A 57171-nucleotide genomic window follows, 5' to 3' on the forward strand; every position below is an offset into this window, starting at 1 on the left:
AGCGACATTTACGTCATTATCGCGACGGGCGTTCCCAAGACGCTCGGCGGTACGATGGGGGCATTCGGCACAACGATGAACCAGGACGAGATCCTCAGCGTGATCACTTTCCTGCGCTGGGAAGAAAAGCGCCGCATTGAGGCGGGTGAAATTCCGGATCCGAGTAAGAACAAGAACGAAGAGCCAATGGTTTTCCCGAAATCGAACTGACGAGGGTACCAGAGCGACATTGCGACAGCCGCCTTGCGTTGTTCCAGGAAAAGCAGGATCGCAAAAGTGCAAAGGCCGGCAATAGCTGGCCTTTATTTTTTTGGTTGCCGGAGTCGTACTCAGTGCTTGCCGGTACTACCAAAACCACCGGCACCGCGCGTGCTCTGCGTGAAATCGTCGACGACACTGAAAGCCATCTGCACGACCGGCACAACGACGAGCTGGGCGATCCTTTCCATCGGATTCAGCGTAAAGACGGCCGCACCGCGATTCCACAGCGAAACCAGTATCTGTCCCTGATAGTCCGAGTCGATCAAGCCAACCAGGTTGCCGAGCACGATACCGTGCTTGTGAGCCATGCCGGACCTGGGTAATACCATGGCCGCCAGCCCCGGGTCATCAAGGTGGATTGCGATGCCGGAAGGAATCAGTTCGGTCTGACCGGGCTTCAATAGGATCGGCGCATCAATACAGGCTCGAAGGTCGAGCCCTGCGGAGCCGGAAGTTGCATACGTGGGCAGCTGATCGCGCAGGCGCGCGTCCAGAATCTTGACGTCGATGTTGCGCATCGGGTTTTCTTCTTATTTGTGTCAGACGGAGATAGCAGACTTGCGTGGCTGATACAGCTTTGCGACGTGCCGGATCAGCATGCGTGCCTGCTCGAGTTTCGATGTCCGTCCGAGCCGGTGGCTGCCTTCGTTGTCGAACAGGACAAGTTCATTGTCGTCGGCATCGATCGCCGACTGCACCAGATTGGCAGCAAGCAAAGGCAGTTTCTTGCGACGACGCTTCGCTTCGGCATGCTCTTCAAGCTTTTCGCTTTCCGCTGCAAAACCGACGCAGAAGGGTGGATTCGGCCGTTTTGCTACCGACTCGACAATGTCCGGATTCAGGGCGAGTTCCAGCGCCGGTACGCCGCCTTCCCTCTTGATTTTTTGTGCGCTGCTGTTGGCAACGTAGTAATCCGCAACTGCGGCGACGGCAATGAATATGTCCGCGTCCTTCACATGTGCATTCACCGCATCGAGCATTTCGCGGGCAGTCTCGACGCGGATTGCTTGAGCGGCCGGCGGTGGTTCGATCGCGGTCGGGCCCGAAATCAGCGTCACACGGGCGCCTGCTTCGATTGCTGCGCGAGCGACTGCGTACCCCATCTTTCCCGAGCTGCGATTCGTCAGGCCGCGCACCGGGTCGATCGGTTCGAAGGTCGGGCCGGCGGTGACGAGCACATGGGTGCCCGACAGCAATTTGGGCTGGAACCAGGCCGATATTTCACGAACCAGATCCAATGGCTCGAACATTCGCCCCATGCCGACTTCGCCGCATGCCTGGCCTCCCGCATCCGGGCCGAGTACTACGATGCCGTCCTGGCGCAGTTGCGCCACGTTGCGTTGCGTTGCGGGGTTTTCCCACATCTGGCGGTTCATGGCCGGCGCCACCATCAAAGGGCACTCTCGGGCCAAACACAGCGTAGACAGCAGATCGTCGGCAGCGCCGTGGACAAGTTTGGCAATAAAATCGGCCGTTGCTGGAGCAACTACGACGAGGTCACGATCTCGGGACAACTCGATGTGCGGCATACCGTTCAGCACGCGGTCATCCCACATTTCCACGTATACCGGCTTGCCGGACAGTGCTTGCAGGGTCAGCGGAGTAATGAACTTGCATGCCGAATCGGTCATTACGACTTGGATATCGGTGCCGTGGCGTTGTAACTCACGGACCAGTTCCGCCGATTTATAAGCGGCGATACCGCCGGTGACGCCCAAAAGAATGCGTTTGCTGCCGAGTTCGGCCATGCGATTAGTCTGCCAAAAGTGCCTGGCGAGCAGTGTAAACTGTTGTTGCAAAATATAAAAGTACGAGGATCGTATGGCGATCAACGATTGGCCGGAAGACGACAGGCCCCGGGAGAAATTGTTGGCAAAGGGGCCAGGCAGTCTATCGGATGCCGAATTGCTGGCAATTTTCCTGCGCACGGGAACGAAGGGGAAAAGCGCCGTCGACTTGGCTCGCGCGCTGCTTGCAAAATTTGGCTCGCTGGCCGGGCTTAGTGGCGCGAGCCGCGAGGCCTTCTGTGCCGTCCCGGGTTTGGGTAGCGCCAAGTATGCGCAGCTGCAGGCCGCCACCGAGCTCACCCGGCGCGCGTTGGCGGCAGAAATGAAGTCGGGTATCAATTTAAGCTCACCGACGACCGTACGCGACTTCCTGCGGCTTTCTATCCAGAACCGGCAGGTGGAAGTCTTCGTGGGATTGTTCTTGGATGCTCAGAACCGGGTGATCGCCGTGGAGGAGCTGTTCAGCGGAACTTTGACCCAGACGAGTGTCTTCCCGCGGGAAGTCGTCAGGAGGGCCTTGCATCACAATGCTGCCGGGGTAATTTTCGCGCATAACCATCCATCGGGGGTAGCCGAACCCAGCCATGCCGATGAAACTCTTACGCAAGCGCTGAAGGAAGCGCTCGCACTGATCGACGTTCGGGTGCTGGACCATTTCGTCGTTGGCCGCGGGGCCACGCTGTCCTTCGCCGAGCGCGGGCTGTTGTAGAAGGTTATGTTGAGTAAGCCGCTGGAACTATGATATAAAGCGCATCTTTCCGAATTTGCCGGGTCGCCACGTCGGCAGCCCGATCAGAAACGCAGCCTGGAGAAGCCATCATGGCGAGAGTATGTGAAGTTACCGGCAAGAAGCCGGTGGTCGGGAACCGCGTGTCCCATGCCAACAACAAGACCAAACGCCGCTTTTTGCCCAATCTGCAATACCGCCGCTTCTGGGTCGAGAGCGAAAACCGCTGGGTGAACATGCGTGTGAGCAACGCCGGCCTGCGCACGATCGACAAGAAGGGCATCGACGTGGTTCTGGCCGAGTTGCGTGCCCGCGGCGACAAGATCTAATCATTCAGCCGGGAGAGCGACATGAGAGAGAAAATCAAACTGGAATCGTCCGCCGGAACCGGCCACTTCTATACCACCACCAAGAACAAGCGCACGACGCCGGACAAGATCGAAATGAAGAAATTCGACCCGGTTGCCCGCAAGCACGTTATCTATAAAGAAACCAAGCTCAAGTAACTGCGGTTTCGCCGAAATGAAAAAGCCCGCCGATCGGCGGGCTTTTTCATTGTATCGTTGACTCGTGGTCAGGCGTAGCAGCGCAGCGTTCGGGAGAAATCGCGCAACGGAGCGATATCGCTTTTCTCGGCGCGATGGCACCAGTCTTCCAGCTGTGAAAGCAACTGTTCCTTGTTGGCCGTCGATCGTTGCCACAGCATCGCCAATTCCTGGCGCATCGAATAAACCGTCGTCAGTACCTTGCTGGTGTTGAGCACTTCGTCCAGCTTCGCCTTCTCCTGTTCCGGCACGAACTTCGCGTCCAGATGCAGCCAGCGCTTCATGGTCTGCAAGTCGATGGCATGCCCCGATTTGTGCTCGCGCATGCGACGTAATTCGTCGGCGCAAGTCGCACGAAGCGACCTGGTAAAGCGGGCCAGGACGTCGTAGCGATGGGTGATGACGGCCTGCAGCGTCTGCAGGTCGCATTTCGCCTTGCCGGATTCCATTTTGACTTGCGGTGCGAGTTTCTTGACCTGTGCGAGATTCAGCATATCCAGCACGCGGATGTAAAACCAGCCGATGTCGAACTCATACCATTTGCTCGACAGTCTGGCCGAAGAGGCGTAAGCGTGGTGGTTGTTATGTAACTCCTCACCGCCGATAAGAATGCCCCACGGCACGATGTTGGTGCTAGCATCTTCCACTTGGAAGGTGCGGTATCCGAAATAGTGGCCCACGCCGTTGATCACGCCGGCAGCCGTCACCGGAATCCACAACATCTGTACGGCCCAGACGGTCAGGCCTAGCGGTCCGAACAGCAGGATGTCCAATACCAGCATTATTGCGACGCCACCCTTGTCGGTACGGGTATAAACATTTCGTTCCAACCAGTCGTCCGGCGTTCCGTGGCCGTACTTGTCCAGCGTTTCCTGATTGGCCGCTTCCTTGCGATAAAGCTCGCTGCCTTCGAGCAGCACTTTCTTCAGGGTCAGAATCTGCGGACTGTGCGGGTCTTCCTCGGTCTCGCATTTGGCGTGATGCTTGCGATGAATCGCCGTCCACGCCTTGGTGGACATGCCGGTAGTCAACCAGAGCCAGAGGCGGAAGAAATGCGCAACAGCAGGATGGAGATCCAGCGCGTGATGTGCCGAATGACGATGCAAGTAAATGGTCACGGCTGCAATGGTGATATGGGTCATCAGGAGCGCGACCACTATATAGCCCCACCACGGCAGTTCGACGAGCCCGTTTGCCCAACTCGGCAAGTCCATAAACCCGTTCACATTCATGCAGGTAACCTCGTAGAATCAGAAAGATAACGGCGCCGATTGTACAGCACGGGGGCGCTCCCGCAAGGTAAATTTTCGTAACAAAATCTAGGGGATGCCCCGATGGCGTATTGACGCCACATCGGCCCTCGATAGGCTCATTTCGGCGCCATTTCGCTGGAATTGAGCCCGCCAACGATGCGGATATCGCGCTGTGGGAAAGGGATCTCGATATTGTTGGCGCAGAAGCTCTTGTACAACGCCAGATTCAAGTCTGAATTGAAGTTGAGCTTGCCGCGCTCCGGATCCTCTATCCACGCCATCAGTTCGAGGTTGATACCGTTATCCCCGAACGCGGTCAAAAGAGCCGTCGGAGCCGGGTCTTTCAACACCCGTGGATGCGAATATGCGGCTTCCAGCATCAATTTCAAGGCAGTTTCCAGATTGCTGGAATAACTGATCTGCACCGGAATACGCATCAGAACGCGGCGATTGGAGTACGAATGATTGATCACCGTCGAAGTGATCACCGTTTCGTTTGGCACAATCGCTTCCGTGCCATCCGGACCGCGGACGATGATGCAGCGGGACGTGAGCTTGGTCACTTCCCCATAAAAATGATCGACCGTCACCAGATCGCCGGGGCTGACAGTCCGGTCCAGCAGGATGGTGAAACCGCTGATGTAATTGGCCGCGACTTTCTGCAGGCCGAATCCGATGCCCACGCCCAGCGCGCCGCCGAAGACGGATAGTACGGTGATGTCGATCCCGACGATTGGCATTGCGATCAGGACCGCCATAACCACAAGTATGCTGCGCAGAATCTTGGTCAACGCGAATCGCAGATTGATCTCGACGTGCTGCAAAGCCATGATGCGCGCCTCGAGTATCCGGCCAATCCAGAGCGCGGCCAGTACCGTCAGCACGACTGTCAACAATGCGGTGAGTACCATCGCCAGCGAGAGGCGCTGCTGGCCGATGCGAAATGCCGTGTCCTCCAGGAATCTTCCGATGGCCGGCAACAGCCCGACGATGTACAGCGCCACCCCCAGCCAGACCAGCCACGCGATCGCCATTTCCCAGGAGCGCAAAAGACCCCCGGGCGCGAAAGTATGGCGCAACAAGTAGATCACCCCGCGGATGATCACCATCGCCAGCACCAGCGGAACGGCGATATTGAGCAAGTGGATGGGCTGGTGATCTTCCAGCGCCCAGCGGCCGATCAGCAGAAGCACGAGCGCGGTTACCGGGAACAATTCGCGGTTCATTCCGCCGACACTGATCTTCATTGTCCTTTCAGGATCGGCGGCGACGGTGGATGCTGCTAGCCGGCGGCGCAGATGGCGCGCGACCTGCCAGGCGATGAGAAGCGCAAGCGCAATGATGACAATTTGCCACAGGATAACGCCGCGCTGCAGGTCGTCGAACAGATCCGCCAGCAGACGTCCGAGTTCGGACTGGTTTTTCATCGTTTCTCCCAATGACGGAGGACTTTTATGTCATCTGGATTGGCTGCGAACCACCGCAATCGCGTGTTCGCGATGCTGCTGCCAATTGTCGAAGAATACCCGGGTGAGATCGGGATTGCCGTGCAGCACGAGCACATTTTCGGCATTACGATACTGTGCTGCAAATGTGAAATTGAAGCTGCCGGTGATCAGGGTCGGCTGTTTTGCATTGTGGTCGATGACGATCACCTTGTTGTGGGCCGCCGAGTGATCGGCGTCCATGAATACTGGCAGTCCGGCACCGACAAGATGCTGCATCGCGCTCGACTCGACCAGCTCGGTCTGATCTCTGTCTGCAATAACCTGCACGTCGAGGCCACGGTGATGGGCGCGAACCAGCGCGTCGGCAATTCCGCGATGGGTAAAACTGAACGCCTGCACCAGGACCTGCGATCTGGCGGCATCGATCGTTCGCACAATCAGATCGGCGGCATCGTCCCCAGGAGTGAAGGCGAATTCGATCGTGCCGGTTGCGGGGATGACTTTTGAGGGGTCGAACGCGAACGCATGCGCCACAAACGCAAAGCTGACGACCAGCAGCGCAAGGCCCGGATTTTTCATCCGTTCACGCCCACCTTTGCATGACCGTCGCGAAAAAGGCGTCGGTCTCGTGCGTTTGCGGACGCAGTTCCAGAAAATCTTCGCTATCGAGTGCGATGTGGCTTTCCTCCAGCGCTTGCTGGCAGCTGACTGGCCGGAAGTCGGGGCGGTCCGCAAGAAATTGCTCGACGACCTCGCGGTTTTCCCGGGCCAGCACACTGCAAGTCGCATACACCAGGCGCCCGCCGGGCTTGAGCAATGTCGCTGCCGCCGAGAGGATCGCTCGCTGCTTTACCGCGAGTTCGTCGATCGTCTGCGGCGACTGGCGCCATTTCAGATCGGGATTGCGTCGCAATGTGCCGAGTCCGCTGCATGGCGCGTCCACCAGCACGCGGTCGATCTTGCCGGCCAAGCGCTTCACCTTGATGTCGTTTTCGCTTGCAATAATCTGCGGGTGTACGTTGGACAATCCTGAACGCTTGAGCCTGGGGGCGAGGTTCTTGAGGCGCTTCTCCGAAACGTCGAGAGCATACAGCCTGCCCTGGGATTGCATCATCGCGCCCATCAGCAACGTCTTGCCGCCTGCGCCGGCGCAGAAGTCCACCACCATTTCCCGGCGTTTCGGCGCAACGAGATAGCCCAGCAGCTGGCTGCCTTCGTCCTGCACTTCGATTGCGCCTGTGGAAAACAATTCGTGGCGGTTGATGGCCGGCTTTCCGGCGACGCGGATGCCGACCGGCGAAAAACGTGTAGGCGCGGCATCGAAGCCGCTCGCACGCAGATCGCGCAGCACCTGCCCGCGATCCGCAATCAGCGTATTGACCCGCAGGTCGAGCGGAGCAGTCTTGAGCATGGCCCGGCCAAAGGCGATTGTCTCTTGCTCTGACGTTTCTGCGACCAGGCGGTCGTACAGCCAGTCGGGCAGACTCAGTTTCACAGCCGCCGGCAGCGTTTCGATGTTGGCGGTCTTGAGTTCGAGGACCCAATCGCGGTCGCTGCTTTTCAGGAAAGCTCCAAGTTGTCCAATGCTGTAGCCCTGCAACTTGATCAGCGCGGCGCAGACGAGTTTTCGCGGAGTCGGCCGGGAGACGAGCTGCTCGAGTAACCGCTTGTTGCGCAAAACGGAAAATAACGTTTCGGCGATGAACGCGCGATCGCGCTGGCCCAGTTCCCTGTTGGTGCTGAAGAAACTGCGCAACACCGCATCGGCCGGATGGGTCATCGGCAATGCGAGATCGACGGCCGCCGTAGCCGCCTGCATCATTGCCGTGGTCGGTTGCATCTATTGATAAGTGATTGCGGTGACGGTCGAATCCAGCACGGTGCTGTCTTTTTCGATGAAGCGAATTCGCACGGGCAGGTAATGGTGCTCGACTGCGAGCCAGACCTCGAACCCGCGCTTGTCATCGGCTTCCCGAATTTTCTGGAAGTGCACTGTTTCCAGGTCGCCGAGCGGCGTATTCAGTTTCTCCTTGCCGATGACCTGGTATTTGTAATCGGAGAGCCTGCGGCCATCCGTGAGGTGTACGGCCAGGATTTCCTCGCTCGGTGGCCTGAACGCAAACGCGTAGGCAAAACTGGTCTGGTCGAATGTGTTGTCCGGCAGCGGAACGGTTTCGACACTGGCGCCGTCGGTCAGCTTGATCAGTTTGGTGTCCCAGTCGAAATCCGCGGCACGCTTCGGTTTGCGGGTGCGGTCTTCTTCGAAATGCAGCGGCCGCAGGCCATTTTTCGTTATCAGACCGCGGCTTTCACGGCGGATGTTCATCTTGTAAAAGAAGGCGGCGAGGCCGACTGTCTTCGATTCGCTTATGACCGAATATTGCTTGCCGTCGTGTTCCAGTACATCGCGTCCGTCGCCGAGGTGCATGGCTCCGGAAGTGACGGCAAAATCCATCTGCACGCGTTGCGGAGGCTGTGTCGTCCAGGCCGGGCCAGCCAGAAACATCAGCACGATCGGGGCGTAGCGCATCATCTTGGCAGGGGAGAGATCATGGATCCCGTGTACTGGCAGCTTGCGGAAACCTTTACGTGGTTGCCTTCGATAGCGAGTTGGTCGTCCAGGAACCAGCGGATGGCCTGTACATAGATAGCGTGCTCCTGTTCGAGCACCCGGGCGGCAAGGCGTTCCTCGTCATCGTCGGGCAGCACCGGCACGGCCGCCTGAATGACGATCGGCCCGTGGTCCAGCGTCGGCGTGACGAAATGCACCGTGCAGCCATGCAGCTTGACGCCTTCGTCGATGGCGCGCCGGTGAGTGTCGAGGCCGGGGAACGCCGGTAGCAAGGAAGGGTGGATGTTCATGATCCTGCCGCTGAATCGTTCAATAAATTCCTCCGTGAGAATCCGCATGAAACCGGCCAGCACGATCAGGTCCGGACGATACGCCGCGATTGTGTCGGCAAGCGCCCTGTCGAAGTTCGTTCGATCCGGATAATCGCGGTGGTTCACCACTTTGGACTCCACACCCGCGTCATGCGCAATCTGCAGGCCCTTGGCCGTCGGATTGTTGCTGATCACTGCCGCGATCGCTGCATTCAGCTTTGCCTCGAGAACCGCCTGCAGGTTGCTGCCGCGGCCTGAAATCAGGATGACGATGCGCTTCATCGTCCCTTTCAGATGACCACAGTCTGCGCTTCGTCGCCGCGCCTGCGGCGGATCTCGCCGATACGGAAGACAGTTTCTCCTTCCCGCTGCAGCGCCTCGATCGTGCGCCCGGCATGTTCGGCGGCGACGATCGCCACCATGCCGATGCCGCAGTTGAATACCCGATGCATCTCGGCTTCCGAGACGTCGCCGTTTCTCTGCAGCCAGTCGAACAACGGCGGCCGCGGCCAGGCGTTTTTTTTCAGTTCCGCGCATACGTTGTTCGGCAACACACGCGGCACGTTTTCCACCAACCCACCGCCGGTAATATGCGCGAGGCCCTTGATGTGGACTTCGCGCAGTACCGCCAATACTGGCTTCACATAGATGCGCGTAGGCGCCAGCAATGCTTCTCCCAACGTCCGGCCGTCGAATCCGGATGACAAATCCGCGCATGAAGAGTCGACGATCTTGCGTATCAGCGAATAACCGTTCGAATGCGCGCCGCTGCTGGCCAGTCCGAGGACGGCATCGCCCGGCACGATATCCGAGCCATTGATGATTTTGCTTTTTTCCACCGCTCCGACGGCAAATCCGGCAAGGTCGTACTCCCCCGGCGGATACATGCCGGGCATTTCCGCGGTCTCGCCACCGATCAGCGCGCAACCGGCCTGCTCGCATCCCGCGGCAATGCCCTTCACGACCTGCGTGGCGGTCGCCACGTCGAGCTTCCCGCAGGCGAAGTAGTCAAGAAAGAACAGCGGTTCGGCGCCTTGCACCAGGATGTCGTTCACGCTCATTGCGACCAGATCGACACCGACCGTGTCGTGCCGGTTCAGATGGAACGCGAGCTTGAGCTTGGTGCCGACGCCGTCGGTGCCCGACACCAGCACCGGTTCCTTGTATCTCTTCGGCACTTCGAACAACGCGCCGAATCCGCCGATTCCGGCCAGCACGCCGTCGCGCAGCGTGCGTTTAGCAAAGGGTTTGATATTGTCGACAAGCTCATCGCCGGCGTCGATGTCGACGCCGGCGTCACGATAGGACAGCGAATTGGAAACGGGGCGATCGGTTTTCAAGTTGAGTTGCCGGGTTCTTCGGGATAAAGTGGCGACCGGATTGCGGTCCGGTCGTGTGGCTCTTTGCGCGGCGAATTTTACTCCAAATGTCTACGGTATTTCCTGTGCGATTTGCCTGGTATCTGCTTGCCGCCGCCGCTGCCGGGTTGCTGCTTTATCTCATCGCGCCCATCCTCACCCCGTTCCTGCTGTCCGCGGTACTTGCTTACATCTGCCTGCCGCCAGTTGACCGGATTGCGCGAAAACTGCCGCGCTGGCTGGCGGCTGCGATCGTCATGGCGCTGCTGGTAGTCGGTTTGGCGGCGCTCGCACTGATCGTTTTGCCCATGGTCGAACGTCAGTTCGTCGCTTTTCTGCAGCGCATGCCGGAATACCTCGACTGGGCACGCACCCTGCTGCTGCCGTGGCTGTCCGGAACGCTCGGCGTCGAATTGAATCTCGATATGGAGCATTTCCGGCAGGCTGTTGCCGACAGTCTGCGGACTGACAGCGACTTCGTCAGAACACTATTGCCCAGGATCACGACGGGCGGCGTGGCGATCGTCGGGTTCTTCACCACCGTGCTGCTGATGCCGGTGGTGTTGTTCTATTTCCTGCGCGACTGGCACGAAATCGTGCACCGGATCGAAGATCTGATTCCGCGCAGGCTGCACCCCGGAGCCCGCAACATAACCGGGGAAATCGACCGCGTGCTCGGCGAGTTTTTACGCGGCCAGCTCCTGGTGATGTTGCTCATGGCCGCGTACTACGCCGCGGCGCTGTGGATCGCCGGCCTCGAATACGCGCTGCCGATCGGCATTCTTTCCGGCCTGCTGGTGTTCGTGCCTTATCTGGGGGCACTAGTCGGGCTGCTGCTTGGGACGCTGGCCGGGTTCAATCAATTCGACGGCGTGCTGGGCCTCGCAGGGGTGTGGATCACCTTCGGCATCGGTCAGGCGCTCGAGGGCATGGTGGTGACCCCGTGGCTGGTGGGCAATCGTATCGGCTTGCATCCCGTTGCGGTGATATTCGCGCTGCTCGTATTCGGCAAGCTGTTCGGTTTCTTCGGTGTGCTGCTCGCGCTGACCGCCAGCGCGGCTCTGCTGGTAGCGCTGCGCCACGTGCGTGCACACTACCTCGATAGCGACCTGTACAAATCCTGATGAAGCAGCTGGCACTCATCCTTGCGCCGCCTCCCGCCCCGGCGCTGGACAATTTCTTTCCGGGGCGCAACGCCGAATTGCTGACCTTGCTCGGCAATCTCGTTGCGGGGCGCAGCGTGGAGCGATGCATCTATCTGTGGGGCGATGCGGGCAGCGGACGTTCTCACCTGTTGCGCGCAACCATCGCCGCGCTGAACGCCGCCGGACTTGTCTGCCTGCATGTTTCCCGGGGCGATCCGATCCCTGCGCCTGCGGCGGAATTGCGCGCCGTGGCGGTGGACGACGTCGAGACGCTCGACGCCCGCAACCAGCGTGCGTTTTTCAATCTCTACAACCAGCTGCGCGAACGTGCCGGGATTGTGCTGGCTGCCGGCGATGCTCCGCCGGCACGATTGAAGCTGCGCCCGGAACTGTTAACCCGGCTGGGATGGGGACTCGTCTACCAGGTACAGGCGCTCACCGATGACGAAAAGGCGCTGGCGCTCAAACGCCATGCCGCCTCGCGCTCGTTCGACCTTCCGGACGGCGTGATCGACTATCTTCTGCGCCACCTGAGTCGCGATCTACCCTCCCTGATGAGCGTCCTCGACGCGCTCGATCGCCATTCGCTGGAAGCCAAGCGGCCAATCACGCTGCCGTTACTCAAGGAATTGCTGCGCTCGGAAGACGACGGCGACCGCGAATAGCGAATCAGCCAGTTGCAACCGTCGGGCGCTTTCGGGGGCTTTTAGGCTATACTTCTGTCGCCTTTTCACGTCCCTTCCCGCCTGCTTCGCACCCCCCTCATGCGCCTCGCCCTGTTCGATCTGGACAATACCCTCCTCGCCGGCGACAGCGATTTCGAATGGGCGCAATTCCTGATCGAAAAGGAAGTGCTCGATCGGGAGGTCTACGAAGCGCGCAATCGCCACTTTTACGAAGCCTATAAATCCGGCACGCTCGATATTCACGAATTCCTCGATTTTCAGTTGAAGCCTCTGGCGCGGCATCCGCGCAGGCAGCTCGATCAGTGGCATGCCGAATTCATGCAGAAGAATATCCTGCCGATCATCACGCAGAAGGCACGCGACCTGATCGACAGCCATCATGATGATGCGCGCGTGGTGATCACCGCCACCAACAGCTTCGTTACCGCCCCGATCGCGCGCGAGCTCGGCATAGAAAACCTGATCGCCACCGAGCCCGAGGAAGTCGGCGGTGAATTTACCGGCCGGGTGCGGGGGGTGCCGTCGTTCCGCGAAGGCAAGGTCGAGCGCCTGAAGAGCTGGATGGCCGAGCACGGTATCGAATGGGAAACGGTCTCGGAAACCTGGTTTTACAGCGACTCGTTGAACGATCTGCCGCTGCTGTCCATCGTCAGCCATCCGGTTGCCGTGGACCCCGATGAGACTCTCAAGGAACACGCGCTCAGGCACGACTGGCGCGTTATCAGCCTGCGTTAGTCGCCACGGGCGCTGCGGCTGAACCTATTCATGTCGCGTGCCGCCGGAATCGTCGTGTTGTCGCTGATCGCTGCGATCAGCGTCGTCGTCGGGCTCGGTGCCGGCAGCGTCCCCATCCCTTTTGCCAAACTCTTTTTCGCGCTGGTGCAGCCCGGGAGTGATGCAATTTCCGACATCGTCTGGAAGCTGCGTCTGCCACGTGTATTGGCGGCGTTTTCCTGCGGAGCGCTGCTGGCGCTGGCCGGCGCGCTGATGCAGGTCCTGCTGCGTAATCCGCTCGCGGATCCCTATGTGTTCGGCATTTCCGGCGGCGCCGCGCTCGGTGTGATGTTCGGCATGGTGCTCGGCGTGGGGACGTTGATGCAGACCGGCCTGGGGCTGGCCGGAGCGGTATTGGCCTCTGTGCTGGTATTCGGACTGAGCTTGCGTGCCGGCAATTGGAATCCGTATCGGTTGTTGCTGACCGGCGTGGTGGTGGCGGCCGGACTGAATGCGCTGCTCAGTCTGATCCTGGTGCTTGCGCCGCAGACCGCGGTAAAGGGCATGTTGTACTGGCTGATGGGCGACCTTGGCTACGCCGGCAATCCGCTGCCGGCGTTGGCTGTGCTGGTGCTGCTGTTCGCCGTGGCGATGCCGTTCGCCCCCGCAATGAACGTGCTCGCACTTGGAAGGATGAAGGCGCAGTCTCTTGGTGTGGCGGTCAGCGGCATCGAAATCGTCCTGTTCGGCGTGGCTGCCGTCGCTGCGGTTACCGCGGTGCTGGTCGGCGGCACCGTCGGTTTTGTCGGCCTGATCGTGCCCCATCTGGTGCGCCTGCTTGGCCTCGCGGACCACCGCTGGCTGTTACCCGGTTCGGTTCTCGTCGGCGGCGGTTTCCTGACACTGGCCGACACCGTGGCCCGCAGTGCCTGGGCGCCTTTGCAGTTTCCCGTCGGGGTGCTCACCGCGTTGCTCGGCGTGCCGATCCTGCTGCTGCTTCTTGCAGGCAAAAACAAAGATGCTGCGCACTGAAGATTTGCGGCTTGCTTATCCCGGGCAGATGCTCGTCGACGGACTGTCGATGGAGTTTCGGCCGGGTGAAGTGTGGACCGTGCTCGGTCGCAATGGCAGTGGCAAGTCCACGCTATTGCATGTGCTCGCCGCGTTGCGGCCGCCCGAGGCGGGCCATGTCACGCTGAAGGATTCGATGGTCGGTAACGCGCCCAGACGCGCGCTGGCGCGGCACATCGGCGTACTCCTGCAGGAGGAGAGTCGCGAATTCTGGGGCAGCGTGCGCGACTACGTTCTGCTCGGGCGCTATCCGCATGCGCGCAGTCCATTCGGATGGAGCGCGGAGGACGAACGCATCGCCGAAAGCGAGATCGAAGCGATGCATCTGGGCGGCCTCGGCAACCGTGCTTTTACCTCGCTCTCCGGTGGAGAGCGTCAGCGCGCGCGCGCGGCGGCGCTGTTCGCGCAACGGCCTGCCGTCTATTTGCTCGACGAGCCCTTGCAACATCTCGATCTGCCGCACCAGGTGGCGGTGCTGGAGCGGCTCTCGAACGAAGCGCGCAATCGAGACGCGATCGTTGTCATGGTGTTGCATGATCTCCTCTTCGCCGCCCGCTACTGCAACCGTTTCCTGCTGCTGTTCGGGGACGGACGCTTCAGCGTCGGTCCTGCAGACGAAGCATTGACCGCGGATCACCTCGGGGAGCTGTATGGATTTCCTCTGGTGCCGGTCGAGGTCGGCGGCGAACGCCTGTTCCTGCCGGGAAGGCAATCGGGGTAGGGGTCGCATGTATAATCCCCGCTTTCACGCCGCCACAGAATTCTCCACTACGGAATTCTCCGCTATTTGATGATTCGGAAACTGCTTCGCCGGGTATTCTCCGGCCGGTCATCGCCGTCTGCCCAGCCGCAGGTCATTCCGCGCAGCAAGCACGGTCTATCCAGGGACAAGATCAGCTCGAGCGCGCGGCGCGTCACCACCGGGTTGCAGGAAAAAGGATTTGCGGCTTATGTGGTCGGCGGTGCGGTCCGCGATCTGCTGCTCGGACTGGAGCCGAAAGATTTCGACATCGCCACCGACGCCACGCCGGAGCAGGTGCGCAGCGTATTCCGGCGCTCGCGCATCATCGGACGGCGTTTCCGCCTGGTTCACGTCATGTTCGGCGAAGACACGGTGGAGGTATCCACGTTTCGCGCGCGCCAGGGCGGCGAACAGGAAGATCAGCGCGCCGACGAGCACGGCCGCATCCTGCGCGACAACGTGTTCGGCACCCGGGAAGAGGATGCCACCCGGCGTGATTTCACGATCAATGCGCTGTTCTACGATCCGACGACCGAACAGATCCTGGATTTCTGCGACGGGCTCGACGACCTGAAAGCGCGTCGCCTGCGCATGATCGGCGATCCCGATCAGCGCTATCGCGAAGATCCCGTGCGCATGCTGCGCGCCGTGCGTCTTTCCGCCAAACTCGGCCTCAAGATCGAGGCCGACACCCGCGCTCCGATCAAAAGTCTCGCACCATCGCTTGCCAATGTGCCGTCGGCGCGGCTGTTCGAAGAAATGATGAAGTTGCTGTTCTCCGGGCATGCCACCGCCTGTCTGCTGCAATTGCGCCAGGAAGGACTGCACCACGGTCTGTTGCCGATGCTCGACGTGATTCTCGAGCAACCGATGGGAGAGCGCTTCGTGATGATGGCGCTGAAGAGCACGGACGAACGCATGCGCGCGGACAAACCGATATCGCCGGGCTTCCTGTTCGCGGCGTTGCTGTGGCACGAAGTGCTGGCGGCCTGGAAACAGTCGCAGGAAGAGGGCCTCAATCCCCTGCCGGCGCTGTTCAAGGCGATGGATCACGTGATCCACGTACAGGCCGAAAAACTGTCCATCCCGCGGCGCTTCGGTGCGGACATGAAGGACATCTGGGCATTGCAGCCGCGCTTTCTCGGTCGCTCCGGACGCCGGCCCTATAGCGTGCTTGCTCATCCGCGCTTTCGCGCCGCGTACGATTTCCTGGTGCTGCGCTGTGACAGCGGCGAAGTCGATGCCGAGATCGCGGAATGGTGGGACAACTTCCAGAAAGCCGACGAAGAAATCCGCAAGCAGATGCTGCTTCCGGATCGCAGTCCGCGCCGGCGCCGGCGCCGGCGCAAACCGGCTGGCGGAAATGCCGAGCCGGGAGCGGCTCCCACCGGGTCCGAATGATCGCGCGCAGGGCAGCGGCGGAGGCCTTTGTCGGCCTCGGTGCCAATCTGGAAAATCCGTTGCGGCAGATCAGGCAGGCAATCGCAGAACTCGATGTCATCGAACACACCCGCGTAATGGTCGTTTCTTCGCTGTATCGCAGTGTCCCGGTCGGCTACGCCGAGCAGCCGGATTTCATCAATGCGGTGGCAAAGCTGCAGACCCGGCTATCGCCGCATGAACTCCTCGACGCACTGCATGTCATCGAGAACCGCCACGGACGCCTGCGCTCGGTACGCAACGCGCCGCGCACCCTGGATCTTGACCTGCTGTTATACGGAATGCTCGTCGTGCACGAGGAAGGGCTGACATTGCCGCACCCGCGCATGCATGAACGGGCCTTCGTGCTGCTGCCGCTTGCCGAGATTGCTCCGGACGCGCCTTTGCCGGGGCACGCGTCGGTATCGCAACTGCTGGCGCAAGTCGATCGCAGCGGCGTGGAGAAACTCGATGTCGCCTGAGAAGTATCGCTACATCGTCGTCGAGGGGCCGATCGGCGCGGGCAAGACCAGCCTGGCGCGCAGGTTGTCGGCGCATCTGGGCAAGGCATTGCTGCTCGAGGATCCGGATTCCAATCCCTTTCTCGCCCATTTTTACGAAGATCCGCGCCGCCATGCGCTGGCGACACAGTTGTTTTTCCTGTTCCAGCGTGTGCAGCAGGTCGGCGGGTTGAAGCAGATCGACCTGTTCGAGGGCGGCACCGTCGCCGATTTCATCCTCGACAAGGATCCGTTGTTCGCCAGCCTGACGTTGTCCGATGACGAGTTGCATTTGTACCAGCAGATCTATGGACACCTGATGCCGCAGGCACCGACGCCCGACCTGGTGATTTATCTGCAGGCTTCTTCGGAAAAGCTCATTGAGCGCGTGCACAAGCGCGGCGTAACTTACGAACGCAATATTTCCGAGCAATATCTGGTGCGGCTCGCCGACGCCTACAGCCGGTTCTTCTACCAGTTTTCGGCCGCGCCGCTGCTGATCGTCAACAGCGAACACCTGAATTTTGTTGATGACGCGGGTGATTTTGCTTTACTGTTGCGCCGCATCACCGAAATGCGGGGCCCGCGGGAGTTCTTCAGCCGCGGTGAATAACAACTGTTAACCGCAAAGGCGCCAAGGCGCAAAGGTGACGCGAAGGAAATCAGGATTGGAAGATTGTTCCTACTCCGCGACTCCGAACAATGGCGACGTTTCCCTTTTTTGGTGTGCCATTGCTCTTCTTTGCGTTCCCTTTGCGCCTTTGCGACTTTGCGGTGAAATGGATCAAATGAAAGTCACGACCAGCGTTTTGCAGAAGATGCGGCAGGAAAACGACCGCATCACCATGTTGACCTGCACGGATGCGAGCTTCGCTGCGCTGCTCGACGCCGCCGGCGTCGACATCTTTCTCGTTGGCGATTCGCTGGCGATGACGGTGCAAGGCCATGACTCGACGCTGCCCGTGACCATGGACGACATGGTCTATCACACCCGCATCGTCGCCCGCGGCACCAAGCGTGCGCTGGTGCTGGGCGACATGCCCTTCGGCAGTTACCAGAAAAGTCCGCAGCAGGCTTTCGACAACGCCGCGAGGCTGATGAGTGCGGGCGCGCACATGATCAAGCTGGAAGGGGGAGAGATCATGGCCCCGCAGATCGAGTTTCTCGCCAAGCGCGGCATTCCGGTCTGCGGACATATCGGCCTTACGCCGCAATCGGTACACGCACTCGGCGGCTACAAAGTGCAGGGCAAGACCGACGACACTGCGCAGCAGTTGGTAAGTGCGGGCAAGGCGCTGCAAGACGCCGGCGCGAGCCTGATGGTGGTCGAACTGGTGCCCGCCGCCGTCGGCAAAATGCTGACCGAAGCCCTGGCCATTCCGGTGATGGGGATCGGTGCCGGGGTGAATTGTTCCGGACAGATCCTGAATCTTTACGACATGCTCGACATCTATCCCGGAAAGAAGCCGCGCTTCGTGAAGAATTTCATGCAGGGCGCATCGTCCATCGCCGATGCGATTCAGCGCTTCGTCGCCGAAGTCAAGGCCGGAACATTCCCGGCTGCCGAACACAGTTTCTAGAGGAGCAGGACTTAGGGGCTAGGGACTAGGGGTTTGGGGCTAGGGTCTAAAACAAACATGGCGGCGCCATGTTGTCTTTCCCTGCCCCCTACTCCCTAACCCCTAGTCCCTAGCCCCTAAAAAATGGAAGTCATCAAGACAGTCGCCGAACTGCGCGAACGGCTCAAGCGTGAAACGCAGGTCGCCTGCGTGCCGACCATGGGCAACATCCATGACGGGCACCTGAGCCTGGTGCGCATCGCGCGCAGCCAGGCTCCCGTGACGGTCACCACCATCTTCGTCAATCGGCTGCAGTTCGGACAGGGCGAGGACTTCGACAAATACCCGCGTACCTTGGAAGACGACTGCGCGAAGCTCGATGCCGAAGGCAACACCATCGTGTGGGCACCGGACGAGAAGCAGATGTATCCGGAGCCGCAAACCTTCTACGTCGATTTGCCGAAGGTGGCCAACAAGCTCGAGGGCCGCTTCCGGCCCGGGCATTTTCGTGGCATGGCCACGGTGGTGCTGAAACTGTTCAACACGGTGCAACCGCAGATTGCGGTGTTCGGCAAGAAGGATTACCAGCAACTGGCGATCGTGCGCCAGTTGGTCGACCAGTTCGCGCTGCCGATCAAAATCGTTCCGGCGGAAACCGTGCGGGCCGAGGACGGCCTGGCGCTGTCATCGCGCAACCGCTACCTGTCCGCCGAGGAAAGAAAGGAAGCAACGCGGTTGCGCGAAGCTATCCTCGGAGTCCGGGACGCGGTGCTCAGCGGCGACCGCAATTTCATTGCGATGGAATACGCGGCCGGTGCGCTCCTCGCGCGGCATGGGTGGAACGTGGACTACGTGGTGGTGCGCAACCAGCGCGCCGTATTGCGTCCCGACCCCAATGACAAGGCACTCGTCATACTCGGCGCCGCCAAGCTCGGCCAGACGCGGCTGATCGACAATATTGAAGTGCAGGCGCCGTAACTGCGAAAAAAAGCGTTGACGCGGAGGTCGCGGAGAAAAAAAAGAGGACGCAGAGGAATAACCGGAAGGAACGCAGTGAAAATGCGGACTATGCGACGACTCTCGCAGCCTTGCAGTGAGCGATCAAATTTCCCGTTTCAGTTTTTCTTGTTTTCCTCGGCGCGCCCCTGAAGGGGGTATTGAAAATAATTCTCTGCGGTTCAAGAATTTCCTTTGTGACGATTCTCTTCTGCAGTCAGTCCGAATCGCCCGAACCCTGGCGCCTAGCCTGTGCTCGTGCCTTTCCGCGCATGGCGTTTCGCGTTTGGCCGGATACCGGACAGCGAGACGCAATCCGTTATGCCCTGGCGTGGAGGCAACCGCCGGGTGCGCTTGCCGGATTGCCCAATCTGAAGGCGATCCTGGTGCTCGGTGCCGGCGTCGATTCGGTGTTGAGCGATCCCGGGTTGCCGGCCAATGTCCCGGTGGTGCGGCTGGTGGACGCGGGACTGCCGGGGCCGATGGCGGAATACGCGCTCTACGCGGTGCTGCATTTCCAGCGGCGCATGTCGGATTACTTCGGCCAGCAGCGGGCCACGATCTGGCAGCCTCGCGACGAATCGCTCGCCAGGCAATGGCCGGCCGGCGTGATGGGACTCGGCGTGATCGGTGCCGCCGTGGCGCAGCGAATCGCCGCGCAAGGATATCCTGTTGCCGGCTTGAGCCGAAGCGGCAAACCCGTCGAGGGCGTCGAAGTGTTTGCCGGAGCGGCAGGCTTCGAGCCGTTTCTTGCGCACACGCGGGTGCTGGTGAACGTGCTGCCGCTGACACCCGAGACACGCGGAATTCTCAGCGCCCGTACTTTCGCTGCAATGCCTTGCGGCAGCTACGTCGTGAACATCGGCAGAGGAGAGCACGTAGTCGACGTCGATCTGATTGCCATGCTGGACTCAGGCCAACTTGCAGGGGCGATGCTGGACGTGTTCGAGCAGGAACCTCTGCCCGCCACGCATCCGTTCTGGCGTCAATCGAAGGTTATCGTCACGCCGCACGTGGCGGCGCCGACACTTGCTTCGGAATCCGAAGCACAGGTCGTCGACAACATCAGGCGGCTGGAACGCGGCGAGTTCCCGCTGGGCCTCGTGGATCGCGCCAAAGGCTACTAGCTCACCTTGCACGCGCGATGGTCTGGATTGTTGCGTCTATCCAAGGCGGCGTGCGGAGTTCGCCAGAAAGGCAGGGCTTTACCTCGGGATTTGCGGCCTAATCTGGAAGCCGTTTGTGTACGGCATGCACAATGTTTTCAATCAAAGAAGTACACTGGCATTTACGTAAAGGTCGGCCAAGATAGGCCGCAAAAATTGTATCTGTATCTTGTTGGAGCGCGACTCCCCTCACACGGAAGGTTGGTATGGCGAACGAACTTGAAATGATGATCGATCAAACGCGGATCATCGAAACAATCAACGAGCTCTTCATAGGCACCGATAATCGAGACTGGGCTCTTGTGAAGAGTTGTTTCGCGTCAAGCGTACTGTTCGACATGTCTTCCCTTGGCGCGGGCGACCCCCAAAAGATGGCACCCGACGAGATTGTCGCCGCGTGGGATGCCGGGCTCAAGCCACTCAAGGCGATACATCATCAGGCGGGAAACTACATAGTCCGCGTTTCCGGCATTAAGGCTGAAGCCTTCTGTTACGGCATCGCGAGTCACTATCTGCCCAACAAGACCAACGTGAACACCCGTACGTTTGTCGGAAGCTATGACTTTGAGCTTCTGAAAACTGCCGGGAAGTGGAGAATTTCCAAGTTCAAATTCAACCTGAAGTACCTTGACGGCAATCCGAATCTCGAGAGCTCGTGAATACGTTGCGCCACAACCGGAACATTGGGCATAGGGAGAGGCACGGTCATGGGTAGCTTCTACGTAAACCTCACGGTTCGCAGCGGGAACCAAACCGCCGTCGCTGCAGCCGTTGAGGGCCGCTCTGCTGGTGAGATTACCGACGAATACGATTCCTCCCCAGGCTACTTTGACTCTGATGCGGAGCCCTCTCCGCCTGCTGGTGGTAACGCGGAAATTCTATGTGCAGCATTCGACAGTTCGGCTTTGGATCGCGTTGAAGAGGTTCTCCGAAAATCTGGTTACGATGATGACGGCTATGTCTTTGCAAACGAGCGCCACGCAGACCTGGTGACCGCACTGGGGATACCAAGCTTTTCTGTCGGCCTTGGCTTTGGATATGCCGCAGACGGCGACTTGCCAGAGGGTTTATCTGAGGATCAATTGATTCACGTAAGTTAAGACTATGCCCAACCCCGCAATCTGGAGGAGCGTCCGACAGCTGCGCTGTCGAGTTCCCGCCGCGCTGCGCGCGACGGCGCCCGGTTGACGACATCGCGTTAGCCTATGTACCGCGTAATCATCGGTGTCATTGTGGCGGTCGTGGTGGTGTACGTTGGCTTGTGCGCCGCTCTCTTCTTCTTCCAGCGTTCTCTGATCTACTTCCCGCAACACAGGGCCTTCGGCTCCGGCGATACGACGGCAAAGCTTCTCGTGCCAGGCGCAGAGCTGCAAATCTCCGTCAGGCCACACGCGGGTGCGAAAGCGTTGCTGTACGTCGGCGGAAACGCCGAGGACGTCTCGGCCAATCTTCCCTCCCTCTCCAACGCGTTTCCCGACTACGCGCTGTACTTGCTTCACTATCGTGGATACGGCGGTAGTTCCGGAAAACCATCCGAGGAGGCCTTGACCTCAGATGCCCTTGCCCTGTTTGACAAGGTTTACGCAGAGCATCCAAACGTCGTCGTTGTCGGCCGCAGCTTGGGTAGCTGTATTGCAATCCGCCTCGCAAGCAGCCGACCGGTGTCGCGGCTCGTGCTCGTGACGCCGTACGACAGCCTCCAGGAGCTGGCCGTGCAGCAGTTTCCGTACATTCCAGTGCGGTGGCTGCTCTTGGACAAGTTCGAATCCTGGCGCTATGCGCCTCGCGTAAGCGCGCCCACCGTGATCCTCGCCGCCGAATTCGACGAAGTCATTCCCCGATCAAGTACAGAGCTACTCTATTCTCGCTTCGCGCCGGGCGTTGCCTCCTATAAGGTCATCCCTGGCGTTGGTCACAACTCGATATCCGAAAGTGCGGCGTATTTACCGTCGCTGAAGGGCATACCATGAATGGGGTGACGGACCCGGAGCGCTCTGGAACCTTGTCCTAATTTACCGTCCACCAAATCTGTGGCTATCTCATCGTGACCCGGTTGGTCCCGCTGCGCCTGCTAAAGTGGAAGATAGCAATCCCCCTCATAGCGCCAATCAACGATCCTCCGGGTCGTTTTATCGATCTCGAAATAAATGTCACAACGATTGTTGTGACCACGCCGGAAATGATCCTCTAAATTGCCGTTAGGTAGTCCCTTCTTGGAAATGCGGTTCTCTGGATAACGGTTAATATAGGCATACGGATCATCGATGCTTAGGCCGACGTGGCTCCGCATCATGTTCTTAAAATTTTCATGCGCACTTACTTAAAGGAGCGCAGGCCGAAAGCTCAACGGATATAGAAAGACACGCAACTGCGCGCAAGAGGAATGTAGTCAGAAGCACTAACCTCATCTCCATCACCTCAAACGAGATTTTCCAAATGATCAATTACTACGGCCGATACTGATATTGAGGTGTGGAAAGCCAGTCGGTCAAAGCAGGAATAGTCACTGCAAAGGAAAGTGCAACCGTGACCTGGAGCGAAGGTTTCAGGCGGTCGGCAGCTTGTAGTCCTTGAAGTCTTCGCGCAGCTTGGTCTTGAGCAGTTTGCCGGTCGCGGTGTGCGGTAGCTGCTCGACGAATACCACGTCGTCCGGCATCCACCACTTTGCGACCTTGCCTTCGAAGAATTTCAGCAGCTCTTCGCGTGTGACTTGCGTGTCCTTTTTCTTCACGACCACCAGCAGCGGGCGTTCGTCCCACTTGGGATGGACGATGCCGATCACCGCGGCCTCGGCAACGGCGGGATGCGCCACGGCGGTATTTTCGAGATCGATCGAGCTGATCCACTCGCCGCCGGACTTGATCACGTCCTTGGAGCGATCGGTGATTTGCATGTAACCGTCGACGTCGATGGTGGCCACGTCTCCGGTGGGGAACCAGTCCTTGCCTTTCTCGTCTTTGCGCATCGGGTCGCCGCCCTCGCCCTTGAAGTATCCGTTGCTGATCCACGGGCCGCGCACCAGCAAGTTGCCGAAGGCCTTGGCATCCCAAGGCAGATCCTTGCCGTCATCGCCCACAATTTTCATATCCACGCCGTAAACGGTACGGCCCTGCTTGTTCTGGATCGCGTATTTCTGTTCCTTCGGCAGGTCCAGGTGCTTGGCTTTGAACGTGCTCACCGTGCCGATCGGGCTCATTTCGGTCATGCCCCAGGCGTGCAGGACTTGCACGCCGTAGTCCTCCTGGAAGGAGCGGATCATCGCGGGTGGACACGCCGAGCCGCCGATAACGGTCCGGTTCATGGTGCTGAATTTGAGTTTGTTCTGCCCCATGTACTGCAGCAGCGCGAGCCATACGGTGGGCACGCCGGCCGACACGGTGACCCGCTCCGTCTCGAACAACTCGTACAGGCTCTTGCCGTCGAGTTGGGCTCCGGGCAGCACCATCTTGGCCCCGACCAGGGCGCAACTGTAGGGCAGGGCCCAGGCGTTGGCATGGAACATCGGCACCACCGGCAGCAACACGTCGCGCGCGGAAACGTCCAGCGCATCGGGCAGTGCCGCCGCATAGGCGTGGATTACGGTGGAGCGGTGCGAATACAGCACGCCCTTGGGATTGCCGGTCGTGCCCGAGGTGTAGCACAGCGACGACGCGGTGCGCTCGTCGAATTCCGGCCACTTGTAATCATCCGAGTGCGCGTTGAGCAGGTCCTCGTAGCACAACAGATTGGCGATGCCGGCCTGCGGCATATGCGCTTGGTCGGTCATGACGACCCAGCCCTTTACACTTTTGCATGCCGGCGCAAGCTTCTCGATCAAGGGTACAAAAGTCAGATCGAACAGGACGTAAGCGTCTTCGGCGTGATTGGCGATGTAGGCGATCTGCTCCGGAAACAGGCGCGGGTTAATGGTGTGCATCACCGCCCCCATGCCTGAGATGCCGTAAAAGGCTTCCAGATGCCGGTAACCGTTCCATGCCAGGGTACCGACGCGGTCTCCCGTCTTCACGCCGAGCGCGGTGAGCGCGTTGGCCAGTTGCCTGGCGCGGCGATGGGCGTCGTGGTAGGTATACCGGTGAATTCCTCCCTCCACCAGCCGCGACACGATCTCGGTGTCACCGTGGTAGCGATCCGCGTGCCCGATCAACGACGAGATCAGCAGCGGAACGTCCATCATCAGGCCTTGCATGGCAGGCTCCCCCCTATTGTTCGATTTGCCCGGATTCTAGCAGCTTGACCCGGCAAAACGCGGCCGTCCTGCAACGCGGATGCGCTTGTGTTCGTTGCAGTGCAAAAGAGGGCCGGTGCATGGTTTCCCGGACTGGCAACGCGTTTACAACGCCGCTGCTTTGCGAATAGAATCCGGCCCGTACAGTCAGGCACCCTGGCAGTCGGTACGGCGCTCGAACCCGGTCGGCGAGCGGCTATGAGTGAAGCCGGACAGATCCAAACTATAACTAGACAGATGACGCCCACGACCGTGTCCCTGGTTCCCGTGCATTCATTCAAGGTCGCCGGCCGCGCGTTGTCCTTCCATTGAGGAGAAAAAACGATGAGATCCATGAAGGCCGCGTTGTTGCTGTCGATCGCAATCCTGGCGCCGATGCTGCCGGCCGCCGCGCGAGGCGAGGACACCATCAAGATCGCGTACATCGAGGGCCTGAGCGGACCGTTCGCGAACGTCGGTGAAATCGGGCTGAGGCACTTCCAGCTCGCCGCGGAAACCGTCAATGCGCGCGGTGGTGTGCTCGGCGGCGTCAAATTCGAAATCGTGCCCTTCGATCACAAGACCAGCCCGCAGGAAGCCCAGTTGGTATTCAAGCAGGCGGCCGACCAGGGCATCCGCTATATCGCGCAAGGCAACGGCTCGAGTGTCGCGCTCGCGCTGACGGACGCAGTGGCCAAGCACAACGAACGCAATCTGCAGAAGAGCGTCCTGTACCTGAACTACGCGGCGGTCGATCCTGCGCTGACCAACGACAAATGCAATTTCTGGCACTTCCGCTTCGACGCCGACGGCGACATGAAGATGCAGGCGCTGACGAATTACATGGCGCAGCAGAAGAACATCAAGAAGGTCTACCTGATCAACCAGGACTATTCGTTCGGCCAGGCGGTGACCAAGGCCGCGCGGGCGATGCTCGCCGCGAAACGGCCGGACATCGAAATCGTCGGCGATGACCTGCATCCGCTGGGCAAGGTCAAGGATTTCGCGCCCTACGTCGCCAAGATCAAGTCCTCGGGTGCGGACAGTGTCATCACCGGCAACTGGGGCAACGATCTTGCGCTGCTGGTGAAGGCGGGCAAGGAAGCCGGGTTGAAGGCGGACTACTACACGTACTACACCGGCGCGGCCGGCGCCGTAACGGCTTTCGGCGACGCAGGGGCCGGCCACGTCAAGCAAGTGACCACCTGGCACTCGAACATCGGTGGAAAACAGGCTGCCGATCACAATACCGAGTACCGTGCCCGTTTCCCTGAAGTCAAGGACGATCTGTATTACTCGTCGATCCGCGAGTCGGTCACTGCGCTCGCGCTGGCGATCGAGAAAGCAAAGAGTGCCGATCCGGCGAAGGTCGCGCTGGCGCTGGAAAACCTCAAGTTCGAGGATGATTCCGGCGAGGTCACCATCCGCGCGGACAATCATCAACTGGTGCAGCCGCTCTACATTTCCACGCTGGTCAAAGCCAACGGCAAGGACGTCAAATTCGACGTCGAGAAAACCGGGCTCGGTTTTCGTACCGACGCACGTGTCGAAGGCAAGGATACCGTGATGCAGACGACCTGCAAGTTCCAAAAGCCGTGATTGGTGATTGGTGATTTGTGATTAGGAGAATCCTCAATCTGCCAGTCACCAATTACTAATCACCAGTCACTGATCCGGCCATGGAATTCTTTCTCGTCACCCTGCTGAACAGCCTGTCCTACGGGCTGCTGCTGTTCATGCTGTCCTCCGGGCTGACGTTGATTTTCAGCATGATGGGCGTGCTGAATTTCGCGCATGCGAGCTTCTATATGCTCGGCGCCTACTTCGCTTACCAGACGGGCCTGTACGTGGGGTTCTGGCCCGCCCTGTTCATTGCACCGCTGATCGTCGGCGGGTTCGGCGCGGCAACCGAACGCTTCGGCCTGCGCACCGTGCACAAGTTCGGGCATGTGGCCGAATTGCTGTTCACGTTTGGTCTGGCGTATGTGATCGAAGAGGTGGTGCACCTGCTCTGGGGACGTGCGCCGGTGGATTACCGCATTCCAGCCCAGCTCGATTTCACGCTGTTCACGTTGTATACCACTCAGTATCCGGCCTATCGCGGTTTCATGATGCTGGTCTCGGTCGGCATGCTGCTGGCCTTGTATCTTGTGCTGACGCGCACCCGCATCGGCCTGGTGATCCAGGCTTCGCTCACCCATCCGGACATGGTCGAGTCGCTCGGGCATAACGTGCCACGGGTGTTCATGCTGGTGTTCGCCGGCGGTGCTGCGCTGGCCGGACTGGCGGGCGTGATCGGCGGCAATGCATTCATTACCGAACCCGGCATGGCGACCGCGGTCGGCAGCATCGTCTTCGTCGTCGTCGTATTCGGCGGCATGGGTTCGCTCGCCGGCGCCTTCCTTGCGTCGTTGATCATCGGTGCGCTGCAGACGTTTTCCGTCGCGATCGATTATTCGATGCTCGACATTCTCGGCAAAGTCGGTATCAATGTCGCCTCGACATCGGCGTGGCACGGCCTCTGGTCGATCACGATCTCGCAAACCGCACCGGTGCTGCCTTACCTGCTGATGGTGCTGATGCTGATCGTGCGCCCGCGCGGCCTCATGGGTACACGGGAGAGTTGATGTGCTGACCGACACGGGTATCCGGCATCTCCCGCGGAGCGCCAGCATGACGCCGGTGCTGACCCCACCCAGGATCGTGTTCTGGGTGGCGGTGGCGCTGACCTTCGCTGTGCTTCCGCTGATCTTCACCCAGAGCTTCGCGCTGTCGATGCTGTCGCAGATGGGCATTGCCGTCATCTTTGCGCTGTCGTACAACATGCTGCTCGGGCAGACCGGGCTGCTGTCTTTCGGACACGCCGTGTACTTCGGCCTGGGCGCGTTCTTCTGTGCGCACGCCCTGAACCTGATCGGCGCCGGCAAATTATGGTTTCCGGTCACCCTGGTGCCACTGATCGGCGGCGTGGCCGGGCTCGTGTTCGGACTGCTGTTAGGCTTCGTGACGACGCGGCGCGCCGGAACGCCGTTCGCGATGATTTCGCTCGGCATTGCCGAAATGGTGGCTGCGAGTGCATTGATGTTCACCGCCTTTTTCGGCGGCGAAGGCGGCATCGCCACCAACCGCGCCGTGGGCAAGCCCTTTCTCGGACTCAGTTACGGCCCGCAGATCCAGGTCTATTATCTGATCGCGGGATGGTGCCTCGTCGCCATGATCGCGATGTTCGCGCTGACGCGGACGCCGCTCGGGCGCATGGCGAACGCCGTGCGCGACAATCCGGAACGCGCCAAATTCGTCGGCTACAACCCGACCCGCGTGCGCTGGCTGATGATGTCGCTGGCCAGTTTCTTCGCCGGCATCGGCGGCGGCCTGGCGGCGATCAACTACGAAATCGTCACCGCCGAAACGCTCGGCCTGGTGGCGTCCGGCAACGTCGTGCTGATGGCGTTCATCGGCGGCATCGGCCATTTCTGGGGTCCGATCATCGGCGCCGTGCTCGTTACGCTGCTGCAATCGGCGCTATCCAACTACACCCAGGCCTGGCTGTTGTACTTCGGCCTGTTCTTCCTGGTGATCATCATGTTTTCGCCGGGCGGCATCGCCAACCTGATCGCACTGCATAAGCCGGTATGGAATGCGCGTCTGGTGCGGCGTCTGGTGCCTTCCTATGCGATCGCGGCGATTGCCGGCTCGGTCATGCTGGCGGGATTCTTCGCACTGATCGAAATGATCTATCACTTCGAGGCCAAGGAAACGTCCAGCAAGGCATTCTCGTTTTTCGGTTTCATGCTCGACCCGATGCAAGGCCGCTACTGGATTGGAACCGCGATCGTGTTCGTCATCGGCATAGCGCTGGTCTATGGCGTAAAAAGGGTGGTCGGCCGCGCCTGGGAAAACCTGACGGTCGAACTCCAGCAGAGGGGGGCCGTATGAGCGTGGCAGCCCTGCAACTGCACGACGTGCGCAAGAGCTTCGGACGCACTTCGATCATCAATGGCGTCAACCTGAGCATCAGCCCGGGCGAACGCCATGCCATCATCGGCCCGAACGGCGCCGGCAAGTCGACGCTGTTCAATCTGATCAGCGGCCGCTTCGGGGTCAGTTCGGGGCGCATCGATCTGCACGGGGAAAGCATCAACGGCCTCGAGCCCGAGATCATCAACCGCAAAGGGCTGGCGCGCAGCTTCCAGATCACCAACATCTTTCCGCGCATGTCCGTGTACGAAAACGTGCGCTGCGCGGTGCTGTGGTCCCAGGGCTACAAATATTCGTTCTGGCATCGCGTCGACGCATTGGAGGCGGTTCGCGAGCGTGCCGGCGAGATCGTCGATCGCATCGGCATGGCGAAGCGCCGCGACCGGATGGCCGGCGTGCTGACCTACGCGGAGCAGCGTGCGCTCGAAATCGGCGTGACGATCGCCGGCGGAGCGAACGTCATCCTGCTGGACGAGCCGACCGCCGGCATGAGCCGCAGCGAGACCGATGAAGCCGTCGAGTTGATCCGCAAAGTAACCGAGGGCCGCACCCTGATCATGGTCGAGCACGACATGAGCGTGGTCTTCAATCTGGCGGACCGTATTTCGGTGCTGGTCTATGGCGAAGTGATTGCCAGCGGCACGCCGCAGGAAATCCGCGGCAACAAGGCGGTCCAGGAAGCCTATCTCGGCACCGAGCAACACTAGAACTTACAGACGAACCACGGAGGGCACGGAGAACACGGAGAAGAACACCACTTGGAGAACGACGGATTCATGACTCGTCAAACGACCGCCAGCGGCTGGGAGAATGTGCCAAACATCTCCGCTTATTTGACTTTTCTCCGTGTTCTCCGTGTTCTCCGTGGTTCAATCGTTCTTAGCGCATGCTTGAAGTCAAAGACCTCCACGCCTACTACGGCAAGAGCCATATCCTGCACGGCGTGCATTTGCAGGTCGGGCAGGGCGAGATCGTCAGCCTGCTGGGACGCAACGGCGTCGGCCGTTCCACGACCATCAAGTCGATCATGGGTCAGGTCAATTCCACCGGCTCGGTGAAGTTCAAAGGCGAGGAACTCAATGGGCAGAAGACCTACATGGTCGCGCGCAGGGGCCTGGGCTATGTTCCCGAGAACCGCGACATCTTTCCGTCGCTGACGGTGAGGCAGAATCTGCTGCTGGGGATGAAGAACGCGCGCCAGAAGGGCCGCTGGAGCATCGACGACATGTACGCGCTGTTCCCGCAGCTCAAGGCGCGGGCGGATGCGCCGGCCGGCGTCATGTCCGGCGGGGAGCAGCAGATGCTGACGTTGTGCCGCACCCTGATGGGTGATCCCGACCTGGTGATGATCGATGAGCCGACCGAAGGCCTTGCGCCCAAAATCGTCGAGCAGGTCGCGAAGCTGTTCGGGGAGATCAAGAACCGCGGCGTTTCCATCCTGCTGGTCGAGCAGAAGCTGACGATCGCGTTGAAGATCTCGCAACGGCTCTACGTCATGGGCCACGGCCAGATCGTGTTCGAAGGCACGCCCGAAGGTTTGCGCGCGAACGAGGCCGTTCGCAAGGAGTGGCTGGAAGTCTAGAATTGAGTACAAGATACACGGCGCAAAAAGAAAACACGAAGTCTTGAACCACGGAGGACACGGAGGAAAAACAAAAACGAGGAAAAGAAAAGTGGGGGTAAAAACGAGGTCATTATTTGCTAACCTGTGCGGCCAATGTTCACTGCAATGGATCGTGATCCAATGAAATGTTTTCACCCCGACTTGTTTTCTTGCTCTTGGCTTTCCTCCGTGTTCTCCGTGGTTCAGCTCTTTATGATCCCGGAGGTTGAATGACCAATTTCGTCGAATACCAGAAGCAGGGCAGCATCGGCGTCATCGCGCTGAACAATCCGCCGGTCAATGCGCTGTCGGTGAACAAGGGCGTGGTGCAGGGCATCTTCGACGTCCTCAAGGAAGGCGACCACGATCATCATATCCGCGCCTTCGTGCTCATCGGTGGCGGGCGCAACTTCAGCGGCGGCGCCGACATCAGCGAATTCGGCAAGCCCTACGACCCGGGCAAGGCTACGCTGCCCGACGTGCTGGCCTACATGGATACCGTCACCAAGCCGATCGTCGCCGCGATTTCCGGCCCCACCATGGGGGGCGGGCTGGAGCTGGCGCTGGCCTGCCATTACCGGATCGCGCTGACCGGTGCGCAGATCGCGCTGCCCGAAGTGAAGCTCGGCATCCTCCCGGGCGCTGGCGGAACCCAGCGAGCGCCCCGATTGATGGGCGTGGAGAAGGCGCTGGATTTCATGGTTGCCGGCGATCCGGTCTCAAGCGAGAAAGCGAAGGAATCCGGTCTCGTGGACGAGGTCGTTACCGGCGATTTGCGCGCCGCCGCGATCTCCTACGCCAACCGGCTCTTGAAAGAGGGCCAGGGCGTGCGTCGCGCGAGTCAGTTGACCGCGGCGCTTGACCAGCCCGCCGAGGCCTTCTTTGCCGCCGCGCGAGAGCGCATCGGCAAGGCGTGGCGTGGCTACCCAGCGCCGCGGGCGATCGCCGCGTGCGTCGAGGCTGCGACCAACCTGCCGTTCGCGAAGGGTGTCGCCTTCGAACGCCAGCAGTTCGAGAAACTGGTGAAAACCGACGAATCGCGCGCGCTGCGCCATCTGTTCTTCGCCGAGCGCCAGGTCAGCAAGATCCCCGACGTACCGGAGGACACGCCGGTGCGCGAGATAAAGTCCGCGGCACTGATCGGCGCCGGGACGATGGGCGGTGGCATCGCCATGAACTTCGTCAATGCCGGCATCCCCGTGAAAATGCTCGAAGTGAACCAGTCGGCGCTCGACAAAGGGCTCGGCATCGTGCGCAAAAACTACGCGGCGACGGTGGCCAAGGGCCGGTTGACCCAGGAAGCCATGGACAAGCGCATGGGCCTGTTCACCGGCGTGACCCGCTACGAGGACATCAAGGACGTCGATATCGTCATCGAAGCGGTGTTCGAGGATATGCCGGTCAAGAAGCAGGTGTTCGAGAAACTCGACAAGGTCTGCAAGCCGGGCGCCATCCTCGCCACGAACACCTCGACGCTGGACGTGAACGAAATTGCCGCGGTCACCTCGCGTCCGCAGGATGTGCTGGGCCTGCATTTCTTCAGCCCCGCCAACGTCATGAAGCTGCTGGAAGTGGTGCGCGCGAAAAAAACATCCAAGGATGTGCTGGCCAGCGCCATGAAACTGTCGAAAGCCATCAAGAAGGTCGGCGTGGTCGCGGGCGTGTGCGATGGCTTCATCGGCAACCGCATGCTCCACGGCTATTTCCGTGAAGCGGGCTTCCTGCTCGAAGAAGGCGCGCTGCCTCAACAGGTCGACAAGGTCATCGAGGATTTCGGCTTTGCGATGGGGCCGTTCCGTGTCGGCGACCTGGCGGGACTCGACGTGGGCTGGTACATCCGCAAGCGCCAGGCGGCGACCCGCCCTGCGCACCTGCGCTATTCCAAGGTGGCGGACCAGATCTGCGAACTCGGGCGCTTCGGTCAGAAGACCGGTGCCGGCTGGTACCGGTACGAGGCCGGCAACCGCAATCCGATTCCCGATCCGGTCGTCGAAGAGTTGATCGTGAAAGCCTCCAACGAAGCGGGCATCCAGCGCCGCCAGATCACGGACCAGGAAATCCTCGAGCGCTGCCTCTACGCGCTGGTCAACGAAGGCGCGAAAATCCTCGAAGAGGGCATCGCGCTGCGGGCGAGCGATATCGACATCGTCTATATCTACGGCTACGGCTTCCCACGCTATCGCGGCGGACCGATGTTCTGCGCCGATACGGTCGGACTGGACAAGGTGCTGGAGTCGGTGCGGCGTTATCATTCAGCACATGGCGAATTCTGGAAGCCGGCAGCGCTGCTTGAGAAGCTGGCAGCCGAAGGCAAGAAATTCAACAGCTAATTCTTGAACCACGGAGGGCACGGAGAAGGGCAAAGTCGAAAGAGGTGTGAGCGAGATCGCTGCATCCACTAGGCGATTTCTTGCAGGTGTCCGGCGGTCCCATATCTCGTTCTCCTCCGTGATCTCCGTGTCCTCCGTGGTTCCGATTTGATTGGAGGCTTGACATGACCGACGCAGTGATCGTTTCCACCGCGCGCACGCCGCTCTGCAAGAGCTGGAAGGGCGCGCTCAACATGACCCATGGCGCGACCATGGGCGGCCACGCCGTCAAGGCCGCACTGGAACGAGCGAAGCTCGATCCGGCGGAGGTCGAGGATGTCATCATGGGTTGCGCGAATCCCGAGGGCGCGACCGGCCAGAATATCGCTCGCCAGATCGCGCTGCGCGCGGGCATGCCGGTCACCGTGTCGGGCATGACGGTCAACCGCTTCTGTTCGTCTGGATTGCAGACGGTCGCTCTTGCCGCGCAGCGCATTCTCGCGGGCGAGGCGGACATCTTTGTCGCGGGCGGCGTGGAATCCATTTCCTGCGTGCAGAACGAAGCCAACAAGCACATGTTGAAGGATGCCTGGCTGGAGCAGAACAAGCCGGAAATCTACTGGCCGATGCTGGTGACCGCCGAGACGGTGTCGAAGCGCTACAAGATCGGACGCGAAGCGCAGGATCGTTACGGCGTGCAAAGCCAGCAGCGCGCCGCCGCGGCGCGCGCCGCAGGCAGGACGAAAGACGAGATCGTGCCGATTTCCACCACGATGAAAATCGTGGACAAGAACACCGGCCAGGAATCCACCAAACAGGTGACTGCCGGTGAAGACGAAGGCATTCGCGCCGATACGACTTACGAAGGCGTGTCGCAGATAAAACCTGCCATCGAAGGCGGCGTCATCGCGGCCGGCAACGCCAGCCAGTTTTCCGACGGTGCATCGGCGCAGGTGTTGATGAGCGACCGGCTGGCTGCCAGCAAGGGACTCAAGCCGATGGGCATCTTTCGCGGGTTCGCGGTGGCCGGCTGTGAACCCGACGAAATGGGCATCGGTCCGGTATTCGCCATTCCCAAGCTGTTGAAGCAGACCGGCAAGAAAATCGCCGACATCGGTCTCTGGGAGCTGAACGAGGCTTTCGCGGTGCAGGTGATCTACTGCCGCGACAAGCTCGGCATTCCGGACGAGCGGCTCAACGTCAACGGCGGTTCGATCGCGGTGGGGCATCCGTACGGCGTGACGGGCAGCCGCCTGGTCGGACACGCATTGATCGAGGGCAAGCGCCGTGGCGTCAAGTACGTGGTGGTGACCATGTGCATCGGCGGCGGCATGGGCGCCGCGGGATTGTTCGAAGTGGCCTAAAGAAACGTCTCAACGCAACAGCTTCAGCTCCAAGTGTTCCCTTGAGTGTTTCACCTTAAGGCGCAGAGGACGCAAAGGACGCAAAGAAAGGCCAGATCGGAAAAACTGCTTTGGGGTGACCGGGTATGGTGACGCAGATATGCCGCAATATAGGTCCGCTCTCGGTTCCTTTGCGAACTTTCTTTCTTTTCCTTTGCGATCTTTGCGTCGGCGAATTTGAATTTTGATTCCCCGGCGACTCAAGGAACATCTGAAATGCAGTCGAAGCTGCTGAACCGCCGGGACCTCGATTTCATCCTCTACGAGTTGCTCGACGTCGAGTCGCTGACGCGGCGCCCGCGCTTCGGTGAGCATTCGCGGGAGACTTTCGACGCGGCGCTCGACACCGCCGCAAAAATCGCGGAAGAAAAGTTCGCACCGCACAATCGCAAGGCCGACCTGAACGAGCCGCGCTTCGAGAACGGACGCGTCGAGATCATTCCCGAAGTGGGAGAAGCGTTGCAGGCTTTTCGCGAGGCCGGCTTCATGGCTGCCGCGCAGGATTTCGAACTGGGCGGCATGCAACTGCCCTGGACTGTCGCGCAGGCTTGCTTTGCCTGGTTCAACGCGGCCAATATCTCAACCGCCGGCTATCCCTTCCTGACCGTCGCCAATGCCAATCTGATCCGGACCTTCGGTTCGGAGGCGCAAAAGCGAAAGTATCTGCCGTCGCTGCTGTCGGGCCGTTTCTTCGGAACGATGTGTCTATCCGAACCGCAGGCCGGTTCTTCATTGTCGGATATCCGCACCACTGCGCATCCGGACAAAGACGGCAGCTACCGGCTGGTCGGCAACAAGATGTGGATTTCCGCGGGCGAACACCAGTTGTCCGAAAACATCGTGCATCTGGTGCTGGCGCGCATCCACGGCGCAGCCGCCGGTGTGAAAGGTATTTCGCTGTTCATCGTGCCGAAGTACAGGGTTAACGATGACGGCTCTCTGGCCGGCCGCAACGATGTCGCGCTCGCCGGACTGAATCACAAGATGGGCTTTCGCGGCACGACCAATTGCGTGCTCAACTTCGGCGAGCAGGGCGGCGCGCATGCGGAACTCGTCGGCGAGCCGAACAAGGGGCTCGCGTACATGTTCCAGATGATGAACGAAGCGCGCATCGGCGTCGGCATGGGTGCGACCATGCTCGGCTACACCGGTTATCTGCATGCGCTTGCCTACGCACGCGAACGGCCGCAGGGGCGGCTGCCCGGCGGCAAGAATACGCAGCAGCCGCCGGTCAAGATCATCGAGCATGCCGACGTGAAGCGCATGCTGCTCGCGCAAAAGGCTTACGTGGAAGGCGCGCTGGCACTATGTCTGTATTGTTCTTTCCTGGTCGACGAAAGCCATACCGCCGAAGATCCGAAGGCGAGGCGCGAGGACGAACTGCTGCTGGACATCCTGACGCCGATCGCGAAGGCGTGGCCATCGCAGTACTGCCTTGAGGCCAACAGCCTGGCGATCCAGGTGCACGGCGGCTACGGCTACACGCGCGAATATCCGGTCGAGCAGTTCTACCGGGACAACCGCCTCAATCCGATCCACGAAGGCACCAACGGCATCCAGGCGCTGGACTTGCTGGGACGCAAGGCCGGCATGAACGATGGCGCGGCGATCCAGTTGCTGGCAAGGGAAATCAGCTCCGTGGTGCGCGTGGCTTCGGCCTGCGACTCGGAGGAATTGCATCGCTGTGGCACACTGCTCAACGATGCGCTGGACCGGGTCATGAAAGTCACGCGCAACCTGCTGTGCGTGACCGGACGCGGCGAAGTGGATCTCGGACTTGCCAACGCGTCCGTGTATCTGGATCTGGTCGGCCACACCGTAATCGGTTGGATGTGGTTGAAGCAGGCCCTGATCGCGGTGAAAAAGGTGGGCACGGCTCACGAGGCCGACCGGGATTTCTATCAGGGCAAGCTGCAGGCCTGCGCGTTTTTCTTCCGCTGGGAACTGTCGAAGACGAGGCAATGGGCGGAATTGCTCGACAGTCTCGATCCGACCTGCCTGGACATGCAGGACGCTTGGTTCTAGGTATGATTTTTACCACGAAGGCACGAAGACACGAAGTAAGACCAAGACAACGCGAACGGGTATTTTCAGAGGGCCGTCCCACCGCGTCTACAGTAATCCGATCAGGAAGGCGGGCAGGATCATTCTTAATTTCCGCATTTCTTCGCGTCTTCGTGCCTTCGTGGTGAGATTCGGGATTTTTTGAGGAAACGGTATGAACGTTAAGAAACTGTTTGATCTGACCGGAAAGGTCGCGCTGATCACGGGCGGGTCGCGCGGGCTGGGGCTTCAATTCGCCGAAGCCCTCGGCGAAATGGGGGCAAAGATTGCCATTACCGCGCGCAAGGCCGGTGAGCTGGAAGAAGCGAAAGCGCATCTGAAAGGCATGGGCATCGATGCGCTGACGGTCGTCAACGACCTGCAGAACACCGATTCAGTGCAGCCGATGGTGGAGCGCATCCTGAAGAGTTACGGTCAGATCGACGTCCTGGTGAACAATGCCGGGGCGGCATGGGGCGCGCCGGCGGAAGACCATCCGCTCGATGCCTGGTACAAGATCATCAACCTGAATCTGACGGCGGTTTTCCTGATGAGCCAGACCGTGGGCAAGCTCAGCATGATTCCGCGCAAGTACGGCCGCATCATCAATCTCGCTTCGATCGCCGGCCTGGTGGGTACCGATCCGCGCATGATGCCGACCATCGCTTATAACGCGAGCAAGGGCGGCGTTGTCAGCTTCACGCGCTCGCTGGCGGTGGAATGGGCACACCACGGCATCACGGTGAATGCTATCGCGCCGGGCGTATTTCCCTCCAAAATGTCGCAAGGAATGATAGACCGGGCCGAGCAGATCATCATGGAATTGACGCCGATGAAGCGTCTGGGCACGGACTACGACCTGAAAGGCCTTGCGGTGCTTCTCGCGTCGGATGCATCGGCCTACATCACCGGCCAGACCGTGGCCGTCGATGGCGGCCTGGTTTCGATGTAACGCCATGGCGGAGGCGAGAGCGGGGTTCTATATTCATGTGCCTTTTGTCGAGCACCTGGGATTGCAGATTCTCGAAAAGGGCGACGGCGTGGTCAGGCTGCGGTTCGATCCACGGCCGGAGTTCGCCAATAGCTGGGGCTCGATACATGGCGGTGCGCTGATGACGCTGCTCGATGTGGCGCTGGCGAGTGCGGGACGGTCGCTCGACGATCAATGCAACGGCGCGCTGACCGTCGAGATCAAGGTGAACTTCATTGCGGCCGCGCTCGGGCCAGTGTTCGCCGAAGGGCGCGCCCAGCGCGCGGGCCGCTCGCTGATTTTCTCGGAAGGCGAATTGCGCGGCGAGGACGGCAGCCTGCTTGCCAAGGCCACCGGCACCTTCAAGCTCCTGTACCCGTCCTCAGGCGAATAGGGACGGTCTGAATAGATCACATGTGAATCGCATCTGTTTTTCCGTTCTTGCTTTTCCTAAAAGGGTACTCCACGCTTCGCGAGGGTATCCGTGTCCTCCGTGTTCTCCGTGGTGGGAATTGTCTTGAAGTTTTGAGAGAGGGTATCCATGCCGCTTGATCCGCAAATCGAAATCCTCCTTGGCTTGGCCAAGAAGGCCAATCTGCCCGAGATATGGCAGCTCACGCCCGACCAGGGACGCGAGCAGTATCTGATGCGCGTCAACAAGCTGAAGGTCAGCGAGCCGATCTTCCGCGCCGAGGACCGGTGCATAGCCGGCTCCGGCAGCGACATCCCGATCCGCATCTACACGCCGCGCGAGATCAAGACCGCAGAGAAGCTTCCCGTGCTGACGTGGTTTCATGGCGGCGGCTTCGTGATCGGCTCGCTCGAAACCCACGATTCCGTCTGCCGCATGCTCGCCAACCGGGCGGATTGCATCGTGGTGGCGATCGACTATCGCCTTGCGCCCGAATCCAAATTCCCGGCGGCGGTGGAGGATTGTGAAGCAGCGCTGAAATGGGTAGCGTTGCACGCCGTCGAATTCGGCGGCGATTCGAACTGCATCGCTGTCGGCGGCGATAGTGCCGGCGCGAACCTGGCAACCGTGATCGCGATTCTGGCGCGCGATGCAGCGCATCCGAAGCCGGCGTTCCAGTTGCTGATCTACCCGTGCACCGCGCCCGAACCCGAGATGGCATCACATCACAAGTTCAAGGAAGGTTATGTGCTCACGCGCAATTCGATCACCTGGTTCTATCGCCAGTACCTGCGCAACGGCAAGGACGTGAACGATTTCCGCTTCGCGCCACTGATTCTCGACGATCTGTCGGGCCTGCCCCCGGCTCTGATCATCGTCGCCGGATACGATCCGCTGCGCGACGAGGGCGTGGAATACGCGAGAAAACTGATCGAGGCCGGAAACCGCGTGCGGCTCTCCAATTACGAAGGCATGATCCACGGTTTTTATCTGATGGGCGGCGCGGTGGATGCAGCCAGGCGTGCCGTGACCGAATCGGCCGAAGCGCTGCGCGAAGCATTTGACGGCGTGCGGGGGATCGACCGCAAGCTGTCCAAAACGGCGTGATATACAGGAGAAGAAGACATGAGCAAGCTGAAGGGCAAGGTAGCCTGGATCACAGGCGCGGGAACCGGAATCGGTCTGGCCGGCGCGCAGGCCCTGGCGGATGCCGGCGCAATCGTGGTGATGTCCGGCCGCCGCAAGGAAGTGCTGGCGCCGGAGGCGGACAAGATTCGTATCAAGGGCGGGTCGGCTGAAGTCGAGGCGCTGGATGTTTCCGATCCAAAGGCGGTCAAGAAAGCGGCCAACGGTATTCTTTCCCGTCATGGGCGCATAGACATATTGCTCAACAGTGCCGGGCTGAACACGACGAACCGCTACTGGAAGAACCAGACGGTCGAAGGCTGGAAGGAGGTCATCGGCATCAACCTCGACGGGTCTTTCTACACGATCCATGCCGTGCTGCCGGCGATGCGCGCGAAGAAAGACGGGCTGATCATCAACGTGTCCTCCTGGGCCGGCGTTTTCCATCCGAAATTGACCGGTGCCGCCTATAACGGTAGCAAGCATGCGGTAACGGCCATGACCGAGACCATCAACATGGAAGAATGTGCAAACGGCATCCGTGCCTGCGCGATCTGTCCGGCCGAAGTTGCCACGCCGATCCTGGACCGGCGCCCGGTTCCGCCGAGTTCTCAGGATCGCGCGCGCATGCTGCAGCCGGAGGACCTGGGCAATACCATCCGGTTCATCGCCGAAATGCCGGCCCATGCCTGCATCAATCAGTTGATCATCAGCCCGACCTGGAACCGGATGTATATCGAGAACCTGTAGATGCCGAAGCACCGGTCAGGGATTGCTCGACCATGAACGCGACGCTGTTCAGGAACGTCAGCGTTCTGGACTGTACCGGCAACCCCGCCTTTGCCGGTTCTGTGCTCGTCGAAGGCAACAGGATAACGGCGGTCGTTCCGGCCGACGCCTCGCCTCCGGCCGGCAACGCAAGGGTTGTCGACGGGCAGGGCGCAACGCTGATGCCCGGGCTCATCGAGGCGCATTCGCATCTTTCGTTCACCGACGTCGCCCAGTCGGTCGAGCTCGGATTCATTCCGCCCGAAGAGCATACATTGCGCACCGCGCAGAATGCGCGGCGCATGCTCGACGCCGGCTTTACCAGTTGCTTCAGCGCCGCGGCCGCCAAATCCAGGCTGGATATTGTGCTGCGCAACGCCATCGACAACAGCGATTTTCCCGGTCCGAGAACGCTGGCGGCCAGTCCGGAAATGACCGTCTCCGCCGGCCTCGGCGATGCGCGCCTCTATCACATGTACCGTGAGAATTTCGCCGTGGTCTGCAACGGCGCCGAAGAGTTTCGCCGCTTCTCGCGGGAGATGGTGCGCGAGGGGGTGGATACCCTGAAGATCAATGTTTCCGGTGATGCCGGCGTGCCGGCGTCACCGGCCGAAACGACCGTAATGAACGATGCCGAGGTCGCAGCCGTATGCGGCGTGGCGCAGGCGCACGGCAAACGCGTTGCCGCGCATGCGCGCAGCGCGGAGTCGGTGAGGATGTGCCTGCGCCATGGCGTCGACGTCATCTATCACGCGACGCTGCTGGACGACGATGCCCGCGACCGGCTCGAGGCACAGCGCGAACGCATTTTCGTCGCGCCGGTGCTTGGCCACCTCTACACGACGTTGAACGAGGCCGCGCCGTGGGGTATCACCCGCGAAATCGCCGAAGCGCGCGGTGTGGCGCACGAACTCGAGAACGGCATCGAGAACATGAAGGCCTTGCACCGACGCGGCGTGCGCGTGCTGATCGGCGGAGATTACGGGTTCGCGTGGAATCCGGTCGGAACGGACGCGCGAGACATCAGCCACTTCGTGGATATGCTGGAGTTTTCGCCGATGGACGCGATCGTGGCCGCCACGCGGCTGGGCGGAGAGATCATGGGCATGGGCGACCGGCTCGGCCAGGTCCGCCCCGGTTACCTCGCGGATCTGCTGTTGGTCGACGGCGATCCGCTTCAGGACGTCGGCATTCTACGGGACCAGGCCAAGTTAATCGCCATCATGCAGGACGGCCGGTTTCACAAGTGCCCCGCAGCTAGTCTGTAGGGAGACCCCCCGGCTCTGCCGGGGTGGCAGTAGAAGTTTGACGTTTCAAGGAGTCCATCGCGGAAACGCCTGATCGTGAACCGCCAAGCACACGACGAGGAGTTTCACGGATGGACAAGTACGAGAGCCTAAGGCAGACGAAGTGGCGGTGGAAGTGTTGTTCGTTCTGATGTGTCATAGAAGGCTCACGTACGCGTCACCCCGGCATTGAATCGGGGTCGCGAGAGCGACCCCGCGTAGCCGCTTTGAGCGGCTCACAACTTAAAGCCCCCGGCTTTGCCGGGGGATACTTACTTGAAAGGCAAGACTCAGTCCTGAGGCCTAAAGTTATGGGCGAATACCCTACGTGCGTAGCACGTCGGAGTACCCTTCTAGCCCGGAGTTATGGGCGTCAGCCCGGTTATGGTCAACGACCGGTTATGGCGCAGCCCGGTTATGGCAGCGCCGGTATCCCCTTGCGGGAATCCTGTGGAATCCCTTTTGGAATCCCTTGTGGAATGGCGTGATCGGCAACCCTTCTAGGCCTGTATCCCGCGGGCGTCCCTGCCCCCGAGGGGGCTCGTGGTGTTTTGCATCCGGTCGCGCCTGGCTTAACATGTCGAAAACGCTTACGTTTTTCGACATATTGTGGTGATATGTCGAATCGTTCGACATGTTCCGCCGACGTGTCGACAAACCGGGAGCATTTCGACACGTGGCCAGGTTCGACCCCAACCGTCCCTACAATGCGCTGCCCCCGCTGCCGCCCAAAGCGGACATCGAAACGCGCGCCATCCTGAAGGCTTGCATAGGTGCCCGCGCAGCGGTTGCGGCACTGAGACAGGCGGGAACGCTGATTCCCAATCAGGGCGTGCTGATCAACACGATCCCACTGCTGGAAGCGCAGGCCAGTTCCGAGATCGAGAACATCGTCACCACCACCGACGCGTTGTTCAAGTACGCGCAAATCGATCCGGAAAATGCAGATCCGGCCACCAAGGAAGCCCTGCGCTACCGCACGGCGCTGCGCCAAGGCGTCGAATCCCTGAAAGCGAAGCCGCTCAGCACGTCCACGGCGGTTGCCGTTTGCTCCACCATCAAAGGCCGGCAAATGGAAATCCGGCGCGTGCCCGGAACAACGCTCACAAACCCGGCGAAGAACGCAGTCATCTACACGCCCCCGGCGGGGGAGGCTTTGCTGCGCGAAAAACTCGCCAACTGGGAGCGGTTCATCCATAAGCAGACGGAGGTCGATCCGCTCATCCGTATGGCGGTCGCGCATTACCAGTTCGAGGCGATCCACCCATTCACCGATGGAAACGGCCGGACCGGCCGGGTGCTCAATCAGCTCATGCTTGTGGAGCAAGGTCTGCTGGACCTGCCGGTTCTGTATCTATCCCGGTACATCATCGGCAACAAGCCGGATTACCATCGCCTGTTGCTCGCTGTGACCCGTGATGCCGCCTGGGAAAAATGGATTCTCTACATGCTTGCGGGCATACGGGAGACAGCAGCCTGGACGGTAGAGAAGATACAGGCGGTTCATGATCTCATGACCCATTCGGCGGAATACGTCCGTGCGCGTGCCCCGAAGCTCTATAGCCGCGAACTGGTCGAGCTGGTTTTCGTGCAGCCGTACTGCCGCATCCAGAACATTGTCGAGGCGAAGTTGGGGAACAGGCAGACGGCGTCCGTTTATCTCAAGGCGCTGGCCGATATCGGAATGCTCAAGGAAGTCAAAGTCGGCCGTGAGAAATTGTTCATTCATCCGAAGTTTGTCGCCTTGTTGACCAGCGAAACACACCGATTCAAACCCTACGAGGGCGCGAGGCGCGGGTCTGCGGGTTCAAAACAAAAGGGTCCTGGAATAAAGAGCGCTACACGGCGCATCGAACGCTGAGATCGTTGCTAACCACTAATTCTAGAAATGACATGGCTAAACTGAAAAACATCCTGATCGCACCGGCAATGATATTCCTGGCGGTGAGCGCCCACGCGGCGGTGCCGGGCGATGGCGCCGAGGGCAAACGCCTGCACGATGCCAACTGCACGGCGTGCCACGATACTTCGGTCTACGCCCGTAAGGACCATAGAGTCCAATCGTTGGATGGTCTCAAACAGCAGGTCGAAGATTGCGCCCACATGGCACAAAAGGAATTCTCGCCGGCCGAGAGGCAGAACATCGTCAAGTACCTGAACGATCAGTTCTACCGATTCCAATAGAGCGCGGGCAAGGGCAAGAGGGGCGCATCTCGCTATTTATGCAACATACCAAACCGGACCCGCTTTACGTGCACAAAGACGAACGCAGCGAAGTCTTGAGGCTCGGGGTTGCGGCGGCAATCGACCAAGCCACAGGGGAGTCGTCTCGTGGACGACCACTACACCTATACAGTAGTATGACCACGTGCCGACAGTCCTGAGAAAAGGATCCTTTCGATTCCATTTCTATTCCGACGAGGGCGAGGAGCCCGCGCACATCCACGTCGATACCGGTGATGGTGAATGCAAGTTCTGGCTCGACCCGATACTGCTTGCGCGGAGCATCAACGTCCCTCCCGTGGAAGTGAGAAAGATCGAAAGACTCGTTTTTGAACATCGAACTTTTCTGATGGAGAAATTCCATGAATTCCACCGCCGCTGAATTCGAGGTGCTCGCCTCGCGCGCATGGGTAGACCGCCGGACGGTCTTCGTCGAACTGACAGACGGACGGCAATTGGGGTTTCCTGCGGACCGCTTTGACCGTTTGAGCCGGGCGACCGACGAGCAATTGCAGAAGTTCAAATTGCGTCTTAACGGCTGCGCATTGCGCTGGGAAGAACTTGATGAGGACATTACGGTTCGCGGCATTCTCGAGGGCAAATTTCAGCGCGCCTTGTCCACCGCGGCGTGATGTGCGGAGTTGTCTGCAGGGGATCGGTTCGCAGATCGACGCCACAAAACGGCCTTCTGCGTAACGGTGACCGGTTATCAGTCAGCGGTGCGAGGCGAAGGCTTTGGACTGTTCCTGTTCGCTGTTCCTCGTTCACAGTTACCTGTTTACGGCCTTTACCCAGAACCTGGCACTTTTGGCCGATTACCCGCGCGAATACCCTGGCGGATACCCTATGTGCGTAGCACGTCAGGAGACCTTTCTAGCCTGGAGTTATGGCCTCTTTTAGACCGGTTATGGGCGTAGCCCTGTACCCTTGTGGGTATGGTCAACGACCGGTTATGGGCACAGCCCGGTTCCCTTTTTGGGAATCCCGCAACGCGGGGCACACCTTCCCCCTTTATGGACGAAGTCCGGTATCCCCGCATGGGGGCACCCTTCACCGCATGATTTCATGAAAGGAAATCGATGAAACTCTACTACTCCCCCAGCGCCTGCTCCATGGCCCCGCACATCGTTTCCCGCGAAGCGGGACTCAAGCTCGACCTGGTCAAGGTCGACATCCCGAGCAAGAAGACCGAAGCCGGCGACGACTACTGGAAGATCAACTTCAAGGGCTACGTCCCGACGCTGCAGCTCGACAACGGCGAAACGCTCACCGAGGCGGGCGTCATCTGCCAGTACCTGGCCGACCAGAAGCCGGAGTCCGGGCTCGCGCCCAAGCCCGGCACGATGGAACGCTATCGCCTGGCGGAGTGGCTCAACTTCGTCTCGGCGGAAATGCACAAGCAGTTCGGCGCGCTGTTCAATCCGAAATACACGCCGGAGATGCGGGAAGTCCAGCTCGGCGTCATCGGCCGCCGGCTCAAGCCCCTCGAAGAAAAGCTCGGTGACAAGCGGCAATACCTGATGGGCGACAAGTTTTCCGCGGCGGATGCTTACGCCTTCACGATCCTGAACTGGAGCAAAGGCCTCAAGATCGATCTTTCGCCCTGGCCGAACATCAAGGCGTACTACGAGCGCGTCGGCCAGCGCCCGAAGATCCAGGAAACGATGAAGGCGGAAGGGCTGGCCTAGCGCCAGGGACGAGGGCGCCCGACTTCGCTGGATACCGGACTTCGCCCATAAGGGACGAGGGAGAGGCTTGGAGGGCAGTTTCTCGTTTCCTCTCAGCACTCAGTACGTAGCACCCAGCACTGCTTCTTCGCTTTTACCTTTCCTTCGACCGGGGGCAGCCCGGAAGCTGGTTACTTTTCTTGCGCGGCCAAGCAAAGTAACCAAAAGAAGGCCGCCCCTGGTGTCGCGCCCCTTATCAGGGGTAACCCTGTGCTGCCTGACCCGACAAGGCGGCTGCGGAACTCGACCTGGCAGGGCACACACAACGTGCCCTGCCATGGGACTCGAACAGTCCTCGCCGACAACCCCTTGTCGAGTCGAGCTGCTCGGCGCGCCACAAGGGGGTTCAACGGCAAGCGCGGTAGGGCGAACTAAGGCTCCAAGTCTCTATTCAGCCCTTTCTCAGCACCCAGTACGCAGCACACAGCCACTTGGCGGATGCGCTGCCCCTTGCAGCGCCATGCCGTCTGCGTAGAATCGCAGACAGGCACCGCCCGATCTCACCAAGAAGTACGCCGCAGTAACAATCCAGAATTTCACGCACAGCCGCGATCGTCGCGTGTTCTAAAAAGTGACGACGCCGGGGGTATTTGTGGCCAGGAAAAGGGAGAGGCTCTTTGAGCAACTCACCACGATGCCGTGGTGGGTGAGTATCGCTTTCTCTGGCTCTGTTTATGTCGGCATCTTACCCTCAATTGAATCCAAGAACCCTTCTGTGGAAGAGTCCGCTCGTGGCGACTTGCCAGTGGCAGCAACGCCTCGGGTAAATTTGGATTCCAATATCCAACCGAATTCCGCGACGCCATAGATCCGTCTACCGAACTGACTATTAGCTCCGACTGGTGAGTCAATATGTTCGAACCGTCAACGCAAACGCAGCTCAAGCAGGCCATCGCCGAATGTATTCACAGCGATCAGGGGATACTTGACGCGCTGCGTGAAGAGATTCGCCCCCTAAAGCAGCAGACCAAGCGAATCCAACCCCGTGCTACTACGTCGATCTCTTTGGTAGGTACCGATGGTGGAAATAATCAGCTCCAGTTTGATCCATTCTTGATTCAGCTCGTTCGGGTTGTCGATTCGAGCAACAATGAATACTGCCTGGAGGCACTGTCTCCTACTACACCTGTCGATGCTCTTGTGCGGAGACATCTCGATAAAGACGGCACATCGAAATCAGCACTCGGCGAGATGATGAAATTCCTCGGAGTTGACAGCTTGCCGAGGCTTTCTCACATGATTCGTCCGAAAGACAAGGGTAAGCCTGTGTCACCAAGTTGGGTCCAAGTGTATCGGGAATTAGTCGAGTGGGCGGTCTTGTTCTCTATTTTGACCAAAGACTTTGGCACAGACACACTTATTATTTGCGACGGACTGCTGCGCAGCAAGATTTTTGCTGGAGATAATTTCCAACGGCTACTTCAGGAGATAAAGGAGCGAATTGATCAGCAATGGCGGCGGAACCGCCGTCGAATTTATTTGGCAGGCGTCGCAAAGCACAGCAAGGTCCTGGTGCGTTATCGCTTGGCAATGGCGCTTGAGCACGTACTTCAGACGGACTATCCGGCATATGTCGAAGTGCCACGAGAGGTTGAGGAAAAAGCGTACATCTGGTCGGAGTTCGCGCGTGGCGATGATCGGGCTGACGAAGGTGGAGAGATTAATAAGTTCGTCGGAGGGAAGATGTTTTTGGTCAAATTCGGTTCGCATCGTCGGGATCCAATCTGGCCGATTGATATTTTCACGGAGCAAAAAGAACACGCTCAAATCATTCTTGGGTCGATGCTTGCCGATGCCATCAACGGATTCCCGGTTCCTCACTATCCGCGCTGTCTCCAGAAGGCGCATGAAAACGCAGCTCTCGTCGACTTTGATTTTGACATCTTGCAGGACTACATCTATGAAGGCATTCGAGGCACGTTAGGCGAGCAATCACAGACTTTGGATGTGTTCGAATTACAGGATGCGGATCCGGCGCAAAAGCGCTACGGATGAGGGAGAAACCAATGGCTGATCTCGAATTGTTTCCGCGCGAACAAATCGTTGGAATCTTCCGGGGCTTCCAGCAAGGAGGGTTGGAATTTCATGCCGACCTGGTGCTTCCGTATAGAAGTGATTTCCAGAATATCCCGATGCACGGCCAGTTTGTTCTCGTACAGCTTGAAACACCCGACGAAGCGGTATTGGGACGAATCACTTCCTTTTCGTCAGAAGGAAAATTATCTTTTGGCTCAGGCGAGGAGTTCAACATTCGAGCTGTTCAAGAGGACCGCGCTGTTCCGGAGGATCTTCGCGAGCAATACCTCAAGTACAGAGTGAATATTCGCGTGCTTGGTGTAGAGCGGCGCAATGGTGCCGGCTTGACCTTCGTGCCATCGCACCGGCGGTTGCCTCATGTGGGAAGCCCGGTTGCGTTTCCGTCTTCTGCGGTGCTACGTGAAATCGCTGGGCACAACATAAAATGTGCTCCGATTGGACACCTTGCATTTGGCGAATACATTTATGCGGGCGACAATAAGCAGTTGGAAATTCATGACTGGATGCAAGTGTTGAAGCCGGAGACCCAAATCTGTTTTCCGGTTGAGTCGTTGGTTTCACGGCGCAGCTTTGTCTTTGCTCGCGCGGGGTTCGGGAAGTCCAACCTGACTAAGCTTCTTTTTAGCAGGCTATATCACGACACGCCAACCGTCGAAAAACGTGCAGGGAAACGTGTGCCCGTCGGAACGGTGATCTTTGACCCGGACGGCGAGTACTTTTGGCCTGATGATAAAGGGCGCCCCGGTCTTTGCGATGTTTCGGAGCTAGCTGACAAACTTGTTGTATTTACTTCACGGCACAATCCGAGCCCGTTTTATCAGTCCTTCGTGGCTGGGGGTATCAAATTGGACATTCGGCGCCTCCGTCCGTCGGACGTAATCGCGATCGCAATTGGCCCGGAGCGACAGGAGCAACAGAACGTCCGCAAGTTGCGCAGCTTATCGCAGCAGCGTTGGGAAGCTCTTGTGAATCTGATCGACGCAAACAGTAATGCGACGCCGCTCGAAGATGTCTGTCATTTGCTCGATCTCGATGTAAGCAAACAAGAGGCGGAGGCACTTGCCGCGCGCGCTAACATGACGGCGGTCGTCAAAATGTTGCACGATCGCAGCAGCCAGCTTATGGACATGCTCGTTCATGCACTGTCGCAGGGAAAGCTTTGTATTGTGGATGTGTCCCAGATGCGTGGGGGCCAAGCCCTCGTGCTCTCCGGACTGATCCTACGTCGAATATTCGACCGAAACCAGCAAGAGTTCACGAGCGCCGATCCAAAAACCATTCCGACAATCGCAGTAGTCGAAGAAGCCCAATCTGTCCTGAATGAAAATGCGAGCGCTTCGGAACCTTACATAGCGTGGGTAAAGGAAGGGCGAAAGTACGATCTTGGCGCTCTCTTGATTACCCAGCAACCTGGAAGTATCCCCACGGAGATTCTCAGCCAAGGCGACAACTGGTTTATCTTTCACCTTCTCTCGGCTGCCGACTTGGTTGGTCTAAAAAAGGCCAACGCCCACTTCAGCGATGATTTATTGAGCTCGCTCTTGAACGAACCAATTCCGGGACAAGGCGTGTTCTGGAGTTCGGTGGGCGGCAAACCCTACCCGGTGAGCCTTCGGGTATTGTCGTTCGAGAAGATGTACAAGATGCTAGACGAGAGGTATGCACGCCCTGCGGCCCATACCTTTGCCACTGAACTGCGGACTCTGTTCGGAGGATCGTCCACCCCGACTCAACAGCCGACACAGATTCCGACTGCGACGGTCCCTGACTCTCCGCTAGCTATCGATCAAGGTGACACTGAGGGAATTGACCAGGCTGTAGATGTTCTAGCCGATTTGGAGAAGAAAGCGATAGATGCGCTGGCACGTAATCAAGAACTCATGGACAAGATTCGGTCGGATTTCGGTGCCGCCTGGGGAAGCGTCAAAGCCTTTCTTCTTACCGAACTGCCTGAGCATCTTGATGATCGGGAAAATATCGCCTATCACTTGGTCAGAAAGGCGATGGATAAGCTTATCGGTGTCCAAAATCAAGCGTGGGAATCGTATCGAAACCCAGTGCGTGGAAATAAAACATACGTTCGAGTGAGGCGTTGATGAGCGGCGCAATTGCCTCGCAGACGATGCTTAATGCGATCTGCCCGTATTTCACGATGTTTCCTCTTGAATTTCCGATGGGGATATTGGAGAGATACGCAAAAAATGGGCAGAAGCTTCTCGACCCGTTTTGCGGGCGGGGAACGGCCAATTTTGCGGCTCGCGTTTGTGGCTTAAGTACTTTAGGCGTTGATAGCAGCCCGGTTGCGGCGGCTATCACTGCAGCAAAACTCGCAAATACAGATACCTCGCAAGTGCTGCGCGCCGCCAGTAGGATTTTAGGAACGGTGCCGTCCGCAGACGTACCGACAGGAGAGTTCTGGGACTTGGCATTTCATCCGACGGTGCTTCAAATGCTATGTCGTCTCCGAGAGGGGCTCATAACTGATTGCTCATCCGATGCGCGGCGGGCGCTGAGAGGAATATTGTTAGGTGCGCTGCATGGGCCAATAACTAAGGACGTCCCCAGCTATTTTTCCAATCAATGCATGCGGACCTATGCGCCAAAGCCAGCATATGCCGTGAAGTATTGGCGCTTTCACGGGCAGATGCCTTCCTACGTGGATGTACTGGCGTTAGTACGGCGTCGCGCAGAAAGATATCTTAGCGGCGAATTGCCTATAAGTCGTGGAGAATCGAGACTTGGCGACAGCCGCGATCCTTTCTGCTTTTCGTTAGATTTCCGGGCGGAGTTTGATTGGATAATCACATCACCACCTTACTACGGCATGCGGACGTACATCCCTGACCAATGGCTCAGATACTGGTTTGTTGGGGGTCCGAGTACAGTTAGTTATTCTTCGGATGGACAGTTGGATCACGGAAGTCCTCATGACTTCATAGTGCAGTTAAAACAAGTCTGGGAGAACGCAGCAAAGGTGTGTAAAGACGGCGCACGACTGGTAATTCGATTTGGAGGTATAAGTGACAGAAAGGCGACGCCGTTAGAATTGATCAAACAATCCTTTAGCGGTGCATCCTGGAAGATCAATACTACGTTAAGCGCTGGAACTTCAAAATTAGGTAGGAGACAGGCTGATTCGTTTCTGACGACATCTAGTACGCCGATTCAAGAATACGATGTGTGGGCTGAACTTCGCTGATTGAGATTTGACACTCGTTGTGACGTTTCGACGATATTTCTAGAGGAATCACGTGACTTCAAAAAAAAGAACGACAGCGATTTCTCCTTGAAAGACATCATTGCCCGGCACGCACGCAGCGGGTTCCGGGTCGGTTCCGGGTCAGGTCGGTTCCGGGTCAGGCCTGCATAATTGCATAAAGAAGAGTTTCAATGAGTACGGCGTGGTCTCGTGAAGAAGTTGAAGCGACGGTTGTCGACTATTTGCACATGCTCACTCAAGAGCTTGCGGGCCAGGTCTACAACAAGACCAAACATCGTCAAGTATTGAGACACAAGCTTGTAGATCGTAGTGACGCGGCGATCGAGCTCAAACATCAGAATATCAGTGCTGTTTTGCTGGCCCTTGGATGCCCGTGGATTTCTGGATACAAGCCTCGTAGCAATTTTCAAAACCTGCTTTTTCAAGTTGTTCAACAGGCGGTGATTGGCAACGCGCTCTTCGATCAGGCTGCTCTGAATGCTGCGGAGCAGCCAGCGACCGCGCCGCTCTTGACGGACTTAGGGAATATTCTGGTTGCACCACCAGAACTCCGTCGGGCAGTGAAGGAAATTGCGGCGACCTATATGCGGCGCGAGATGGGCGTAAAACGCGACTATTTGGCTCGTGAGGCTCGGAATGCATCGCTTGGAATGGCGGGTGAAGATTTCGTATTGCAATATGAGCGGGTACGTCTTCACAAGTTAGGAAAGAAACAACTTAGTGATCGGGTAGAACATGTTTCTGCGACGAAGGGTGACGGTCTTGGATTTGACGTATTGTCGTTTGAGGGAACGGGAAAGGAGCGATTCATTGAAGTCAAGACCACGGCTTTCGCTAAGGAAACCCCGTTCTTTGTAAGCAAAAATGAAGTGGAGTTTTCGGAGTCCTTCGCTTCCCAATTCCAGCTGTACAGATTATTCGAATTCAGAAAAGAGCCGAAGATGTTCACTTTGAGTAGTGCAGTTGCTAAAAACTGCATCCTCGACCCTATTAGTTATCTTGCGCGATTCGGGTAACCACGCAGCATAGACTTGGCCTACGATGAGCCTCACCTGACGTCATCGAAGTAACATCCCGATTTCCTGGGTGCGCGGTTCTGCGCCACCGGTACCCGTGCCTGCGCAGCGTTCTTTGCCTTCAGCGGTATTTGTTCGCGCACTTGCTGATTGCTTCGTTCTTCCCCGCGTCAAGGCAGCGGCGTGCATCCTTGTGGCGATCGGTCGCTGGCCGGGTATTGCGGACCGAAACGGTAATGTCCCGCTTGCTGTTTTTCGCTATACCGTCTTCCCCAAACTTGGTGTCTTCGGCCATCGCCTGAAAGCTGAAAATTCCACCAGGCAAGCAGGCCAGGGTACCCACTGCGGCAAGGAACAATTTGATCTGCATAAGAGCGTGCCTCCTGTTGAATTGCACGCAATGATGATCCTGCCCGGGCAGAGGTTCGTCAAGCAGTAAGACTTCGCGCAACGGCACGACTTATGCGGATGGCGTTTTAACGCGTCGTCGCACAGCGACGGGCTTTCGCTTATTCGCCATCGATCGATGATGCGATATCGGGGCTATTTCAGGGAAAGTTCTTCAACACCTGAACCCGTATTGGCCGCACAGCTCCACTGGGTTTTCCACTGGGTCATCCCCGAATCACAGTTGTCGGGGGTGCTTGCACGGCGATAGCAGAGCCTGTCCGGTTTGGTTATCGACCAATTTCTCGGCACATCGGAATAGTATTCAACGGGCGTGCCGTTCGGGGCATCCGGGCCCCACGTGATTTCCACGCGGCAGACGCTGTCCCAGGTGCCTGACACGAGTTTGACGTCGCCTGCCAAGGCGTTCGCTATGGAGGCTAGCGCCAGTATGCAAGCGAATATCCCAGGAAGAAATTCGGTCTTCTTCAGCATTGCAGTTTCCTTTGCGTATCCACGGTCAAAGGGGTTGTTACAGTACTTTCACCAACGACCAACAGACTAACGGGGAAAAGTATATGCGAACCCTGAACGTGGAGAAAAATCGGGTCAGGCTGAGCTAGCCCGGATTTCGTGGACACCGAATTGGGGGAGAATAAATCCCAATGGAGGTGATCCATGGCAACGCAAGTATTTCACCCAAGAGTTCCGATCACCAATGCCCGACGGCATGTAGGCGCACCGCCAACCACGGTCAATCGCAGTCCCGAGGTCGTGCATACGATTCTCAACCATGCGGCGCGAGCCCATGATACCGTCGCCACAGGAGGCTTCTGTCATGAGACATCCGACTCGAATCGCAAGCAGCGCTTCACATCTTCGGACGTTTGCGTTGACGCTCTTCCTCGCGACGGCTGTGGCGCCCCTCGAGGCCAGCGCCTGCGACAACCAGACCAATGGCTGGGTGAACGGCGCCACCAACTACTGGCACGGCGCTCTCGGCAAAACCGACTTTTGCAACAATGCGTCGGTGGGTGCCGATCGGCAGAAGGCGGCCGATTGTGCGTGGAACTTCACGATCGCCAGGTTTGGCTCCTCGCCGGACGACACCTGCGCACGGAACAAAATCGAGACATCGCCGCAGGGGAAGGCGGACCTCGATGACTTCCTGCAGAAATGGCAGGTGGCCACCGGCGCCGATTGCTCGCAGTCGTCCATCAATCTCTTCTTTCCGTACTGGCACGGTGCCCTCGGGAAAGCGGAGTTCTGCAACAACGCCGCCATTGGCCCGGATCGCAACAAGGCGAAGGAGTGTGCGTTCCAGGCGCTGGTGCGCGACAAGGGCGTGGCGCCGACTTCGTGCCTGAAGGATGCCATCGCCAATTCGACGGACGGATCCAAAGACCTCGACGACTTTGTGAAGATCTGGCAGTTGGCCAGCGGCGCCGATTGCTCGCAGGCAACCATCGACTACTTCTTTTCCTACTGGCACGGCGCCCTCGGCAAGCCCGAATACTGCAACAACGCCGCCGTCGGCCCGAATCGACAGATGGCGATCGACTGTGCGTTCCAGGCTTTGCGCGACATCGGCGTCGCCGCCAATTCCTGCCTGCGCGATGCCATTCCCAACACGCCCGCCGGAACCCAGGACCTCGACGACTTCGTGGCGAAGTGGACAGTCGCGAGCGGCGCCGATTGCTCGCAGTCGTCCATCGACTTCTTCTTCAACTACTGGCACGGCGCCCTGGGACGGGCCGACTACTGCAACAACGCGGCGATCGGCCCGGACCGGAACAAGGCGAAGGAGTGCGCGTTCCAGGCGCTGGTGCGCGACAAGGGTGTCTCGCCGACGTCGTGCCTGAAGGACGCCATCGCCGATTCGCCGAGCGGAAAAAAAGACCTCGACGATTTCGTGAGCAAGTGGCAGACGGCCAGCGGGAACGATTGCTCCCAGGCATCCATCGACTTCTTCTTCAACTACTGGCACGGCGCCCTCGGCAAGGCCGAGGTCTGCAACAACGCGGCCGTCGGACCCGATCGGATGGAGGCGCAAGACTGTGCGTTCCAGGCGCTGGTGCGCGACAAGGGCGTCTCACCGACGTCCTGCCTGCGCGATGCCATCGCCAATTCGCCGGAGGGAAAAAAAGACCTCGACGATTTCGTGCGCAAATGGACGGCGATGCAGAGCACGCGTCCACCGGGAACGGTATCGGCGAACATGACTTCGCTGACGCCTGCCGACGCGGAAGTCTGCGACCCCACCAAGGCGCTTGCGGAGAACTTCTTTCCTCCCATCGCCGCTCTCGATTGGTCGCCCACCGTACCCGGGGAGTTCAAGGTAAAGCCGATCGGCTTCACTCTACCCGGGGATCTGGTATTCGACGCCACGCAACACGTCACCAATGCGTTGGGTGCGAACGAAGGCCGGCTGCGACCCGAGTTGCGTGCGGCCGCCAAACGCGCGGACCCCCGGTTCGACTTGTGCGAATCGGCCAAGGCGTTCGCCCACGACGACACGGTGCTCGGCAGGGCATTCGCGGATCTGAGCGTGACGGGCAAGAGGTCGTTCGCGCAGTTTCGGCAAATCAAGCCAACCGAAAAAAATCTTGTCGGGTGCACCGGCAACACCCAGGCGGTGGCCAGCGCATTGAACCGGGCCTACAACGTGGCCAACGCCATTCGCTTCGCCAACTCTCCCGATCGGCGCCGGCTGGGCTGGATCGCCGTATCCGGCGAAGACGATCAACCGCATCGGCCGGTGAACGTTCCCGCAGGGGAATTCCCGCAGTACGACCTGTCGGTCACGGTCCCGGTACGGGGATACAACGGCATGCCACCCCCGCCTTCAATCACGCTGAACACGCGTTACATGATGGCGCAGCCGGCGCCCGCCGGGCTGGCGAAGCCGCCGCATGATGTCGGTCGCTTTGTGCCCGACGACCCGACACCCGTGCTGGATCCCGACGCCGAAGTGATCCTCTTTATCCACGGGATGGATTCCCGGCTCGAGGAAGCGCTCGACCTCACGCATGCGCTGCATAAAATCGGCGCAAAGAGCGGCAAGAAATACGCGGTCATCGCCATGGACCTGCCGACGAGCGGCTACGCCGACAACATCGATCACCTGCGGATCGCCTCGCTCGAGACCACCGGCGTGGCGAAGTTTCGTCCCGTGGGAGCGAGGGACGTCGAGATCACCGACCTCAAGATCTTCGACGCCGGCGCCAGGAACAACGTCCCCGTCGTCGATTTCATCGAAGACTTCATCGTGGCGTTCGTGGATAAACTCGATAGCAAGCAGCCGGGCCTGAAGCAACGGGTGCGCGCGGTCGTCGGCGGCAGCCTGGGCGGGAACATGTCGATGCGCCTCGGTCGCCGGGCGGGCAACGGGTGGATCATGAACGTCGTGCCCTGGTCCCCCGCCGCCATCTGGCCGTCGTATGTTGAGGGCTCCAACTTGATAAACCATATTGCCGTGGCGGTACCGTGGCTCTGGGCCGGCGGCGATCCCAGGATGGTCGCCGAGAGCGATGTCATGCGCCGGCTCTTCTTCTATTACGCGTTCGACTGGCGGATGGGCATGGCACGCCAGAAGCCCCAGGCGGAAGAGTGGTACCGGGACGACTGGAACTGCAAGGAAGCGCATATGTTCGGCGCACGGCTCGACCGGCACGAGACCTACGATTCCACGTTCCGGTTGTGGCACTGGCGGCTCGGTGCCGAACAACTGGTGTTCAGCCAGCAACTCATCGCGTCCGACACGAGACAGCCGCTGTACATGCAAAACACCACTCGAATGCTGCTGGCCTGCGGCTACGATGACGCGGGCGGAGATCTCTGCAAGTACGCGCGCGCTGTTGCCTGGAAGATGACCACCACGCCGGGGAAGGCCGTCTTCTTGCGCGATACCGGGCATTCGATTCACAACGAGCGACCCAACTGGCTGGCCAGAGCGATCGTCGATTTTATCGAGGGCCGATAGGGCAAAAAGCGGCGCCGATCCGTGCGGCCCGCAGCACTGAACTGCGGTGAAGTAATGCGCAATGCGGGGGTCTGGGAAATACGCAGGAAGTGCGAGGTCAGGATGAGCTGACCCCGGTCAGTCCCCAGTCCGGCCAGCGTATGGTCGGCTTATGCGTCGAAGCGTATGATTCCGCAACCCTCTTCGTGGAGTGCCCAGATAGCGCGGATCGGACGGCCGATGGCGCGCCCGCAATCCCGATCGGGCGCGATGCCCGAACTGAATTTTCTTCGTCTCTCGGAGAAGCCCATGAAACCCGTCACTCGTTGGGTACTCTTGGTTCTGGTCGTGGTGGCGATCGCCGCCATTCTTTTTGTACTCTGGCCCCAGCGCGAGAAGGCCCCGCCCGATAGCGGAGTTGCCAAACAGTCTGTCGCGCCGCCCGCTGCCCCGGTCACACCCAAGGCGGAGCCGGTAACTGCATCGGTGCTCTTCGACTTCGATCGGTCAGTGCTACGATCCGCGGAAACCCCGAAGCTCGACGAACTGACCGCCAAGTTCAAGGGCGGCGCGTTCGATCGCGTCGACGCCGTCGGCCACGCCGATCGGATCGGCTCGGACGCGTACAACCTGCGCCTTTCCGAACGGCGCGCCGAAGCGGTGCGAGCCTACCTGGTCGGCAAAGGTGTGGACGCCGGCCGCGTTCGCACCGAAGCCAAGGGGGAGAAGGAGCCCATAACCGGTGAAGCCTGCAAGAAACTGGGCGCCGAAAGGCGAAAGAACCAGAAGCTGATCGAATGCCTGCAACCCGATCGCCGCGTGGAGATCACGCTCGCAGCCACGCGCTAAGCTCACTCCGGCTCGATCGAGACTGGCGTGCCAATGGCGAGAGCGCAGCTTGCCGCCGCGCTGCCCTGGTTGATGGCCAGTTCCGCGAGGCCGTTGGAGTTTTCGTACCAGATCGCAGTGCCGGGTGGCGCGTCGGCAAAAATGCGCACGGGCTGAAAACAGCGGTCCCGCGCGCGCAGGAATGCATCCGGCGCCAGTGCTCTCGCCCGCAAGCCGGTGGCGGCATTGCCATACGGGTCCAGGTAGATGATCTCGGCCAGATCGGCGAAAGGACAAGGGGACAGACCACGATTATCTGCCAGGCTTAGCGTCGATTCCTCCTTCTCCTTCCCTTCGCCGAGGAGCTTTTTATGCGCCACCGTGCACCTGAAAGTCCGAAAGGCTCATAATCGATCGAGGCATTGGGGAAATCGTGATCTGTCTGTTTCCCCTTTTTCTTTGGAGCCGTGCAATGCGCAGAACTATTTTGATGATGCTATTGCTTGTGGTGAGCGGTGGTGCGGCCGCAGAGTGGGTGCAGGTGGGTGGAAATGAAAGCAGCACCTCCTACGCCGATCCCGCCACCATTCGCAAAACAGGCGACATGGTGAAAATGTGGAATCTGCTTGACTTCAAGACGGCCCAGGCACGTCCCTACGGAACGCCTTATCTGTCGCAGAAGACGCAACAGGAATACGACTGCAAGGAAGGGCGGGCGCGAATAATCGATTTGCTTCGTTACTCTGAAAATATGGGCACGGGCGAAATAACCTCTTCAGAGTCTGATTCCGGCAAGTGGGAGCCAGTCCCGCCTGGCACCGTAAGCGAAGCGCTGTGGGAATTGGCCTGTGACAAGCGGTAGGGGCTTGTGACTTTATCGCGGGCTATTGTGCGGCCCGCTTACTGTAATTGTTTTCCCCCTGTTAGACTTCCCGACGAATTTTCCAACAAACCCATAACTCAACATGAAACTCGAATTCAAAGGTGTGTTCCCCGCGCCCCCTACGCCGGTTGCGGAGGATGGGCGGATCAACGAGAAGGCCTTGCGTGCGCTGCTCGACGACAATATCTCGCACGGCTGCGGCGGGTTCTGGATGGCGGGCAGCACCGGCGAAGGGCCGATCCTCACCGATGAGCAACGCGACGTAGTCGCAAAAATCTCCGCGGAAACGTGCAAAGGACGGGCACTGGTCATCATGCAGGTGGGCGCCATGAGTACGGCCAGCGCGGTGAAGGCGGCACGGACCGCACGTGCGACGGGTTGCGCCGCGGTGTGCTGCCTGCCGCCGTTGTTCTTCCGGAGCAGCGAGCGCTCCATCATCGAGTACTACAAGGCCGTGGCCGACGCAGCGGGTGAACTTCCGTTTTTCGTCTACAACCTTCCGCAGCTCACGCAGATCGAGTTCCTCCC

Annotated in this window: 57 protein-coding genes (2 of these 57 running past the window's edge); 45 read left to right on the forward strand and 12 right to left on the reverse strand. The window is 59.4% G+C overall.

Annotated features, from left to right (window positions below; translation table 11 throughout):
* Window positions 1-210 carry the final stretch of a c-type cytochrome gene (locus HY067_04255; GenBank protein MBI3527160.1) on the forward strand. It extends 267 nt beyond the left edge of the window, so 210 of the gene's 477 nt are visible here — the last part of the coding sequence; its start codon lies beyond the left edge, outside the window; its stop codon occupies window positions 208-210.
* Window positions 211-329: 119 nt separating this feature from the next.
* On the opposite strand, the gene dut is transcribed toward HY067_04255, so the two are convergent.
* Window positions 330-779: a dUTP diphosphatase gene (gene dut, locus HY067_04260; protein ID MBI3527161.1), complete on the reverse strand. Its 450-nt coding sequence runs from the start codon at window positions 777-779 to the stop codon at window positions 330-332.
* Window positions 780-800: 21 nt separating this feature from the next.
* A complete protein-coding gene (gene coaBC, locus HY067_04265) occupies window positions 801-2009 on the reverse strand; it encodes a bifunctional phosphopantothenoylcysteine decarboxylase/phosphopantothenate--cysteine ligase CoaBC (GenBank protein MBI3527162.1) in 1209 nt (402 codons plus the stop codon).
* Window positions 2010-2082: 73 nt separating this feature from the next.
* On the opposite strand from coaBC, the gene radC reads away from it, so the two are divergent.
* From radC to rpmG, 3 genes are all read left to right on the forward strand, one after another.
* The gene (gene radC, locus HY067_04270; protein MBI3527163.1) at window positions 2083-2757 is read left to right on the forward strand and encodes a DNA repair protein RadC; all 675 of its coding nucleotides are present in this window, start codon (window positions 2083-2085) and stop codon (window positions 2755-2757) included.
* Window positions 2758-2867: 110 nt separating this feature from the next.
* Window positions 2868-3104 carry a 50S ribosomal protein L28 gene (gene rpmB, locus HY067_04275; GenBank protein MBI3527164.1) on the forward strand — a complete coding sequence of 79 codons (237 nt, stop codon included), beginning with the start codon at window positions 2868-2870 and terminating at the stop codon, window positions 3102-3104.
* 21 nt (window positions 3105-3125) lie between these two features.
* Window positions 3126-3281 (forward strand): 50S ribosomal protein L33, encoded by a 156-nt coding sequence (gene rpmG, locus HY067_04280; protein MBI3527165.1) that lies wholly within the window; start codon window positions 3126-3128, stop codon window positions 3279-3281.
* Between the two features lie 68 nt (window positions 3282-3349).
* Here the strand turns inward: rpmG and HY067_04285 are convergent, their stop codons facing one another.
* The 7 genes from HY067_04285 to purM all read right to left on the reverse strand — a co-directional run bounded on the left by HY067_04285 (window position 3350) and on the right by purM (window position 10244).
* Window positions 3350-4534 (reverse strand): fatty acid desaturase, encoded by a 1185-nt coding sequence (locus tag HY067_04285; GenBank protein MBI3527166.1) that lies wholly within the window; start codon window positions 4532-4534, stop codon window positions 3350-3352.
* 155 nt (window positions 4535-4689) lie between these two features.
* Complete coding sequence (locus HY067_04290) at window positions 4690-6000, reverse strand: mechanosensitive ion channel (GenBank protein ID MBI3527167.1); 1311 nt, start codon at window positions 5998-6000, stop codon at window positions 4690-4692.
* Window positions 6001-6030: 30 nt separating this feature from the next.
* Window positions 6031-6600, reverse strand: coding sequence for a phospholipase D family protein (locus HY067_04295; protein ID MBI3527168.1), 570 nt, complete (start codon window positions 6598-6600; stop codon window positions 6031-6033).
* A gap of 4 nt (window positions 6601-6604) precedes the next feature.
* Window positions 6605-7861, reverse strand: a complete 1257-nt coding sequence (locus HY067_04300) for an RsmB/NOP family class I SAM-dependent RNA methyltransferase (GenBank protein MBI3527169.1) — start codon at window positions 7859-7861, stop codon at window positions 6605-6607.
* Window positions 7862-8554: a DUF3108 domain-containing protein gene (locus HY067_04305; GenBank protein ID MBI3527170.1), complete on the reverse strand. Its 693-nt coding sequence runs from the start codon at window positions 8552-8554 to the stop codon at window positions 7862-7864.
* Window positions 8551-9186, reverse strand: coding sequence for a phosphoribosylglycinamide formyltransferase (locus HY067_04310; GenBank protein MBI3527171.1), 636 nt, complete (start codon window positions 9184-9186; stop codon window positions 8551-8553). Before HY067_04310 ends, HY067_04305 begins: the two co-directional genes overlap by 4 nt.
* A gap of 8 nt (window positions 9187-9194) precedes the next feature.
* Window positions 9195-10244: a phosphoribosylformylglycinamidine cyclo-ligase gene (purM, locus tag HY067_04315; protein MBI3527172.1), complete on the reverse strand. Its 1050-nt coding sequence runs from the start codon at window positions 10242-10244 to the stop codon at window positions 9195-9197.
* 86 nt (window positions 10245-10330) lie between these two features.
* On the opposite strand from purM, the gene HY067_04320 reads away from it, so the two are divergent.
* The 14 genes from HY067_04320 to HY067_04385 all read left to right on the forward strand — a co-directional run bounded on the left by HY067_04320 (window position 10331) and on the right by HY067_04385 (window position 22230).
* Window positions 10331-11386: an AI-2E family transporter gene (locus HY067_04320; GenBank protein ID MBI3527173.1), complete on the forward strand. Its 1056-nt coding sequence runs from the start codon at window positions 10331-10333 to the stop codon at window positions 11384-11386.
* Window positions 11386-12072, forward strand: coding sequence for a DnaA regulatory inactivator Hda (hda, locus tag HY067_04325; protein MBI3527174.1), 687 nt, complete (start codon window positions 11386-11388; stop codon window positions 12070-12072). The genes HY067_04320 and hda overlap by 1 nt, the downstream gene beginning before the upstream one ends.
* A gap of 99 nt (window positions 12073-12171) precedes the next feature.
* A complete protein-coding gene (locus tag HY067_04330) occupies window positions 12172-12828 on the forward strand; it encodes an HAD family hydrolase (GenBank protein ID MBI3527175.1) in 657 nt (218 codons plus the stop codon).
* A 30-nt stretch (window positions 12829-12858) separates the two neighbouring features.
* Window positions 12859-13839 (forward strand): iron ABC transporter permease, encoded by a 981-nt coding sequence (locus HY067_04335; protein ID MBI3527176.1) that lies wholly within the window; start codon window positions 12859-12861, stop codon window positions 13837-13839.
* Entirely contained in the window at window positions 13826-14599 is a 774-nt protein-coding gene (locus HY067_04340; GenBank protein MBI3527177.1) for an ABC transporter ATP-binding protein, read from the forward strand. Before HY067_04335 ends, HY067_04340 begins: the two co-directional genes overlap by 14 nt.
* 69 nt (window positions 14600-14668) lie before the next feature.
* On the forward strand, window positions 14669-16021 hold the full coding sequence (pcnB, locus tag HY067_04345) for a polynucleotide adenylyltransferase PcnB (GenBank protein MBI3527178.1): 1353 nt from the start codon (window positions 14669-14671) through the stop codon (window positions 16019-16021).
* Window positions 16018-16521 carry a 2-amino-4-hydroxy-6-hydroxymethyldihydropteridine diphosphokinase gene (gene folK, locus HY067_04350; GenBank protein MBI3527179.1) on the forward strand — a complete coding sequence of 168 codons (504 nt, stop codon included), beginning with the start codon at window positions 16018-16020 and terminating at the stop codon, window positions 16519-16521. The genes pcnB and folK overlap by 4 nt, the downstream gene beginning before the upstream one ends.
* Window positions 16511-17152, forward strand: coding sequence for a deoxynucleoside kinase (locus tag HY067_04355; protein ID MBI3527180.1), 642 nt, complete (start codon window positions 16511-16513; stop codon window positions 17150-17152). The genes folK and HY067_04355 overlap by 11 nt, the downstream gene beginning before the upstream one ends.
* A 175-nt stretch (window positions 17153-17327) precedes the next feature.
* Window positions 17328-18119 (forward strand): 3-methyl-2-oxobutanoate hydroxymethyltransferase, encoded by a 792-nt coding sequence (panB, locus tag HY067_04360; protein MBI3527181.1) that lies wholly within the window; start codon window positions 17328-17330, stop codon window positions 18117-18119.
* A 123-nt stretch (window positions 18120-18242) separates the two neighbouring features.
* Entirely contained in the window at window positions 18243-19076 is an 834-nt protein-coding gene (locus HY067_04365) for a pantoate--beta-alanine ligase (protein MBI3527182.1), read from the forward strand.
* Window positions 19077-19366: 290 nt separating this feature from the next.
* Window positions 19367-20221, forward strand: coding sequence for a glyoxylate/hydroxypyruvate reductase A (locus tag HY067_04370; GenBank protein MBI3527183.1), 855 nt, complete (start codon window positions 19367-19369; stop codon window positions 20219-20221).
* A 245-nt stretch (window positions 20222-20466) separates the two neighbouring features.
* Window positions 20467-20919, forward strand: coding sequence for a nuclear transport factor 2 family protein (locus HY067_04375; protein MBI3527184.1), 453 nt, complete (start codon window positions 20467-20469; stop codon window positions 20917-20919).
* A 48-nt stretch (window positions 20920-20967) separates the two neighbouring features.
* Window positions 20968-21360: a hypothetical protein gene (locus HY067_04380; GenBank protein ID MBI3527185.1), complete on the forward strand. Its 393-nt coding sequence runs from the start codon at window positions 20968-20970 to the stop codon at window positions 21358-21360.
* A 105-nt stretch (window positions 21361-21465) separates the two neighbouring features.
* On the forward strand, window positions 21466-22230 hold the full coding sequence (locus HY067_04385) for an alpha/beta fold hydrolase (GenBank protein ID MBI3527186.1): 765 nt from the start codon (window positions 21466-21468) through the stop codon (window positions 22228-22230).
* A gap of 575 nt (window positions 22231-22805) precedes the next feature.
* On the opposite strand, the gene HY067_04390 is transcribed toward HY067_04385, so the two are convergent.
* Complete coding sequence (locus tag HY067_04390) at window positions 22806-24446, reverse strand: fatty-acid--CoA ligase (protein ID MBI3527187.1); 1641 nt, start codon at window positions 24444-24446, stop codon at window positions 22806-22808.
* A 372-nt stretch (window positions 24447-24818) separates the two neighbouring features.
* On the opposite strand from HY067_04390, the gene HY067_04395 reads away from it, so the two are divergent.
* The 23 genes from HY067_04395 (at window position 24819) to HY067_04505 (ending at window position 51023) form a co-directional block, all read left to right on the forward strand.
* Window positions 24819-26063, forward strand: a complete 1245-nt coding sequence (locus HY067_04395) for a branched-chain amino acid ABC transporter substrate-binding protein (GenBank protein MBI3527188.1) — start codon at window positions 24819-24821, stop codon at window positions 26061-26063.
* A gap of 80 nt (window positions 26064-26143) precedes the next feature.
* Window positions 26144-27091 carry a branched-chain amino acid ABC transporter permease gene (locus tag HY067_04400; GenBank protein ID MBI3527189.1) on the forward strand — a complete coding sequence of 316 codons (948 nt, stop codon included), beginning with the start codon at window positions 26144-26146 and terminating at the stop codon, window positions 27089-27091.
* Between the two features lie 46 nt (window positions 27092-27137).
* Window positions 27138-28400, forward strand: a complete 1263-nt coding sequence (locus tag HY067_04405; GenBank protein ID MBI3527190.1) for a branched-chain amino acid ABC transporter permease — start codon at window positions 27138-27140, stop codon at window positions 28398-28400.
* Complete coding sequence (locus HY067_04410) at window positions 28397-29149, forward strand: ABC transporter ATP-binding protein (protein ID MBI3527191.1); 753 nt, start codon at window positions 28397-28399, stop codon at window positions 29147-29149. Before HY067_04405 ends, HY067_04410 begins: the two co-directional genes overlap by 4 nt.
* Window positions 29150-29328: 179 nt before the next feature.
* Window positions 29329-30024 carry an ABC transporter ATP-binding protein gene (locus HY067_04415; protein MBI3527192.1) on the forward strand — a complete coding sequence of 232 codons (696 nt, stop codon included), beginning with the start codon at window positions 29329-29331 and terminating at the stop codon, window positions 30022-30024.
* Window positions 30025-30275: 251 nt separating this feature from the next.
* Complete coding sequence (locus HY067_04420) at window positions 30276-32375, forward strand: enoyl-CoA hydratase/isomerase family protein (protein MBI3527193.1); 2100 nt, start codon at window positions 30276-30278, stop codon at window positions 32373-32375.
* Between the two features lie 164 nt (window positions 32376-32539).
* Window positions 32540-33718 (forward strand): acetyl-CoA C-acyltransferase, encoded by a 1179-nt coding sequence (locus tag HY067_04425; GenBank protein ID MBI3527194.1) that lies wholly within the window; start codon window positions 32540-32542, stop codon window positions 33716-33718.
* A 255-nt stretch (window positions 33719-33973) separates the two neighbouring features.
* Complete coding sequence (locus HY067_04430; protein MBI3527195.1) at window positions 33974-35782, forward strand: acyl-CoA dehydrogenase; 1809 nt, start codon at window positions 33974-33976, stop codon at window positions 35780-35782.
* A 193-nt stretch (window positions 35783-35975) separates the two neighbouring features.
* On the forward strand, window positions 35976-36752 hold the full coding sequence (locus HY067_04435; protein ID MBI3527196.1) for an SDR family oxidoreductase: 777 nt from the start codon (window positions 35976-35978) through the stop codon (window positions 36750-36752).
* 4 nt (window positions 36753-36756) lie between these two features.
* Entirely contained in the window at window positions 36757-37164 is a 408-nt protein-coding gene (locus HY067_04440) for a PaaI family thioesterase (GenBank protein ID MBI3527197.1), read from the forward strand.
* A gap of 147 nt (window positions 37165-37311) precedes the next feature.
* A complete protein-coding gene (locus HY067_04445) occupies window positions 37312-38289 on the forward strand; it encodes an alpha/beta hydrolase (protein ID MBI3527198.1) in 978 nt (325 codons plus the stop codon).
* An 18-nt stretch (window positions 38290-38307) separates the two neighbouring features.
* Window positions 38308-39057 carry an SDR family oxidoreductase gene (locus HY067_04450; GenBank protein ID MBI3527199.1) on the forward strand — a complete coding sequence of 250 codons (750 nt, stop codon included), beginning with the start codon at window positions 38308-38310 and terminating at the stop codon, window positions 39055-39057.
* A gap of 32 nt (window positions 39058-39089) precedes the next feature.
* A complete protein-coding gene (locus tag HY067_04455) occupies window positions 39090-40343 on the forward strand; it encodes an amidohydrolase family protein (protein ID MBI3527200.1) in 1254 nt (417 codons plus the stop codon).
* Between the two features lie 652 nt (window positions 40344-40995).
* Window positions 40996-42222 (forward strand): Fic family protein, encoded by a 1227-nt coding sequence (locus HY067_04460; GenBank protein MBI3527201.1) that lies wholly within the window; start codon window positions 40996-40998, stop codon window positions 42220-42222.
* 68 nt (window positions 42223-42290) lie between these two features.
* Window positions 42291-42545 carry a hypothetical protein gene (locus tag HY067_04465; protein ID MBI3527202.1) on the forward strand — a complete coding sequence of 85 codons (255 nt, stop codon included), beginning with the start codon at window positions 42291-42293 and terminating at the stop codon, window positions 42543-42545.
* Between the two features lie 184 nt (window positions 42546-42729).
* Complete coding sequence (locus tag HY067_04470; GenBank protein ID MBI3527203.1) at window positions 42730-42966, forward strand: DUF4160 domain-containing protein; 237 nt, start codon at window positions 42730-42732, stop codon at window positions 42964-42966.
* Window positions 42947-43216: a DUF2442 domain-containing protein gene (locus HY067_04475; protein MBI3527204.1), complete on the forward strand. Its 270-nt coding sequence runs from the start codon at window positions 42947-42949 to the stop codon at window positions 43214-43216. The genes HY067_04470 and HY067_04475 overlap by 20 nt, the downstream gene beginning before the upstream one ends.
* A gap of 447 nt (window positions 43217-43663) precedes the next feature.
* Window positions 43664-44272 (forward strand): glutathione transferase GstA, encoded by a 609-nt coding sequence (gstA, locus tag HY067_04480; GenBank protein ID MBI3527205.1) that lies wholly within the window; start codon window positions 43664-43666, stop codon window positions 44270-44272.
* 891 nt (window positions 44273-45163) lie between these two features.
* Window positions 45164-46306, forward strand: a complete 1143-nt coding sequence (locus HY067_04485; GenBank protein ID MBI3527206.1) for a hypothetical protein — start codon at window positions 45164-45166, stop codon at window positions 46304-46306.
* A gap of 11 nt (window positions 46307-46317) precedes the next feature.
* Window positions 46318-48444 (forward strand): DUF87 domain-containing protein, encoded by a 2127-nt coding sequence (locus HY067_04490; GenBank protein MBI3527207.1) that lies wholly within the window; start codon window positions 46318-46320, stop codon window positions 48442-48444.
* A 56-nt stretch (window positions 48445-48500) separates the two neighbouring features.
* A complete protein-coding gene (locus tag HY067_04495) occupies window positions 48501-49547 on the forward strand; it encodes a DNA modification methylase (protein ID MBI3527208.1) in 1047 nt (348 codons plus the stop codon).
* A gap of 191 nt (window positions 49548-49738) precedes the next feature.
* Complete coding sequence (locus tag HY067_04500) at window positions 49739-50584, forward strand: DUF3883 domain-containing protein (GenBank protein MBI3527209.1); 846 nt, start codon at window positions 49739-49741, stop codon at window positions 50582-50584.
* A 97-nt stretch (window positions 50585-50681) separates the two neighbouring features.
* Window positions 50682-51023 (forward strand): hypothetical protein, encoded by a 342-nt coding sequence (locus HY067_04505; GenBank protein MBI3527210.1) that lies wholly within the window; start codon window positions 50682-50684, stop codon window positions 51021-51023.
* 104 nt (window positions 51024-51127) lie between these two features.
* Here the strand turns inward: HY067_04505 and HY067_04510 are convergent, their stop codons facing one another.
* Entirely contained in the window at window positions 51128-51466 is a 339-nt protein-coding gene (locus HY067_04510; GenBank protein ID MBI3527211.1) for a hypothetical protein, read from the reverse strand.
* Window positions 51467-51863: 397 nt separating this feature from the next.
* On the opposite strand from HY067_04510, the gene HY067_04515 reads away from it, so the two are divergent.
* Together HY067_04515 and HY067_04520 are read left to right on the forward strand one after the other, a co-directional pair.
* On the forward strand, window positions 51864-54953 hold the full coding sequence (locus HY067_04515) for an alpha/beta hydrolase (GenBank protein MBI3527212.1): 3090 nt from the start codon (window positions 51864-51866) through the stop codon (window positions 54951-54953).
* A gap of 288 nt (window positions 54954-55241) precedes the next feature.
* Entirely contained in the window at window positions 55242-55781 is a 540-nt protein-coding gene (locus HY067_04520; GenBank protein MBI3527213.1) for an OmpA family protein, read from the forward strand.
* Between the two features lie 2 nt (window positions 55782-55783).
* Here HY067_04520 and HY067_04525 read toward each other — a convergent pair whose 3' ends face one another.
* Window positions 55784-56140 carry an SAM-dependent chlorinase/fluorinase gene (locus HY067_04525; protein ID MBI3527214.1) on the reverse strand — a complete coding sequence of 119 codons (357 nt, stop codon included), beginning with the start codon at window positions 56138-56140 and terminating at the stop codon, window positions 55784-55786.
* A 92-nt stretch (window positions 56141-56232) separates the two neighbouring features.
* On the opposite strand from HY067_04525, the gene HY067_04530 reads away from it, so the two are divergent.
* Both HY067_04530 and HY067_04535 read left to right on the forward strand, forming a co-directional pair.
* A complete protein-coding gene (locus HY067_04530; protein ID MBI3527215.1) occupies window positions 56233-56622 on the forward strand; it encodes a hypothetical protein in 390 nt (129 codons plus the stop codon).
* Window positions 56623-56725: 103 nt separating this feature from the next.
* Window positions 56726-57171 carry the 5' end (the start) of a dihydrodipicolinate synthase family protein gene (locus tag HY067_04535; protein MBI3527216.1) on the forward strand. 469 nt of this gene lie beyond the right edge of the window, so only the first 446 of its 915 coding nucleotides appear in the window; the start codon lies at window positions 56726-56728; its stop codon lies beyond the right edge, outside the window.

The sequence above is a fragment of the Betaproteobacteria bacterium genome, assembly GCA_016194905.1.
GTDB lineage: Bacteria > Pseudomonadota > Gammaproteobacteria > Burkholderiales > JACQAP01 > JACQAP01.

Excerpts from the sequence above, each read along its gene's own strand:
- HY067_04430 (MBI3527195.1), top strand. The coding sequence starts at position 33,974 with ATGCAGTCGAAGCTGCTGAACCGCCGGGACCTCGATTTCATCCTCTAC.
- HY067_04320 (MBI3527173.1), top strand. The coding sequence starts at position 10,331 with ATGTCTACGGTATTTCCTGTGCGATTTGCCTGGTATCTGCTTGCCGCC.
- coaBC (MBI3527162.1), bottom strand. The coding sequence starts at position 2,009 with ATGGCCGAACTCGGCAGCAAACGCATTCTTTTGGGCGTCACCGGCGGT.
- HY067_04475 (MBI3527204.1), top strand. The coding sequence starts at position 42,947 with ATGAATTCCACCGCCGCTGAATTCGAGGTGCTCGCCTCGCGCGCATGG.
- HY067_04530 (MBI3527215.1), top strand. The coding sequence starts at position 56,233 with ATGCGCAGAACTATTTTGATGATGCTATTGCTTGTGGTGAGCGGTGGT.
- gstA (MBI3527205.1), top strand. The coding sequence starts at position 43,664 with ATGAAACTCTACTACTCCCCCAGCGCCTGCTCCATGGCCCCGCACATC.
- HY067_04500 (MBI3527209.1), top strand. The coding sequence starts at position 49,739 with ATGAGTACGGCGTGGTCTCGTGAAGAAGTTGAAGCGACGGTTGTCGAC.
- HY067_04385 (MBI3527186.1), top strand. The coding sequence starts at position 21,466 with ATGTACCGCGTAATCATCGGTGTCATTGTGGCGGTCGTGGTGGTGTAC.
- HY067_04465 (MBI3527202.1), top strand. The coding sequence starts at position 42,291 with ATGATATTCCTGGCGGTGAGCGCCCACGCGGCGGTGCCGGGCGATGGC.
- HY067_04405 (MBI3527190.1), top strand. The coding sequence starts at position 27,138 with ATGACGCCGGTGCTGACCCCACCCAGGATCGTGTTCTGGGTGGCGGTG.
- HY067_04305 (MBI3527170.1), bottom strand. The coding sequence starts at position 8,554 with ATGATGCGCTACGCCCCGATCGTGCTGATGTTTCTGGCTGGCCCGGCC.
- HY067_04340 (MBI3527177.1), top strand. The coding sequence starts at position 13,826 with ATGCTGCGCACTGAAGATTTGCGGCTTGCTTATCCCGGGCAGATGCTC.
- panB (MBI3527181.1), top strand. The coding sequence starts at position 17,328 with ATGAAAGTCACGACCAGCGTTTTGCAGAAGATGCGGCAGGAAAACGAC.
- HY067_04365 (MBI3527182.1), top strand. The coding sequence starts at position 18,243 with ATGGAAGTCATCAAGACAGTCGCCGAACTGCGCGAACGGCTCAAGCGT.
- HY067_04380 (MBI3527185.1), top strand. The coding sequence starts at position 20,968 with ATGGGTAGCTTCTACGTAAACCTCACGGTTCGCAGCGGGAACCAAACC.
- HY067_04290 (MBI3527167.1), bottom strand. The coding sequence starts at position 6,000 with ATGAAAAACCAGTCCGAACTCGGACGTCTGCTGGCGGATCTGTTCGAC.
- HY067_04370 (MBI3527183.1), top strand. The coding sequence starts at position 19,367 with ATGGCGTTTCGCGTTTGGCCGGATACCGGACAGCGAGACGCAATCCGT.
- HY067_04310 (MBI3527171.1), bottom strand. The coding sequence starts at position 9,186 with ATGAAGCGCATCGTCATCCTGATTTCAGGCCGCGGCAGCAACCTGCAG.
- HY067_04330 (MBI3527175.1), top strand. The coding sequence starts at position 12,172 with ATGCGCCTCGCCCTGTTCGATCTGGACAATACCCTCCTCGCCGGCGAC.
- HY067_04400 (MBI3527189.1), top strand. The coding sequence starts at position 26,144 with ATGGAATTCTTTCTCGTCACCCTGCTGAACAGCCTGTCCTACGGGCTG.
- HY067_04485 (MBI3527206.1), top strand. The coding sequence starts at position 45,164 with ATGTTCGAACCGTCAACGCAAACGCAGCTCAAGCAGGCCATCGCCGAA.
- HY067_04460 (MBI3527201.1), top strand. The coding sequence starts at position 40,996 with ATGTTCCGCCGACGTGTCGACAAACCGGGAGCATTTCGACACGTGGCC.
- HY067_04440 (MBI3527197.1), top strand. The coding sequence starts at position 36,757 with ATGGCGGAGGCGAGAGCGGGGTTCTATATTCATGTGCCTTTTGTCGAG.
- HY067_04300 (MBI3527169.1), bottom strand. The coding sequence starts at position 7,861 with ATGCAACCGACCACGGCAATGATGCAGGCGGCTACGGCGGCCGTCGAT.
- HY067_04390 (MBI3527187.1), bottom strand. The coding sequence starts at position 24,446 with ATGCAAGGCCTGATGATGGACGTTCCGCTGCTGATCTCGTCGTTGATC.
- HY067_04335 (MBI3527176.1), top strand. The coding sequence starts at position 12,859 with ATGTCGCGTGCCGCCGGAATCGTCGTGTTGTCGCTGATCGCTGCGATC.
- rpmB (MBI3527164.1), top strand. The coding sequence starts at position 2,868 with ATGGCGAGAGTATGTGAAGTTACCGGCAAGAAGCCGGTGGTCGGGAAC.
- HY067_04450 (MBI3527199.1), top strand. The coding sequence starts at position 38,308 with ATGAGCAAGCTGAAGGGCAAGGTAGCCTGGATCACAGGCGCGGGAACC.
- rpmG (MBI3527165.1), top strand. The coding sequence starts at position 3,126 with ATGAGAGAGAAAATCAAACTGGAATCGTCCGCCGGAACCGGCCACTTC.
- pcnB (MBI3527178.1), top strand. The coding sequence starts at position 14,669 with ATGATTCGGAAACTGCTTCGCCGGGTATTCTCCGGCCGGTCATCGCCG.
- HY067_04285 (MBI3527166.1), bottom strand. The coding sequence starts at position 4,534 with ATGGACTTGCCGAGTTGGGCAAACGGGCTCGTCGAACTGCCGTGGTGG.
- HY067_04490 (MBI3527207.1), top strand. The coding sequence starts at position 46,318 with ATGGCTGATCTCGAATTGTTTCCGCGCGAACAAATCGTTGGAATCTTC.
- folK (MBI3527179.1), top strand. The coding sequence starts at position 16,018 with ATGATCGCGCGCAGGGCAGCGGCGGAGGCCTTTGTCGGCCTCGGTGCC.
- HY067_04520 (MBI3527213.1), top strand. The coding sequence starts at position 55,242 with ATGAAACCCGTCACTCGTTGGGTACTCTTGGTTCTGGTCGTGGTGGCG.
- HY067_04435 (MBI3527196.1), top strand. The coding sequence starts at position 35,976 with ATGAACGTTAAGAAACTGTTTGATCTGACCGGAAAGGTCGCGCTGATC.
- HY067_04410 (MBI3527191.1), top strand. The coding sequence starts at position 28,397 with ATGAGCGTGGCAGCCCTGCAACTGCACGACGTGCGCAAGAGCTTCGGA.
- HY067_04395 (MBI3527188.1), top strand. The coding sequence starts at position 24,819 with ATGAAGGCCGCGTTGTTGCTGTCGATCGCAATCCTGGCGCCGATGCTG.
- radC (MBI3527163.1), top strand. The coding sequence starts at position 2,083 with ATGGCGATCAACGATTGGCCGGAAGACGACAGGCCCCGGGAGAAATTG.
- HY067_04415 (MBI3527192.1), top strand. The coding sequence starts at position 29,329 with ATGCTTGAAGTCAAAGACCTCCACGCCTACTACGGCAAGAGCCATATC.
- HY067_04425 (MBI3527194.1), top strand. The coding sequence starts at position 32,540 with ATGACCGACGCAGTGATCGTTTCCACCGCGCGCACGCCGCTCTGCAAG.
- HY067_04495 (MBI3527208.1), top strand. The coding sequence starts at position 48,501 with ATGTTTCCTCTTGAATTTCCGATGGGGATATTGGAGAGATACGCAAAA.
- HY067_04510 (MBI3527211.1), bottom strand. The coding sequence starts at position 51,466 with ATGCTGAAGAAGACCGAATTTCTTCCTGGGATATTCGCTTGCATACTG.
- HY067_04295 (MBI3527168.1), bottom strand. The coding sequence starts at position 6,600 with ATGAAAAATCCGGGCCTTGCGCTGCTGGTCGTCAGCTTTGCGTTTGTG.
- hda (MBI3527174.1), top strand. The coding sequence starts at position 11,386 with ATGAAGCAGCTGGCACTCATCCTTGCGCCGCCTCCCGCCCCGGCGCTG.
- HY067_04355 (MBI3527180.1), top strand. The coding sequence starts at position 16,511 with ATGTCGCCTGAGAAGTATCGCTACATCGTCGTCGAGGGGCCGATCGGC.
- HY067_04445 (MBI3527198.1), top strand. The coding sequence starts at position 37,312 with ATGCCGCTTGATCCGCAAATCGAAATCCTCCTTGGCTTGGCCAAGAAG.
- dut (MBI3527161.1), bottom strand. The coding sequence starts at position 779 with ATGCGCAACATCGACGTCAAGATTCTGGACGCGCGCCTGCGCGATCAG.
- HY067_04455 (MBI3527200.1), top strand. The coding sequence starts at position 39,090 with ATGAACGCGACGCTGTTCAGGAACGTCAGCGTTCTGGACTGTACCGGC.
- HY067_04420 (MBI3527193.1), top strand. The coding sequence starts at position 30,276 with ATGACCAATTTCGTCGAATACCAGAAGCAGGGCAGCATCGGCGTCATC.
- HY067_04375 (MBI3527184.1), top strand. The coding sequence starts at position 20,467 with ATGGCGAACGAACTTGAAATGATGATCGATCAAACGCGGATCATCGAA.